Source organism: Kocuria sp. LUK (assembly GCF_021012935.1).
Lineage (GTDB): Bacteria > Actinomycetota > Actinomycetes > Actinomycetales > Micrococcaceae > Kocuria > Kocuria flava.
In genome coordinates this window covers 450,868-508,026 of sequence record NZ_JAJMZI010000001.1, presented here as the reverse complement: position 1 = coordinate 508,026, position 57,159 = coordinate 450,868, and the positions used below count along the sequence as shown (strand labels likewise).

The window sequence follows — 57,159 nt, the reverse complement described above, 5'->3', positions numbered from 1 at the left end:
CGCCCTCGCGCAGCGTCGAGAGCTCGCAGGCGTCGCCGATGATCCACTGGGCCCCGCGCAGGTCCGAGCGCCCGATCACCTCGGGCTTCTCGTCGAAGATCACGACCTCGTGGCCGTGGGACAGCAGCTCCCGGGCGATCGAGGCGCCCACGGCGCCCGCGCCCACCACGACCACCCGCATCAGCCCTGCCTCCCGTCGTCCTCGGCCGCCCCGTCGGCGTCGCGCCGCAGGGAGTTGGCGAGGTCCAGCACGTCGGGGGAGGGCGGCCGGGACAGGATCCGGGAGACGGCCTCGACCTCGTCGGTGCGCATCATCGCGTGCACCACGTCGCCGCGCTGGTAGCTGGTGTCGGGGCCCGGCAGGACGCCCTCCCCGAAGCGGGTCACGAACGCGACCCGCACCCCGGCGGCCTCCTCGATCGCCTCGAGGTGCAGTCCCGACCACGAGTCGTCGAGGGAGAGCTCCCCGAGCTGCAGCCGCCCGGAGGCCTCCCGGTAGTCGCCCGTGATGGTCTGCTCCGGCAGGATCCGGCGCAGCGCCTGGTCGGCGCTCCAGCGCACGGCCGCGACCGTGGGGATGCCCAGGCGCTGGTAGAACTCCGCGCGGTTGGGGTCGTAGATGCGCGCCACCACGCGGCGGACCTTGAACGTCTCGCGCGCCACGCGCGCGGCGATGATGTTGGAGTTGTCCCCGCTGGAGACCGCGGCGAAGGCGTAGGCCTCCTCGATCCCCGCCCGGCGCAGCACGTCCCGGTCGAAGCCCACACCGGTGACCTTCTTCCCGCCGAAGTCGCGGCGCAGCCGCCGGAAGGCGCGGTCGTCCTGGTCGATCACCGCCACGGTGTGCCCGGAGTCCTCGAGGGCGTGGGCGACCATCACGCCGACCCGCCCGACTCCCATGACTACGAAGTGCGCCATGGGCCCCAGCCTAGGCCACCGCCGGGGACCCCCGGCGCCGCCGGTGCGCCCGTGCGGGACCCGTGCGGGGGAGGAGCCGGCGCCGCCCGGGCGCCCGGCCCCGCGGGCCGGGCGCGCGTCCGGCCGGGCCGCGCCGGCGCGGGGGGGCCCGCGGCGGAGCGGTCCCGGGCCCGAACAGGACGGGCCCGGGACCGCCCGGCGGAGGGGCCGGCGGACAAGCGGGGCGGGAGGGGCTACCGTGGGGTGCCGTGCAGAGCATTCCCCGGGCGCTGAGGCGTGCACTCGTCGGCAAGCCCATCCACAGCGAGCGGGCCGGTGAGGCGGTGCTGCCCAAGCGCACGGCGCTGCCCGTGTTCTCCGCCGACGCCCTCTCCTCGGTGGCCTACGCCCCCGACGAGATCATCCTCACCCTCGCCCTGGCGGGCACCACCGCGATCGCGGTCTCGCCCTGGGTGGGCCTGGCGGTGCTCGTGGTGCTGGCGGTCGTCATCACGGCCTACCGGCAGAACGTGCACGCCTACCCCTCCGGCGGGGGCGACTACGAGATCGTCTCGAAGAACCTCGGCCGCACCGCCGGCGTGGGCGTGGGCGCGGCGCTGATGGCCGACTACGCCCTCGTCGTCGCCGTGTCCATGGCCACGGGCGCCCAGTACGTCACCGCCGCGCTGCCCGGGCTCGCCGACCGGCGGGTCGAGCTGGCCGTGGCCGGGATCCTGCTCGTGGGCCTGCTGAACCTGCGGGGCCTCGCCTTCGTGGGCCGGGCCTCCGCGGTGCCCACCTACTTCTTCCTCGCCGTGCTCGCCGCGCTGATCCTCACGGGCCTCGTCCTGGACCTCACCGGCGGGCTGGGCCCGGCCCCCAGCGCCGGCTACGAGGTGCTCCCGGCCGCCGGGCACGACGCCGGGCTGGCCGGGCTGGCCGGGGCCCTCGTCGTGCTCCGGGCCTTCTCCTCCGGGGCGGTGGCCCTCACGGGCGTGGAGACCATCACCAACTCCGTGCCCTACTTCCGCAAGCCCCGCGCCGCCAACGCCGCCGCGACCCTCGGGGTGCTCGGGGCGCTCTCGGCCGCCCTGCTGGCCGGGGTGCTCTACCTCGCCGACCGCACCGACGTGGTCGTCGTCGCCGACCCCGACCAGCAGCTGCTCATCGACGGCAGCCACCCGCCCGCCGACTTCTACCAGTACCCGGTGCTGGGGCAGCTGGCCCGCACCGTGTTCGGCACCGACTCGCTGTGGTTCTACGTCCTCGCGGCCGCGACCGTCGCGGTGCTCGTGCTCGCCGCCAGCACCGCCTTCTCCGGCTTCCCCACGCTCGCCTCCCGGCTGGCCCGCGACGCCTTCCTGCCCCGGCAGCTGCAGGCCCGCGGGGACCGCTACGCCTTCACCAACGGCATCGTGGTGCTGCTGCTCGTGGCCGTGGTGCTCACCGTGGCGTTCGAGGCCAGCGTCAACCGGCTGATCCAGCTCTACATCGTCGGGGTGTTCTTCTCCTTCACCCTCACCCAGGCCGGGATGCTGCGCCACTGGTCCCGGGTCCGCCGCGCCCGCCGCAGCCCCGAGGCCCGGCGGGCGCTGCTGCCGCGCCGGGCCGTGGCGCTCGTGGCCTTCGTGCTGTGCGCGGCCGTGCTCGTCGTGGTGCTCGTGACCAAGCTGACCCAGGGCGCGTGGATCACCCTCGTGGCCATCGCCGCCCTCGGGGCCGTGATGGCCGGGATCCGCCGCCACTACGACGCCGTGGACGCCGAGCTCGCTCTCGAGCCCGACTCCCCGGTGCGGGCCCTGCCCTCGCGCGTGCACGCCGTCATCTACGTCTCCTCCGTGCGCAAGCCGCTCATGCGCGCCCTCGCCTACGCCCGCGCCTCCCGGCCCTCCACCCTCGAGGCCGTCGTGGTCGACACCAACGCCGCCGCCACCCGCCGGATCCTCGACGAGTGGCAGCGCCTGGAGATCCCCGTGCCCGTGACCGTGCTGCACTCGCCCTACCGGGACACCATCGGGCCCGTGGTCGACCACGTGCGCGGGGTGCGGCGGAAGTCCCCCCGGGACCTCGTGGTCGTCTACCTGCCCGAGTACGTGGTGCGCCGGCGCTGGGAGCGGCTGCTCCACAACCAGGCCATCCGGCCCCTGCGCGCCCGCCTGCACCAGGAGCGCGGCGTGATGACCGCCTCCGTGCCGTGGCACCTGTCCACCGCCCAGGGCCGCGACGTCGGCCCCGAGTCCGCCGCCGCCGGCCCCCGCCGCGCCCCCGAGCAGGAAGACCGCCCGTGACCCCTCCCGCCCCCGCCGACCCCGCCGGCACCCCGCCCGCCGAGCTCGAGCTGCGCCTCGGGCCCGTCGCCCACGGCGGGCACACCGTCGCCCGCACCCCCGAGGGGCGTGTGGTCTTCGTCCGCCACGGGCTCCCGGGGGAGCGCGTGCGCGTGCGCCTGACCGACGCCGGGGAGTCCGCCCGCTACTGGCGCGCCGACGTGGTCGCCGTCCTCGAGGCCGACCCCGCCCGCCGCGAGCGGCACGTCTGGGCCCCCGCGGACTCCCTGCGCACGTGGGCCGAGGGCCGCCCGCCCGTGGGCGGCGCCGAGCTCGGCCACGCCGCGCTGCCCGCCCAGCGGGCGCTCAAGGCCGCCGTGGTCGCCGAGCAGCTGCGCCGGCTCGCGGGCCTCGACGGACCCGTGGAGGTCGAGCCGATGCCCGGGGAGGACCCCGAGGGACTCGGCTGGCGCACCCGGGTCCACTTCGCCGTCGACGCCGCCGGGCGGATCGGCATGCACCCCCACCGCAGCACCGCCGTCGTGCCGGTGGCCGACTTCCCGCTCGCGCTGCCGGGGATCGGGGCCCTCGGGCTCGCCGGGCTGGACCTGCGCGGGGTCGAGCGGGTGGACGTGGCCGCCCCCGTCGACGGCGGCGCCCCGCTGGTCCACCTCGAGCTGGCCGCCGGGGCGGACGAGGACCGGCTGCGCCGCGAGACGGCCCGGCTGCCCGCCGGCACCTCCGTGGCCGCCCGCCCGCACGGCGCGGCCCGGCCGGCCCCCTGGGCGGGCCGGCCCGCCGTCGTCGAGCACGCCGGCGACCACCGGTGGGAGGTCTCCGCCGGGGGCTTCTGGCAGATCCACCGGGCCGCCCCGGAGCTGCTGCACCGGCTCGTGCCCGCCGCCGCCGCCCCGCAGCCCGGCGGCACCGCCCTGGACCTCTACGCCGGGGCGGGGCTGTTCACCGCGGCGCTCGCCGACGCCGTGGGGGAGACGGGCACGGTCGTGGCGGTCGAGGGCTCGCCCGTCACGAGCGCCGACGCCCGGCGCACCTTCGCCGGCCGTCCCGCCGTGCGCGTCGAGCGCGGCAGCGTGGACCGCGTGCTCGCCCGCCTGTGGCCCGACGCGGGCCCGGTGCCGCGCGGCCGCCGCCGCGCCCGCCGCGGCGCGGGGATCCCCCGACCGGGGGCCGTGGTCCTGGACCCGCCCCGCGCCGGCGCCGGCCGCGAGGTCGTGGACCGGCTGATCGCCCTCGCCCCCCGCCGGATCGCCTACCTCGCGTGCGACCCCGCGACCCTCGCCCGGGACCTCGGGCGGTTCCGGCGCGCCGGCTGGCGCGTGCGGCAGGTGCGCGCCTTCGACATGTACCCCAACACCCACCACGTCGAGACCCTCGCCGTCCTCGAGCCCTGAGCCCCTCCGGGCGGCGCCTCCGTGACGCCCGCCCGGAGGGGCGCTCCGTGGCGCCCGTCGCACACGGGCTACACTGGCCAGTGACTGTTCACGGGAGAACGCACGGCGGTGTGCCGGGTCCCTCCCGTGGGCGTTTCCAAGACGGTGGCGAGAGGAGTTCCACGCACATGAGCACGGTGGACAGCTTCGGAGCCAAAGGCGTCCTCGACGTCGACGGCACCGAGTACGAGATTTTCCGACTGAACGCGCTGGAGGGGGCCGCGAAGCTCCCGTACAGCCTGAAGGTTCTGCTCGAGAACCTGTTGCGCACCGAGGACGGCGCCAACATCACCTCCGAGCACATCCGGGCCCTGGCGGAGTGGGACGCCGAGGCCGAGCCGAGCATCGAGATCCAGTTCACGCCCGGGCGCGTGATCATGCAGGACTTCACCGGCGTGCCGTGCATCGTCGACCTCGCCACCATGCGCGAGGCGGTCGCGGACCTCGGCGGCGACCCCTCGCGCGTGAACCCGCTCGCGCCCGCCGAGCTGGTCATCGACCACTCCGTGCAGATCGACGCCTTCGGCACCGCCGACGCGATCGAGCGCAACATGGACATCGAGTACCAGCGCAACGGCGAGCGCTACCAGTTCCTGCGCTGGGGCCAGACCGCGTTCGACGACTTCAAGGTCGTGCCCCCGGGCATGGGCATCGTCCACCAGGTCAACATCGAGAACCTCGCCCGCGTCGTGATGACCCGCGAGGTCGACGGCGCGCTGCGCGCCTACCCCGACACCTGCGTGGGCACCGACTCCCACACGACCATGGAGAACGGCCTGGGCGTGCTGGGCTGGGGCGTGGGCGGCATCGAGGCCGAGGCCGCGATGCTGGGCCAGCCCATCTCGATGCTCATCCCGCGCGTGGTGGGCTTCAAGCTCACCGGCGAGATCCCCGCCGGCGCCACGGCCACCGACGTGGTGCTGACGATCACCGAGATGCTGCGCGAGCACGGCGTGGTCGGCAAGTTCGTCGAGTTCTACGGCGAGGGCGTGGGCGCGGTGCCGCTGGCCAACCGCGCGACCATCGGCAACATGAGCCCCGAGTTCGGCTCCACCGCCGCGATCTTCCCGATCGACGACGTCACCCTCGAGTACCTGCGCCTGACCGGGCGCTCCGACGAGCAGGTCGCGCTCGTCGAGGCGTACGTCAAGGAGCAGGGGATGTGGCACGACTCCTCTGAGGAGATCACCTTCTCCGAGTACCTCGAGCTGGACCTCTCCACCGTGGTCCCCTCGATCTCCGGGCCCAAGCGCCCGCAGGACCGCATCGCCCTGACCGAGGCCAAGGCGCAGTTCCACGAGGACATCAAGAACTACGCCACCCACGTCGACGACGCCGCCTCCGGCGACACCGTGGACGACGTCGCGGCGCAGTCCTTCCCGGCCTCCGACGCCCCGGGCTACACCGCGGACGACCACCAGTCCGAGGCGGACCGCCCGCGCGAGCACCACGCCCACGCCGAGGACGACCGGCCGGTCAAGCAGGTCCCCGTGACCATGCCCGACGGCCGCGAGTTCGAGCTGGACCACGGCGCCGTGTCGATCGCCTCGATCACCTCGTGCACCAACACCTCGAACCCCTCGGTGATGATGGCCGCGGCCGTGCTGGCCCGCAACGCCGTCGAGAAGGGCCTCAAGGCCAAGCCGTGGGTGAAGACCTCGATCGCCCCGGGCTCGAAGGTCGTCACCGACTACTACGAGAAGTCCGGGCTCGTCCCGGCGCTCGAGGAGCTCGGCTTCTACATCGTCGGCTACGGCTGCACCACCTGCATCGGCAACTCCGGTCCGCTGGAGGAGGAGATCTCCCAGGCGATCCAGGACAACGACCTCGCCGTGACCTCGGTGCTCTCGGGCAACCGCAACTTCGAGGGCCGGATCAACCCGGACGTGAAGATGAACTACCTGGCGTCCCCGCCGCTGGTCATCGCCTACGCCCTGGCCGGGAACATGGACTTCGACTTCGAGACCGAGCCCCTGGGCCAGGACGCGGAGGGCAACGACGTCTACCTCAAGGACATCTGGCCCGACCCGGCCGAGGTGCAGAAGATCATCGACTCCTCGATCGACACGGAGATGTTCACCCGCGAGTACGGGACCATCTTCGACGGCGACGAGCGGTGGCAGAACCTGGACACCCCGACCGGCAAGACCTTCGAGTGGAACGAGCAGTCCACCTACGTCCGCAAGCCCCCGTACTTCGAGGGCATGACGATGGAGACCACCCCGGTGGAGGACATCACGGGCGCCCGGGTGCTGCTGAAGCTGGGCGACTCGGTCACCACCGACCACATCTCCCCGGCGGGCTCCTTCAAGTCCGACACCCCGGCCGGCAAGTACCTGATCGAGCACGGCGTGGAGCGCAAGGACTTCAACTCCTACGGCTCCCGCCGCGGCAACCACGAGGTCATGATCCGCGGCACCTTCGCCAACATCCGGATCAAGAACCAGCTGCTGGACGGCGTGGAGGGCGGCTTCACCCGCGACTTCACCCGCGACGGCGGCCCGCAGGAGACCGTCTACGACGCCGCGATGAACTACAAGGAGGCCGGCGTCCCGCTGGTCGTGCTGGGCGGAAAGGAGTACGGCTCCGGGTCCTCGCGCGACTGGGCGGCCAAGGGCACCTCCCTGCTGGGCGTCAGGGCCGTCATCGCCCAGAGCTACGAGCGCATCCACCGCTCCAACCTCATCGGCATGGGCGTGCTGCCGCTGCAGTTCCCGGCCGGCGAGTCGGCGGAGTCGCTGGGCCTCGACGGCACGGAGAGCTTCGACATCCAGGGCGTGACCGCGCTCAACGAGGGCACCACGCCGAAGACCCTGAAGGTCGTCGCCACCAAGGAGGACGGCGCCACGGTCGAGTTCGACGCGGTCCTGCGCATCGACACGCCGGGCGAGGCGGACTACTACCGCAACGGCGGCATCCTGCAGTACGTGCTGCGCCAGATCGCGAAGTGATCCCCGCCGGCCACCGCCGGTGAGCAGCGCCCGGAGGGCCCGGTCCGCACGGACCGGGCCCTCCGGCCTGCCCGGGCCCGTCGGGGCGAGCGAGTAGGATCGGGGGACGCGCCGCCCCGGAGGACCCCGGGGGGCGGGCAACGAGCGCCGAGCAGAGCGGAGGAAGCATGAGCGTGCTGGAGCGGGTCTCCGGACCGGAGGACCTCGCGGGGCTGAGCCGTGCCGAGCTGACGGAGCTCGCGGCGGAGATCCGCGACTTCCTCGTCACCCACGTCTCCGCCACCGGCGGGCACCTGGGCCCGAACCTCGGCGTGGTCGAGCTGACCGTCGCGGTGCACCGGGTCTTCGACTCGCCGCGCGACTCGATCGTCTTCGACACCGGCCACCAGTCCTACGTGCACAAGCTGCTCACGGGCCGGAAGGACTTCTCCACCCTGCGCCAGCAGGGCGGGCTCGCCGGCTACCCCGACCGCGGGGAGTCCGTGCACGACATCGTGGAGTCCTCCCACGCGTCCTCCTCCCTGTCCTGGGCCGACGGGATCTCGCGCGGCTACGCAATGACGGGTCAGGACGACCGCCACACCGTGGTCGTCGTCGGCGACGGCGCCCTGACGGGCGGCATGGCCTGGGAGGCCGTGAACAACATCGCCTCCGACCGGCGCCGGAAGGTCGTGATCGTCGTCAACGACAACGGCCGCTCCTACGCGCCGACCGTCGGCGGCTTCGCCAACCACCTCGCCGAGCTGCAGGCCAGCGTCCAGCAGGGGGTGGACGCGGTGCGCACCGACCGCCGCTACGAGCAGACCCTCGAGTCGGTCAAGCGGCTGCTCGCCTCCTCCGGGCCCCTGGGCGAGATGGTCTACCGCGGGCTGCACGGGATGAAGCAGGGGATCAAGGACGTCGTGGTGCCCCAGGGCATCTTCGAGGACCTCGGCATGAAGTACGTGGGCCCGGTCGACGGCCACGACCTCGAGGCCCTCGAGCAGGCGCTGTCCAACGCGAAGAACTTCGGCGGGCCCGTGATCGTGCACGCCATCACCGAGAAGGGCCACGGCTACGGCCCGGCGACCGCCCACGTGGACGACCAGTTCCACGCGGTGGGCGTGATCGACCCGGTGACCGGGCGCTCGACCGCCACCAGCTCCGAGCGCAGCTGGACGGCCGTGTTCCGCGACGAGATCGCCCGCATCGCCGACGAGCGCGAGGACGTCGTGGGCATCACCGGCGCGATGCTCATCCCCGTGGGGCTGCAGAAGATGCAGGCCGCCCACCCGGAGCGCGTGGTCGACGTCGGCATCGCCGAGCAGCACGCGATCGCCATGGCCGCCGGGATGGCCTACGGCGGCCTGCACCCCGTCGTGGCCCTCTACGCGACCTTCCTCAACCGCGGCTTCGACCAGCTGCTGATGGACGTCGCCCTGCACCGGGCCGGGGTCACCGTGGTCCTCGACCGGGCCGGGGTCACCGGTCCCGACGGCCCCAGCCACCACGGGATGTGGGACCTGGCGCTGCTGCAGATCGTGCCCGGGCTGCACCTGGCCGCCCCGCGCGACGAGCCCACCCTCGTGGAGGAGCTGCGCGAGGCCGTGGCCGTCGACGACGCCCCCACGGTGGTGCGCTACCCGAAGGGCTCCGTCGGCGCGCCCGTCCCCGCCCTCGAGCGCCTCGGGGACGGCGTGGACGTGCTCGCCCGGCGCGGGGCCGAGAGCACCGCGCCCGGCGCCCGACGCGACGTCCTGCTGGTGTCGGTCGGGGCGATGAGCGGGCTGGTCCTCGACGTCGCCGACCGGCTCGAGGCCCACGGCGTCTCCTCGACCGTGGTCGACCCCCGGTGGGTGCTGCCCGTGCCGGGCGCCGTGCTCGAGCTCGCCGCGCAGCACCGGATCGTCGTCGTCGTCGAGGACGGCGTGCGCGCCGGGGGCATCGGCTCCCGGATCCGCCAGGAGATGCGCGCGGCGGGCGTGGACACCGCCCTCAACGAGGTGGGCCTGCCCACCGAGTTCCTCGCCCACGGCTCCCGCGCCCAGGTCCTCGAGCGCGTGGGGCTCACCGCCCGGCGCGTCGCCCAGGACACGCTCGCCTCCGTGCTCGGCACCCGGGTGCCGTACGCCCGCTCCGCCGGCCCGGACACCGGGGCCGGGCCGGTCGTGCCCGGCCGGCAGGACGTGGCCGACGACGCCCGCCTGCGCCACCGCGGCTGAGCGCACGGCCCCGGCCCGGGCACCGGGGCGCCCCCGGCCGGCAGCGGCCCGCGGCGGGTCCCCCGTGCGCGCTCCCGGCCCCGGACGACGGCGGCCGGCTCACCCCTCCAGGAGGATCCGGCCGCCCTCCACGCGGACGTCGCGGGGCTCGAGCCCGGTCTCGGCGGGCCCGGCGAGAACCTCCCCGGTGGCCAGGTCGAAGCGCGAGTCGTGGCACGGGCAGACGTAGGCGCCGTCGCGCGGGGCGACCGTGCACCCCTGGTGCGGGCACACGGGGGAGTAGGCCACCACCGTCCCCTCCGCCGGGCGTCCGACGACGGCCTGCACCCCGTCGCGGTCCACCCTCAGGCCCGAGCCGACGGGCAGGTCCTCCAGCGCCCCGGCGTCGACCGTGCCGGCCGCGCCCTGCGGCTCGTCCCCGCCGCCGCACGCGGTCAGCGCCGCACCGGCGGCCAGCCCGGTCGCCCCGAGCACGAGGCGCCGCGACGGCCCGGAGCCCGCGCCCGGCGGCGCCCCCGGCGGTGCGGGGTGCGGCGCGGCCCCGGGCGGCAGCGCGGTCGGGGGGTTCGGCGGGGGCGCGGGCTGCTGGTGCACGGGGATCTCCTGGGCGAGGGGACGGGTCCGGCGCCAGTCTAGGCGGGCCGGCCGGCCCCCGCCCGGCCGGGGTGCCGGCGTCCGCGGCGGTGATCGCCCACAGCGGAGCACCCGCCGGGGCGGTGTCGGGACGCGGGAGGTCGTCAGTAGGATGACGACCACAGCACACGGTCCGGGACCCGCCCGGACGGACGGAAGGACACCACCATGATCAAGCGCCTCATCTTCGCGACGGGCTTCGGCGTCGGCTTCGTGGTCGGCTCGGCCTCGGGTCGCAAGAGCTACGAGACCCTCAAGGCCAACGCCCTGCGCACGTGGCAGGACCCCAAGGTCCAGGAGAAGGTCTCCGAGGGCACCGACTGGGTCAAGGCCGAGGTTCCCGTCGTCGGCGAGAAGCTGGCCGACGGTGCCAAGAAGGCCGCCGGCACGGTCGGGGCGAAGGCCTCCGACGCCTCGGCGACCGTCAGGGACAAGGTCACCGGGGGCTCCGGTGACGGGGGCGGGACCCCGGCCGGCGGCACCGGCGCCTCGAGCGACTACGCCGACCTGCGCGCGGCGGAGCCGGTGACCCCCGAGTCCCCGATGTCCCCGGCCGAGCCCCGTCCCGCCGAGGGCGGGCCCGGGCACTGACCGGTCCGGCGACGGGCCCGACCCGCCGCGCACGAGGGCCCCGGCCGGACGGCCGGGGCCCTCGTGCGCCCGGTCGCCGGAGCGCTCCGCGCCGGCTCAGCCGGCGCTCCGGTCCTCTCCGGACCGGCCCTCCGGCCCGTGGCCGGGATCGGCGTCGGCGGTCCCGTCGGCGTCCGCGCCGCCGAGCCCGGGGTCCGCGTGCTCCGTGTGGTGGGCTGCGGTCTCCCGCTCGGCCCGCTTGCGGGCCCGCAGCTCCCGCCAGGCCGCGGCCAGCGCGGGCGCGGTGAGCTCGACCTGCCACGGCCGGGCCCCGAGGGCGGTGAGCCGGTCCGCGACGGCCTGGTCGGAGGTGCTGCGCGGCGGCTGCCAGCACAGTCGCCGCAGGTGCTCCGGGGTCAGGAGGTTCTCCGTGGGCAGCCCGTGCTCCTCGGCCAGCCGCGCCACGATCGGCTTGAGGGCCTTCAGCCGGGCGGCCGCCTCGGGCCGCTTGGCCTCCCAGGCCTTCACCGGCGGCAGGGCCTCCGAGCGGACGGTGAAGGGCACGAGCTCGGTGGCCCGCCGGGCCTCGTCGACCGCGCGCACCCAGCGGGGGCCCTCGCGGGCGGCCAGCCGCCCGTGGAAGCCGGGGGTCGCCAGCAGCTGCGGGACCGTGCGCGGCATCGCCTGCGCGGCGGCCACGAGCGCCGCGTCGGGCAGCAGCCGGCCGGGGGAGAGGTCCTTGTGCTGGGCGAGCTTCTCGCGCTCCTCCCACAGGTTGCGCAGCGCGGTGAGCTGGCGGCGGCCCTTGACCTTCGTGATCCCGGAGGTCCGCCGCCACGGGTCCTTGCGCGGGGGCGCCGGCGGCGCGGTGCGCACCGCCTCGAACTCCTGCAGCGCCCACTCGAGCTTGCCGCCCTCCCGCAGCACGTCCTCGAGGGCCCAGCGCAGCTGGATGAGCATCTCCACGTCGAGCGCGGCGTAGTTGAGCCAGTCCGTCGGCAGCGGCCGCCGCGACCAGTCCACCGCGGAGTGCTCCTTGGCGAGGGTGTAGCCCAGCAGCTCCTCGGTCATCGCCGCGAGCCCGACCCGGCGCAGCCCGGCGATCCGCCCGCCCAGCTCGGTGTCGAACAGCGCGTCCGGGTGCATGTCCAGCGCCCGCAGGGAGGGCAGGTCCTGGGTGGCCGCGTGCAGGACCCACTCCACGCCCGAGAGCGCCTCCCCGAGCACGGCCAGCGAGCCGGTGGCCTCCGGGTCGATCAGCAGCGTCCCGACGCCCTCGCGGCGCAGCTGCACGAGGAAGGCCCGCTGGCCGTAGCGGAACCCGGAGGCCCGCTCGGTGTCGATGGCGGCCGGGCCGGTGCCCGCGGCGACCGCGGCCGCGGCCCGCTCGAGCCCGGCGGCGGTCCCGATCACGGGCGGGATGCCGTCGAACGGCGCGGACAGGTGCACGCTGTCGGGGATCGCGTAGTCCTCGAAGCCGGCGACCACGGGGGTCGCGGGGTTCTCGGTCGCGGCGGATCGGGCGGCTGGCTCGGTCACGGGGTCGTCTTCGATTCTGTCTCGGCCCCGGGGCGGGGCGCGGTCGGTCGGGGTGGTCCTCAGCGGCGCGGGTGCAGCACGGTCACGCCCTGCGGGTAGGGCGGCAGGCCGGCGAAGGTGCAGACCGTGTCCGCCCAGGCCGCCAGGTGGGGCTCCACGTCGGGGCCGTCGGGCGTCCACGCCGCGCGCAGCTCGACGTCGGCGCCCTCCTCCTGGTCGCCCAGCACCCCGAAGCCCTCCGCGAGGACCCGGGACGCGGTGCCGCCCTCCCGAGAATATCCGGCCCGGTGCCGCTCGAGCGCCTCGAGCAGCCAGGCCCACGCGAGCGCGCCCGTGCCCGCGTCCCGGCCGACCTCCCGGGCGACCGCCGCGCGGGCCCAGGTCACGACCCGGAAGGCCCCGCCCCAGGCCGGGGGCTCGGCGGGGTCGTGGAGCAGCACGAAGCGCCCGGTGGCCAGCTCGTCGCCGGCCGCACCGCCCGAGCGGCCACCGGCCACGAGGACGTCCGCGGCCGGACCGGAGCGGCGGCCCGCGGCCGGCGCGGCGACGACGCCCGCGACCCGGCGGACGTCGGCCCGCACGGCCACCGCGAACGGGGCGAGGTGGCCGGGGGCGGGGATCTCGGTGAGCTCGATGCCGTCCCGCGGGTGCGCCCGGCGCAGATGGGCGAGGGCGGCCCGGAAGTCCTGGGGCACCTGCGACAGGCCGTTGTCCGCACTCACACTGGCAGGGTAGGCGCTGGCCCGCCCGCGCGGGCCGTGCCACGCCGCCCGCCCCGCGGCGCGGCGGGTCCGGCCGGCGGCGGGGCCGTCAGGACTGCGCGGGCACGAGGCGGACGGAGACCGAGTTGATGCAGTAGCGCAGGTCGGTGGGCGTGGGGAAGCCCTCGCCGCCGAAGACGTGCCCGAGGTGGGAGTCGCAGGCCGCGCACCGGACCTCGACGCGCTCGGCGCCCAGGCTCGTGTCCTTGAGGTAGCGCACCCTGTCCTCCGCGAGCGGGGCCCAGAACGAGGGCCAGCCGCAGTGGGCGTCGAACTTCGTGTCCGAGCGGAACAGCTCGGCCCCGCAGGCCCGGCAGCCGTAGACGCCCTCGGTCGTGGTGTTCCAGTACTCGCCGGTGAAGGGCCGCTCCGTCCCGGCCTCCCGGAGGACGTGGAACTCCTCGGGGGTCAGGACCGCGCGCCAGTCCTGCTCGGTGCGGGGGGCTTCCCCGGCGGCCTCGCCGGGGCGGGTGGTCTCGGTCATGGCGTCCTCCTGGGTCGGGTGCTGGCTCCCGGTCCGGTCCCCGCGGGGCTCCGCGGCCGGCGGGCCGGGCCGTCCGCAGGGACAACGACGTGCCGGGCGGGGTTATGCCCGGGCCCCGGCGGGCGCCCGTGGAAGACTGGGGACATGCTCCGTCGACTCCTGCCGCCCGCCGCCCCCGATCCCGAGCCGGCCGCGCAGTGGGCCCGGGGAGCGGTGGTCGGCGCCGCGGCGACCGTCGGCGCGGCCTCGCTGACGTTCGGGCTCTCCAGCGCCGCCGCGGCCTACTTCGCCCGGCAGGTCGTGGTGCCCCCGCGCTACCGCTCCGAGGACCTGCCCGTGCTGGGCACGTCCCGCACGGGGGAGGAGGGCGAGCCCGGCGCCGAGACGGTCGTGCGGCTGCCGGCCACCGTGGACACGACCGTGGAGGGCACCTACAGCCTGCGCTTCGACGCCGGCCGCGGCCACGCCCGGATCGGGGCCATCCGCTCCTGGTCGCCCGCGGAGGGCACGGTCACCCGCGTCGTCGAGGAGGTCTACTCGGGCGACCTGTCCCGGGCGAGCCGGGGCTTCTGGTCCGGGACCGTCTACCCCGACCCGGGGGCCGCCGGCCTGCCGTACGAGGAGGTCGAGATCCCCATCGAGGTCGGCCCGGCCCCGTGCTGGGTCGTGCCCGCCCACGGCGGTCCCACCCCGGCGGGGGAGCGGCCCCGGATGCTGCCCGGCCCGTGGGCGATCATGGTCCACGGCCGCGGCGCCAGCCGCATGGAGACGATCCGGGCCGTGCCCACGGCCCGCGCCCTCGGGCTGACCTCGCTGCTGATCTCCTACCGCAACGACCGGGAGGCCCCGCCCACCCACGACTTCCGCTACGGCCTCGGGTTCACCGAGTGGAAGGACGTCCAGACGGCGATCAGCTACGCGAAGTCCCGGGGGGCGACCCAGATCGTGCTCTTCGGCTGGTCGATGGGCGGGGCGATCGCGCTGCAGACGGCCGACCTGACGTTCTACCGGGACGACATCGCCGCCCTCGTGCTCACCGGCCCGGTCGTGGACTGGTTCGAGCTCATCGCCCACCACTCCCGCACCCGGCGGATCCCCTCCGGGATCGGGCGGCTGGCCACGAACCTGATCTCCCACCCCGCCGGCCGGATGCTCACCGGGCTGGCGGCCCCGGTGGACCTCAAGGCCCTGGACTGGCTCTCCCGCGCCCAGCACCTGCGCACCCGCACCCTGGTGCTGCACTCGGTCGACGACGAGTTCGTGCCCGCGGCCGGCTCCCGCCGGCTCGCCGAGCTCAGCCCGCTGGTCGACTTCGTGCCCTTCACCCGGGCCCGGCACACCAAGGAGTGGAACGTGGACCCGCGCCGCTGGGAGGACGCGGTGCGCTCCTGGCTGCCGCAGCGGCTGGCCGAGCACGCGCGCACGACCGGGCCCGCGCCCGGCACCGCCGCCGGTGCGGGCAGCACCGCGGCCGAGGGTGCGGCGGGCGCGGGCGCTCAGGCCTGAAGCGCCGCGGTCCGGCCGCCGGTCAGCCGCAGCAGGTCGGCGGGGGCGAGCTCGACGTCGAGGCCCCGCCGTCCGCCGGAGACCAGCACGGTCTCCCACGCGAGCGCCGAGTCGTCGAGCAGCAGCGGTGCGGGCGTGCGCTGGCCCAGCGGCGAGATCCCGCCGACCACGTAGCCGGTGCGCCGCTCCGCCGCCCGCGGCTCGGCCAGGGCCGCGCGCTTCCACCCCAGTGCCGCCGCGGCCGCCCGCAGGGACAGCCGGGCGGAGACGGGCACGACCGCGACCGCCCAGTCCCGGTCGTGGACGACCATCAGCGTCTTGAGCACCTGGCCCGGGTCGCGGCCCAGGGCGGCGGCGGCCTCCGCGCCGAAGGACGCCGCGCCCGGGTCGTGGTCGTAGGGGTGCAGCACGTGGGCCACCCCCGCGTCCTCGAGCACGGCCACCGCGGCGGTGGGTCCCGTCCGGCCGCGCCCGGCCACGGCGCTCAGCCCTCCTGGAGCTCGCGGACCCGGCGCTTGATCCGGGCGAGCATCGCGGACATCCCCCGCATCCGCAGGGGCGAGACGAGCTGGGTGAGCCCGAAGCGCTCCGGCAGGTCGTCGGGGACCGCCAGGACCTCCCGGGCGGGCAGCCCGTCGAGGCCCTCGTGCAGGATCGAGGCGAAGCCGCGGGTCGTCGGGGCCTCCGCGGGCGCTGAGAAGAACAGCCGCACGGGGGTCTCCGGGCCCGGGGCGGCGTCCTCGGCCCACTCGACGGCCAGGAACAGGGGGGACTGGCACTCCACGACCTGCTCGAGCTCCTCGGGGTGCTCGCCCAGCCGCTCCGGCAGCGCCGGCAGCGACCGGGAGAACTCGAGCAGCAGCTGCAGCTTGTCCTCCTGCGGCACGGCCGTGAAGTCCTCGACCAGCTCCTCGAGCTGGGCCGGCAGCGCCGCGCTCACGCCCCGGCCCCCGGGGCCTCGCCGCGCTCCTCGCCCAGCACGATCGGCACGCGCACCGAGTTGCCCCACTCCGTCCAGGACCCGTCGTAGTTGCGGACCTTCTCGAACCCCAGCAGGTACTTGAGCACGAACCACGTGTGCGAGGAGCGCTCGCCGATGCGGCAGTAGGCGATGACGTCGTCGTCGTCGCTCAGCCCCGCCTCGTCGCGGTAGACGGCCTCGAGCTCGGCCCGCGGGCGGAACCGCCCGTCCTCGGCCGCCGCCCGGGCCCACGGCACGGACGCGGCGGTGGGGATGTGCCCGCCGCGCAGGGTGCCCTCCTGCGGGTAGTCGGGCATGTGGGTGCGCTCGCCCGTGTACTCGGGCAGCGAGCGCACGTCGATCAGCGGGCCCCGCCCGAGGTGGGCGAGCACGTCCTCCTGGTAGGCCCGGCCCCGGGCGTCCTCGCGCTCGACGACGGGGTAGTCGGCGCGCGGGCGCTCGACCTTCTCGGTGGACAGCTCGCGGCCCTCGGCGACCCACTTGTCGCGCCCGCCGTTCATCAGGCGCACGTCGGGGTGGCCGAAGAGCTCGAAGACCCACAGCGCGTAGGCGGCCCACCAGTTGGACTTGTCGCCGTAGACCACCACGGTCGTGTCGCGGGAGATGCCCTTGCGCGACATCAGCTCCGCGAAGCCGGCGCCGTCCACGTAGTCGCGGGTGTCGGGACGGTTGAGGTCGGTGTGCCAGTCGACCTTGACGGCACCGGGCACGTGGCCGGTCTCGTAGAGCAGCACGTCCTCGTCGGACTCGACGACGACCACGCCGGGGTCGTCCAGGTGGTCGGCGACCCACTGGGTCGACACCAGCTTCTCGGGGTGCGCGTACTGCGCGAACTCGTCGTTGTTCTCCACGGCAACGCCCATGGTGGTTCCTTCCGGGTCGGGAGCGGGGGACCCTCGCGGGCCAGGTCTGCCCCCAGCTTAGGGGCCGGGACCGGCAGGTGCGCCCCGCCCCGGCGCGGCTCCCCGTCCCGGCTCCCCGTCCCGGCCCCGCGCCCCGGCCCCGCACCGCGGCCGGGGCGCGGCGGATAGGATCGCGGGAGCACCGTCGTGCGCCCGCCGGCGCGCGGACCGCCCACCGAACCGCCGCTCCCGGCGGACAGAGAGGTCGCCCCTTGAGCACCGAGACCGTCCACCTCACCGACCGCCGCCCGCACGTGTCGGCGGATGAACTGCTGGCGGGCTTCCGGCCGTCGGAGCGCTTCGGGGAGGTCTCCTTCGACACCTACCGGCCCGACCCGCAGCAGCCCTCGCAGGCGCGGGCCGTGGAGGAGCTGCGCCGGTTCGCGGACTCGGTGGGCCGGGACGGGGGCGGCGGCTTCCTCGCCCGTCTCTTCGGGGGCGGGTCCCGGACGGACGTGCGCCAGGGCATCTACCTCGACGGCGGCTTCGGCGTGGGCAAGACCCACCTGCTCGCCTCCCTGTGGCACGCCGTGCCCGGGCCCAAGGCCTTCGGCACGTTCGTGGAGTACACCAACCTCGTGGGCGCCCTGACCTTCCGCAAGGCCGTCGACGCGCTGAGCTCCTACACGCTCGTGTGCATCGACGAGTTCGAGCTCGACGACCCGGGGGACACCGTGCTGATGTCCCGGCTGATGCGGGAGCTCTCCGACGCCGGGGTGCGGATCGCGGCCACCTCCAACACCCTGCCGGGCTCCCTGGGCGAGGGCCGCTTCGCCGCCCAGGACTTCCAGCGCGAGATCCAGGTCCTCGCCGACCAGTTCGAGGTGCTGCGCATCGACGGCGAGGACTTCCGCCACCGCGGGCTGCCGCAGGCCCCGGCCCCGCTCGCGGACGTGGAGCTCGAGGCGGTGGTCGAGCAGCGCTTCGGGGGCCGGGTCGTGGCCGCCGACGCGTTCGCGGACCTCGTCGAGCACCTCTCGCACGTCCACCCCTCCCGCTACCGCAAGCTCATCGAGGGCGTCGACGCGGTGGTCTGGCGCGAGGTGCGCACCATCGAGCAGCAGGCCGTGGCGCTGCGCTTCGTGGTGCTCGCCGACCGTCTCTACGACAAGAACCTGCCGATCATCGCCTCGGGCCGGCCTTTCGACCAGGTCTTCACCCCGGAGATGATGGCCGGCGGCTACCAGAAGAAGTACTACCGGGCCGTCTCCCGGCTCACCGCCCTCGCCCGCGAGGGGATCCTGGGCGACGTCTCGGCCGTGTGAGGCCCCGCCCCGGCGGGGCGTGCCGCGCGGGAGGGCCGTCCGCGGGCACCGGGGGACCCTCGCGAGCACGCGGTCCCCGGTGAGGCCGCAGCGGCACCGGGGCGCGGGGAGCCCGCCCCGGGCACGACGAAGGCCCCGGCTCACGAGGAGCCGGGGCCTTGTCCCTATCTGCCGTGCGCGATACTGGGTTCGAACCAGTGACCTCTTCGGTGTGAACGAAGCGCGCTACCACTGCGCCAATCGCGCTTGCTGCTCCAGAACCATAACGCACATCCGTCGCGGTGGCCAAACGGGACCGGGGCGCGCGCCGGAGGCCGTTCCGTGACCCCCGGAGCGGCCGTCTGCGGGCCCGCCCGGGCGCACGCGCCGGCCCCGATGGAAGCCGGGGCGGCTCCGGCAGGGGGTGACCCGGCCCGGCGCCGGTGGCCCCCGGCGGCCCGTGCCGGGGCGATTTGGCGTTCCGGCGAGCGGTCCCGTACAGTCTTTCCCTGTCAGGAACACGGGTTCCCACCGGGACCGCCGCGAGGCGGGACCACCGGGTGCCGCACAGGGCCGACCACCGGGCGACCGGGAGGAGCAGCTGTGCTAGAGTTCCGAACCGGACGATCGCCGATCGCCCGGACAGACATGCGGACGTAGCTCAGCTGGTAGAGCACCACCTTGCCATGGTGGATGTCGCGGGTTCGACTCCCGTCGTCCGCTCGCTCAGGTCACGGCACCCCGTGCCGTGACCAGCGGCCCCGTCCGCGAGGACGAGGTCCCCGGTGGGGTGGCCGAGTGGTTAGGCAGCGGCCTGCAAAGCCGTCAACGCGGGTTCGAATCCCGTCTCCACCTCGGTGCACACCCACCACGCACCGACGGTTCCCGCGAGGGTGCCGGCGGACAGGCGCGATTGGCGCAGCGGTAGCGCGCTTCCCTGACACGGAAGAGGTCACTGGTTCGATCCCAGTATCGCGCACGAGGGCGAAGGCCCCGGCTCAGCGAGCCGGGGCCTTCGCCGTGCCCGGGGTGCGTCCTGTCCGAGGCGCCCGGTAGCGTGCCGGACGGAGCCCGGGGGACCGGGGCGGCGAGAGCGGGGAAGGCGGCGAGCGGCGTGACACAGCCCAGGCTGGCGGAGCAGACCGAGTACGGCAGGATGTACGCGCGCTCCACCTCGGAGCAGGCCACCGTCCCGTCCATCACCACGGTCATCTCCCGCGCCGCCCACGACCTCGGCGGCTGGTACGGCTACACCGCCGCCCAGGCCGCCGTGCGCGACGACCGGCTGCGCCAGGCCCTCGGCTCGCCCGCGCAGCTGCGCGCCGTGGTCCGCGACGCCGCGAAGGCCGCCGAGCGCCACCGGGACGCCGCCGCCGCCCGCGGCGACCGGGTGCACTCCTACGCCGAGCAGATCGCCCTGCGCGCCATGGGCCGCCCGCACCGGGCCGCCGAGGCCCGCGCGACCCTCGCCGAGCACGGCGAGGAGCGCTTCGCCTCCCGCTTCGACGAGTGGTGGGACCTCTACGCCCCCGAGCCGCTCGCGGTCGAGGTCACCGTGTGGAACTCCACCGTCGGCTACGCCGGCACCCTCGACCTCGTGGCCCGCATCGCCGGGCGCACCTGCCTGATCGACTACAAGACCAAGGGCACCGACCGGGACGGGCGGGTCAAGGCCCTGGACCCCAAGGTCGTCACCCAGCTCGTCGCCGGCCTCAAGGCCGAGGAGCAGCTCGTCGACGCCGAGACCGGCCGGTGGGAGCCCTGGGCCCACGGCGACGCCGACCTGCTGCTGGGCGTCGCGATCGGGGAGACCGAGGTCGTGCCCGTGCAGGCGGTGCCGGCGGTGCTCGAGGCCCACTGGTACAAGTTCTGCGCCCTGCACCGGGTCTGGACGCACGAGACCGCCCTGGCCGCCGCGGGGCCCGCCCTGCGCCCCGTGCCGCCCCCGCCCGTGACCGCCCCGGCCGCCGACTGACGCCCCGGCGTGCCCGGGCGCCGGGCGGCCCGTAGACTCGGGAGGGTCGGAAGCGAGGTCCCTCCATGCCCATCCTGCCCGTCCGCACCATCGGCGACCCCGTCCTGCGCACCCGCGCGCAGGAGGTCACGGTGCACGACGACGCCCTGCGCCGCCTCGTGGCGGACATGCACGAGACGATGCTCGACGTCGGCGGCGTCGGCCTGGCCGCGCCCCAGGTCGGGGTGAGCCTGCGCGTGTTCACGTGGGCGGTCGAGGGCTCGAGCGGCCACGTCGTCAACCCGGTGCTGGAGGTCGGCGAGGAACCCCAGGAGGGCGGGGAGGGCTGCCTGTCCGTGCCCGGGCTCGGCTTCGAGACCCCGCGCCGGAACTGGGCCCGCGTCACGGGCACGGACGTCCACGGCGAGCCCCTGGTCGTCGAGGGCACCGGGCTGCTCGCCCGGCTGCTCCAGCACGAGACCGACCACCTGGACGGGCGCCTCTACGTCGACCGCCTCGAGGGCCCCGCCCGGCGGGAGGCGATGCGCACCCTGCGCGCCGCCGACTACGGCCGGGTCGTGGGCGAGGTCGCGGGGGAGCGGGCCGGGTCCGTCGGCTCCTCCTTCGGGGCCGGCTCCCGCGGTGCCGCCCCGGGACCCCGGCGCGGCGCCGCCTTCGGCGCCTGACCCCGGCCCCACCTCCCCCTGCAGACCCCAGGAGATTCGTGAAGATCCTCTACGCCGGCACGCCCGCCGTGGCCGTGCCGCCCCTCGTCCACCTCGCCGAGCGCCCCGACGCCGAGATCGTCGGCGTGCTCACCCGCACGGACGCCCCCGTGGGCCGGCGCAGGGTGCTCACGCCCTCGCCCGTGGCCCAGGAGGCCGAGCGGCGGGGCCTGCCCGTGCTGAAGGCCAACCGCGTGGACGCCGCGCTGACCGGACGGCTCCGGGAGCTCGGCGCCGACGTCGCCGCGGTGGTCGCCTACGGGGCGCTGGTGCCGCGGGAGGCCCTCGAGGCGCTGCCGCACGGCTGGGTGAACCTGCACTTCTCCCTCCTGCCGCGCTGGCGCGGGGCGGCCCCCGTCCAGCGGGCCCTCATGGCGGGGGAGACGGTCGCGGGGGCGAGCACGTTCCTGCTCGAGACCGGGCTGGACACCGGGCCCGTGATCGCCACCACGACCGACCCGGTGCGCCCGGAGGACACCGCCGGCACCGTCCTGGACCGGCTCTCCCGGACCGCGGCGCCCCTGCTCGCGGACTCGCTGCGGGCCGTGGTCGACGGCACCGCCCGCCCCGAGCCCCAGCACGGGGAGGTCACCCTCGCCCCCAAGCTCACCGGGGAGGACGCCCGCGTGCGCTGGGACGAGCCCGCCGCCGCCGTGGCCGCCCGGGTGCGCGGGGTGAGCCCCGAACCGGGTGCCTGGACCCTCCTGGACGGGCGCCGGCTCAAGCTCGGGCGCGTCGAGCCCCGCCCGGACGAGCACGGCCTGGCCCCCGGCGAGTGCGCCCTGCGCGACGGGTCGGTGCTCGTGGGCACCGGCGCCGGCGCCGTGCGCCTGACCGAGGTGCAGCCGGCCGGGAAGAAGGCCATGGACGCCGCCGCCTGGGCGCGCGGCACGGGCACGGCCGGGGTGGTGCTCGGATGAGCCCCCGCGAGTCGGCACCCGGCGGGAACGACCGCCGCGGGCAGCGGCCCGAGCACGGCGACGGCTCCCGCCGCAACGCCCGCGGCCACGAGCGCAACCGGCGCGGGCTCGCCGAGCGGCAGCGCTCCGCCGCGGCCCCCTCCCGGCGCACCCGCGGCGCGGACCCGGCCCGGCTGGCCGCGTTCGAGACGCTGCGGGCCGTGAGCGCCGAGGGCGCCTACGGCAACCTCGTGCTCCCCGGACGGGTGCGCGCCCACCGGCTCGACCGGCGGGACGCCGCCTTCGCCACCGAGCTGGCCTACGGGGCGCTGCGCCGCCAGGGCACCTGGGACGCGGTCCTGGCCCGGTGCGTGGACCGTCCCCTCGACCGCCTCGACGGCGCGGTCCTCGACGCCCTGCGCCTGGGCGTCCACCAGCTGCTCGCGATGCGCGTGCCCGACCACGCCGCCCTGGACCGCACCGTGGGCCTCGTGCGCGCCGAGATCGGCGCCGGGCCCGGCGGCCTGGTCAACGCCGTCCTGCGCAAGGTCGCGGCCAAGGACCTGGCGGCCTGGACCGCCGAGCTCGAGGCCGAGGCCCCCGACGAGACCGCGCGCCTGGGCCTGCGCCACGCCCACCCGGCGTGGCAGGTCCGCGCCCTGCGCCAGGCGCTCGTGGCCCACGGCCGCGACGCCGGCGAGCTCGAGGCGCTGCTCGAGGCCGACAACGCGCCCCCCGTGGTCAACCTCGTGGCGCTGCCCGGACTGGGCGAGCTGGACGAGGCCCTCGGGGCCGGGGCCCGGGCCGGGGAGCTCGTGCCCGGTTCGGCGCTCAGCAGCGGCGGGGACCTGCACCGGCTCGCCTCCGTGCGCGCCGGCGGCGTCCGCGTCCAGGACGCCGGCTCGCAGCTGGTCGCCCGCGCCCTCGTGGCCGCCGGCGGGGACGTCGCCGCCGGCGAGCGCTGGCTGGACCTGTGCGCCGGGCCCGGCGGGAAGGCCGCCCTGCTGGCCGCGCTCGCCGACGCCCACGGCGCCCGGCTGACCGCCAACGAGGTCGCCCCGCACCGGGCGGAGCTCGTGCGCCGGGCCCTGCGCCCCGTGCCCGCGCGGGCGTGGGAGGTGCGCACGGGCGACGGCCGGGAGGCCGCGGCGCTGCTGGGCGGGCGCCCCGCCGCCGAGGCCGGCTTCGACCGGGTGCTCGTCGACGCCCCGTGCACCGGGCTGGGCGCCCTGCGCCGCCGCCCCGAGTCGCGCTGGCGGCGCACCCCCCGGGACCTCGCCGAGCTGGGGCCGCTCCAGCGGCAGCTGCTGCGGGCCGCGGCCGACGTCACCCGCCCCGGCGGGCTGATCGCCTACGTCACCTGCTCCCCGCACGCGGCCGAGACCCTGGCCGTGGTCGAGGACGTCCTGCGCGAGCGCGCGGACCTCGAGGCGGTCGACGCCCTCGGCCCCGTCCGGGAGGCGGCCCTGCCCGGGGCCCTCGAGGGCGAGCGCGACCCGGGCCTGTCCCGGGACGGCGGTCCCGCCACCGTCCAGCTGTGGCCCCACGTCCACGGCACCGACGCCATGTTCCTGGCCCTGCTGCGCAGGCGCTGACCGCACCCCGACCGACCGAATCCCAGGAGCTCCCGTGCCCCGGACCTGCATCCACCCCTCCCTGCTCTCCGCCGACTTCGCCAACCTCGAGACGGAGCTGCGCCGGATCGGCACCGCCGACGCCGTGCACGTGGACGTCATGGACAACCACTTCGTCCCCAACCTCACCCTGGGGCTGCCGGTGGTGGAGCGCATCCAGGCCGTCAGCGCGGTCCCGCTGGACATCCACCTCATGATCGAGGACGCCGACCGGTGGGCCCCCGCCTACGCCGAGCTCGGCTGCGAGTCGGTGACCTTCCACGCCGAGGCCGCCCGCGCCCCGCTCAAGCTCGCCCGCGACCTGCGCGCCCACGGCGCCCGCGCCGGGATGGCCCTGCGCCCGGCCACGCCCGTGGAGCCCTACCTCGACCTGCTCCCCGAGCTGGACATGCTGCTGGTCATGACGGTCGAGCCGGGCTTCGGCGGCCAGGCGTTCCTCGAGGTGACGCTGCCGAAGATCCGCCGGGCCGCCGAGGCGATCCGCGCCGGGGGCGGGCAGGTCGCGCTGCAGGTCGACGGCGGGATCACCGAGGAGACCATCGTGCGCGCCGCCGAGGCCGGTGCGGACACCTTCGTGGCCGGCTCGGCCGTCTACGGCACGGGGGACCCCGAGGCGGCGATCGCCGCCCTGCGCGGGGCCGCCCGCGCGGCCCGGGGCTGAGCGGTCGGCGCCACCCCGCGGGGCGGGCGGCGCCGGTCCCGCGTGGGCTGTGCCATAATCGGGGGCAACAACGTGTTCCGGGGTCGGTGCAAGTCCGAACCGGCGGTCACAGTCCGCGAACCGGACACCGTGCACCGGCAGGCGCCCGCCGCCCGCCGGGAGCGGTGCCCGGCCGAACCGGTGGAACTCCGGTACCGACAGTCACAGTCTGGATGGAAGGCAGCACGTTCGACGCCCCCTGCCGGCGCGCCCACGCGGACGCCCGGGAGCCCGGCGCCGTCGTCCTGCCCCCCGGTCGGAGACCCGGGGAAGGACGGCGGGAGATGCACCCCCAGCGCGACCACGGCGGCGACGCCGAGCGCGCGGCCATGCGGGCCGCGCTGCACGCGGCCGCCCGCGGCCCGCGCGGCGCGAACCCGCTCGTGGGCGCGGTCCTCGTGGACGCCTCCGGCCGGATCCTGCACGAGGGCCACCACCGCGGCGCCGGCACCCCCCACGCCGAGGTCGACGTCCTGCAGCGCGCCGCCGCCGCCGGCACGGACCTGCGCGGCACCACCATGTACGTCTCCCTGGAGCCCTGCGACCACTGGGGCCGGACCGGCCCGTGCTCCCGGGCGATCGTGGCCGCCGGGGTGCCCCGCGTCGTCTACGGCGCCCCCGACCGCACCACCGCCGCCGCCGGCGGGGCGCGCACCATGCGCGCAGCCGGGGTCGAGGTCCGCCCCGGCCCGCTGGCCGACGAGGCCGAGGCCCTCAACGACCGGTGGGCCGAGACGATGCGCGCCCAGCGCCCCTTCGTGACCCTCAAGGTCGCCCAGTCCCTCGACGCCCGGATCGCCGCCGCCGACGGCACCAGCCAGTGGATCACCTCGTCCTCGGCCCGCGAGCACGGCCACGACCTGCGCGCCCTGGCCGACGCCGTGCTCGTGGGCACCGGCACCGTCCTGGCCGACGACCCCCGCCTGACCGCCCGCACGGGCGAGGGCGCCGTGCCCGCCCGCCAGCCGCTGCGCGTGGCCATGGGCCTGCGCCCCGTGCCCGAGCGGGCGCGCGTCCGGGGCGACGACGGGCTGTTCCGCCAGGTGCTCACCCACGACCCGCACGCCGCGCTGGCGGAGCTCTACGACGCCGGCGTCCGCCACGTGCTCGTCGAGGGCGGGGCCGGGGTCGCCGCGGCGTTCCTGCGCGCCGACCTCGTCGACGAGCTCGCCCTCTACCAGGCCCCGCTGCTGCTGGGCGCCGGCCGGCCGGCCTTCGAGGACCTCGGCGTCGGCACGCTCGCCGACGCCTCCCGCTGGCGCCTGGACCCGGCCGGGGGCGGACCCGTGCGCCGCCTGGGCCCCGACCTGTGGCTGCACCTGCGGCCGGCCCCGGCGTGCTGAGCGCGCCGCGGCTCCCCGGGCCGGCGGGGACGGACGCGGGGGAGCAGGCGCGGACCAGCAGCCACACCGAGGAGGAACCGATGTTCACAGGAATCGTCGCCGGGCAGGGCACCGTCCGCTCGGTCGAGCTGCGCCCGGACGGCGCGAGCGCCCGGCTGCTCGTCGACGCCGGCCCGCTGGTCGCCGACCTGCCGCACGGCGGCTCGCTCGCCGTCAACGGCGTGTGCCTCACCGCGACCCGCACCGCGGAGCTGGCCGAGGGCCAGTTCCACGCCGACGTCATCGGCGAGACCCTGCACCGCACGACCCTGGGGGCGCTCGCGCCGGGGGACGCCGTGAACCTCGAGCGCTGCGTGCCCGCGGGCGGCCGGCTCGACGGGCACGTGGTCCAGGGCCACGTGGACGGCACCGGAACGGTGGCCGAGCGCGAGGACCTGGGGGACTGGGAGCGGGTGCGCGTGCGCGTGCCGGCCCGCCTGGCCCCGTTCCTCGCGGAGAAGGGCTCGGTGGCGGTCGACGGCGTGTCCCTGACCGTCACCGCCGTCAGCGACCCCGCCGACCCCGAGCCCTGGTTCGAGGTCGGGCTGATCCCCGCCACCCTGGCCGAGACCACGCTCGGGGCCCGGCCCGCGGGCTCGGCCGTCAACCTCGAGGTCGACGTCCTCGCGAAGTACGCCCAGCGGCTGCTGGCCTTCGCCGGGACCGGCACCCCGGCGGCCGCTCCCGCGCCCGCCACGGACGCCGCGGGCCCCGCCGGCCCGGCGGCAGGAGAAGGAGCATGATGCCCACCAGCAGCACCCACCCGCAGACCGGGGCCGGCGCGCCGGTCCGGCTCGACCCCGTCGCCGAGGCCGTGGCGGCCGTGGCCCGGGGCGCGGCCGTCGTCGTCGTCGACGACGCCGACCGCGAGAACGAGGGGGACCTCGTCTTCGCCGCCGAGCACGCCACCGAGCGGCTCATGGGCTTCACCGTCCGCCACACCTCGGGCGTGGTGTGCGTGCCCCTTCCCGCCGACCGGGCCGACGCGCTGCAGCTGCCGCCCATGGTCGCCGTCAACGAGGACGCCAAGGGCACCGCCTACACCGTCACCTGCGACGCCCGCACCGGCGTGAGCACCGGCATCAGCGCCGCCGACCGCGCCCTCACCGCCCGCGTGCTGGCCGATCCGCAGGCCGCTCCCGCCGACCTCACCCGGCCCGGGCACATGCTGCCCCTGCGCGCGGTGGCGGGCGGGGTGGCCGTGCGCCGGGGGCACACCGAGGCCGCCGTGGACCTGTGCACGCTGGCCGGGCTGCAGCCCGTGGGCGTGATCGCCGAGCTCGTCCACGACGACGGGTCCATGATGCGCCTGCCCGCCCTGCGCGAGTTCGCCGACCGGCACGGGCTGCTCCTGGTCAGCATCGAGGACCTGGTGGTGCACCTGCGGGAGGGCTCCCGATGACCCGTGCCGTGCCGCTGGTGGCCTCGGAGCCGGTCGTCGTGCCGACTCCCGAGGGTCCCTTCGAGGTCGTCGGCTGGCAGCTGCCCGGCGGCGCGGGCGAGCCCGTCGCCGAGCACCTGAGCCTCACGGCCCCGCCTCCGGCGGACGCCGCGGCGGGGGAGCCGCCGCTGGTGCGGCTGCACTCCGAGTGCCTCACGGGCGACGTCTTCGGGTCGTTCCGCTGCGACTGCGGGCCCCAGCTGCACCTGGCGCTGCGCCGGATCGCCGCCGACGGCGGCACGCTGCTCTACCTGCGCAATCACGAGGGCCGCGGCATCGGACTGGTCAACAAGCTGCGGGCCTACAAGCTGCAGGACGGGGGAGCGGACACCGTCGAGGCCAACGAGCTGCTGGGCCTGCCCGCCGACGCCCGCGACTACACCGCCGCCGCCGCGATCCTGCACCGGCTCGGGCTGACCCGGGTGCGGCTGCTGTCCAACAACCCCGCCAAGGCCGAGCACCTTGCCGACCTGGGCGTGGAGGTTGTGGAGATGGTCCCCAACGAGGTCCCCGCCCGGCCCGAGAACCACGACTACCTCGCGACCAAGCGCGACCGGATGCGCCACCGCCTCCACCACGTCGACGACGCCGCGATCACCGACAGCGACAGTTTCAACAGCGACGCCGGGCGGTCCCCGACCGCCGCGGCGGGGACCGTCCCCGCCGCGGACCCGGCCCCCGAAGGAGAGAGCACCCCATGAGCGGACACGGAGCCCCTGACATCGACCTCGCCGGCACGGACGCGAGCGGCCTGCGCGTGGCCGTGATCGCCTCCAGCTGGCACACGGTGATCATGGACGGGCTGCTCGACGGCGCCCGCCGCGCCCTGGCCGACGCCGGCGTGGAGGCGCCCCGCGTCGTGCAGGTGCCCGGCAGCTTCGAGCTGCCCGTGGCCGCGGCCCGCCTCGCGCCGACGGCCGACGCCGTGGTCGCCCTCGGCGTCGTGGTCCGCGGCGGCACCCCGCACTTCGACTACGTGTGCTCCGCCGCCACCCAGGGGCTCACCGACGTGGCCGTGCGCACCGGGGTGCCGGTGGGCTTCGGGGTGCTCACCTGCGACACCGAGCAGCAGGGCCTCGACCGGGCCGGGCTGCCCGGCTCCCAGGAGGACAAGGGCTACGAGGCCGCCGCCGCCGCGGTGCGCACCGCCGCCCTGCTGCGCTCCCTCGGCGCCTGAGGCCCGGACCCGGACGGGGAGCGGCCCGCGCCGCGCCCGGTCCGGGGCAGGTCCCCGGAGCGACTACCCTGGAGGCGTGAAAACCTTCGAGACCCTCTTCGCCGAGATCAGCGACAAAGCCGTCACCCGCCCGGAGGGCTCGGGCACCGTCCGCGAGCTGGACACCGGGGTGCACGGGATCGGCAAGAAGATCGTCGAGGAGGCCGCCGAGGTCTGGATGGCCTGCGAGCACGAGAGCCTCGAGGAGGCCGCCGAGGAGATCTCGCAGCTGCTCTACCACGTCCAGGTGATGATGGTCGCCAAGGGCCTGTCGCTCGAGGACGTCTACACCCACCTCTGAGCCGCCCGCCCGCCGGGCGTGCCCGGCAGCCCCCACCGAAGCCGAGAAGGATCCCCATGCTGCGAGTCGCCGTGCCCAACAAGGGCGCCCTGTCCGAAGCCGCCGTCACGATGCTCAAGGAGGCCGGGTACCGCCAGCGCCGGGACTCCCGCGAGCTGGTCCTCGTGGACCCCGAGCACCGGATCGAGTTCTTCTACCTGCGCCCGCGCGACATCGCGGTCTACGTGGGCGGGGGGACCCTCGACGTCGGGATCACCGGCCGGGACCTGCTGCTCGACTCCGGGGCCCACGCCGACGAGGACCTCGCCCTGGACTTCGCCCGCTCGACCTTCCGCTTCGCCGGGCCCGCCGGGGAGTTCTCCTCCCTCGAGCAGCTGGCGGGCCGGCGGATCGCGACCAGCTACGACGGGCTGCTGCGCGACTACCTCGCCGACCGCGGCGTCGAGGCCTCCGTGGTGCGCCTGGACGGCGCCGTGGAGTCCTCCATCCGGCTGGGCGTGGCCGACGCCATCGCCGATGTCGTCGAGACCGGCAACACCCTGCGCGCCGCCGGGCTGCAGGTCTTCGGCGACCCCATCATGACCTCCGAGGCGCTGCTGATCCGCAGCCGCCGCGACGAGGAGCCCGAGGGCCTGGCCGTGCTGCGCCGGCGCCTGCAGGGCGTGCTCGTGGCCCGCCGGTACGTGATGATGGACTACGACATCGCCGAGGAGCTCATCGACGCCGCCACGCAGATCACCCCCGGCATGGAGGGCCCCACCATCTCCCCGCTGGGCCGCGGCAACGCCTGGGCCGTGCGGGCCATGGTCCCCAAGGCCGACACCAACAAGGTCATGGACGCGCTCTACGAGGTCGGCGCGCGCGCGATCCTCGTCTCGCCCATCCAGGCCGCCCGCATCTGAGCCCGACCGCACACCAGCCGAGGAGGTCCCGCCCGTGGGCGTAGCCGTACGAGTCATCCCGTGCCTGGACGTCGACGCCGGGCGCGTCGTCAAGGGCGTGAACTTCGAGAACCTGCGCGACGCCGGGGACCCGGTGGAGCTGGCCAAGCGCTACAACGAGGCCGGCGCCGACGAGCTGACGTTCCTCGACGTCACCGCGTCCTCGGCGGCCCGGGCCACGACCTACGACGTCGTCACCCGCACCGCCGAGCAGGTGTTCATCCCCCTGACCGTCGGCGGCGGGGTGCGCGAGGTCGCCGACGTCGACCGGCTGCTGCGCTGCGGGGCGGACAAGGCCTCGATCAACACCGCCGCCGTCGCCCGCCCGGCGGTGATCGACGAGATCACCGCGCACTTCGGCAGCCAGGTCCTCGTGCTCTCCCTCGACGCCCGGCGCACCGGCAGGACCGCCTCCGGGTTCGAGGTCACCACCCACGGCGGGCGCACCCTCACCGGCCTCGACGCCCTCGCGTGGGCGCACGAGGCCCAGGAGCGCGGGGTGGGGGAGATCCTGCTCAACTCCATGGACGCCGACGGCACCCGGGAGGGCTTCGACCTCGAGATGATCCGCGCCGTGCGCGCGCGGGTGCACGTGCCCCTCATCGCCTCCGGCGGGGCCGGGGCCCCCGAGCACTTCCCGCCCGCGGTCGCCGCCGGCGCCGACGCCGTGCTCGCCGCCTCGATCTTCCACTTCGGGCCCGTCGACGCCATCGCGGAGGTCAAGGCGGCGCTGCGCGCGGCCGGCCACGAGGTCCGCTGAGCTCCCCGTGGCCGCGGGCGGGCAGCGGGCGTACAGTCGGCAGTGAGCTGACGGACGTCGCTCGGAAGACCGACCGGAGGAGTCCACCGTGGGACTGAACAGCATCATCAGGAGCGTCACCGGGCGGGGCGCCGGGCGTGCCGCCGGAGGCCGCCGCGGGGCCCGCGGGGTCAACGCCGCAGGCCAGGCCGGTGCCCGCCGCAGCGGGGGCCGCGGCCTCGGGGGCGTGCTGCGGGGTCTGCTCGGCCGCCGCTGACCCGCGCCCGGGGCCGGGCGCCCCGCTCCCGGGGCGCCCGGCCCCGGGACGCGCGCTCCGACGTGCGCCCCGGCCCCGCGCCGGGACGCACGTCGGGCGGAACGCGGACGGGACGCGGACCGGACGGGACGCCGACCCGCCGCGGGCGGGAGGGACCGGCGGCCCGGGTCGATAGGATGGGTCCGATGAACGAGCACAGCCCCGACACCGGAACCGCCGCCCTGGACCCCGCGGTGGCCGCGCGCCTCAAGCGCGACCCCGCCGGCCTCGTGGCCGCCGTCGTGCAGCAGCACGACACCAAGGAGGTGCTGATGCTGGGCTGGATGGACGACGAGGCCCTGCGCCGGACCCTCACGGAGGGGCGGGTGACCTTCTGGTCCCGCTCCCGGCAGGAGTACTGGCGCAAGGGCGACACCTCCGGGCACGTCCAGCACGTGCGCGCCGTCAGCCTCGACTGCGACGGCGACGCCCTGCTCGTGCAGGTCGACCAGTCCGGGCCCGCCTGCCACACCGGCACCCGCACGTGCTTCGACGGCCGCGACCTCGGCGCCGTCGTCGCCGGCTGAGCCCCTCCGCCCCCCGCACGCCCGTCCCGGGCCGCCCCGGGAGACCACCAGGAAGACAGGTTCCACCCATGCAGGACCTGGGCACCATCAGCCCCACCCTCGAGGAGTTCCGGGAGCTCGCGGCCGAGCGCCGCGTCGTCCCGGTGCGCCTGCGGATCCTCGCCGACGCCCTCACCCCCATCGGCCTCTACCGGGCCCTGGCCCTCGACGAGGACGGCACCGCCCGCCCCGGGACCTTCCTCATGGAGTCCGCGGCCGAGGGCGGGGTGTGGTCGCGCTACTCCTTCGTGGGCGCCAACTCCCGGGCGACGCTGACCGCGAAGGACGGGCAGGCGCACTGGCTCGGGCAGGCCCCCGCCGGCGCGCCCACCGGCGGCAGCCCCGTCGAGGCCCTGCGCGACACGATGGCCCTGCTGCACACCGAGCGCTTCGAGGACGTGCCCCCGCTGACCTCCGGGCTCGTGGGCTTCGTCGGCTGGGAGGCCGTGCGCCGCTGGGAGCGGCTGCCGCACCCGCCCGAGGACGACCTCGGGATCCCCGAGCTGGCCATGAACCTCGTCTCGGACATCGCGATCCACGACAACACCGACGGCACCGTGCTGCTCGTCGCCAACGCCGTCAACTTCGACGACACCGACGAGCGCGTCGACGAGGCCTGGGCCGACGCCGTGGCCCGCGTCCGGGCGATGCTGGCGAAGCTCGCCGGGCCCCCGGCCGGCGCCGCCGTCTCGACCCTCGAGGACTCCGGCGGGGTCGAGGCCGACCTCGAGTCCGAGGTCGCCCAGAGCTGGGACCGCACCCTGTTCCTGAACTCCATCGTCGAGGGCAAGAAGGCCATCGTCGACGGCGAGGTCTTCCAGGTCGTCGTCTCCCGCCGCTTCGAGACCGCCTGCTCGGCCGACCCCCTCGACGTCTACCGGATGCTGCGGGCCATCAACCCCAGCCCCTACATGTACCTCTACAGCTTCGAGGACGCCGAGGCCCGTCCCTACGCGGTCGTCGGCTCCTCCCCGGAGGCGCTGGTGACCGTCACGGGCGACCAGGCCGTCACCCACCCCATCGCCGGCTCCCGCCCGCGCGGGCGCACCGTCGAGGAGGACCTCGCCCTCGAGCGGGACCTGCTCCGGGACGAGAAGGAGCGCTCCGAGCACCTGATGCTCGTGGACCTCGCCCGCAACGACCTGTCGAAGATCGCCGTGCCCGGCTCCGTGGACGTCACCGAGTTCATGGAGGTCGAGCGCTTCAGCCACATCATGCACCTGTGCTCCAACGTCGTCGGACGGATCCGCCCCGGCGCCACCGCCTACGACGTCCTGGCCGCGACCTTCCCCGCGGGCACGCTCTCCGGGGCGCCCAAGCCGCGGGCGCTGCGCCTGCTCGACGAGTACGAGCCGCTGCGCCGGGCCGTCTACGGCGGGGTCGTCGGCTACCTCGACTTCGCCGGGGACATGGACATGGCCATCGCCATCCGCACCGCCCTGCTCGTGGACGGACGTGCCTACGTCCAGGCCGGCGGCGGGATCGTCGCCGACTCCGACCCCGAGACCGAGGCCCAGGAGTCGCTGAACAAGGCCACCGCCCCGCTGCGGGCCGTGCTGCTCGCCCAGCGGCTGCGCCCCCTCGACCTCGGGCGCACGGCCGTGCCCGGCACGGGGAGCGCCCGTGGCTGAGCCCGCCCCCGCCCCCGCGCGCGCCCTGTCCCGCAAGCCGGTCGTGGTCCTGGCCGGCCTGGTCGCCGCCCTCGCCCTGTTCGCCTGCTCGGCGGCCACGTGGGTCGCCGCCACCGCCGAGACCACGCTGGAGCCGGTGGCCGTGGACGTCGCCGGCTCCGACGCCGCACCGGCGGTCACGGCCCTGGGCCTGGTCGCCGCCGCGGGCGCCCTGGCCCTCGCCGTCACGGGCCGTGCCCTGCGCACCGTCGTGGCCGCCGTCGTGGCGCTGGCCGGGGTCGGCGCCCTGGTGGCGACCGCCGCCGTGCTGGCCGACCCGGCCGGGGCGGCCCGCCCGGTCGTGGGCGAGACCACCGGGATGGTCGGCGCCGGCGGCGAGCACGTGCTCACCGTCTGGCCGTGGCTGGCCGCCGTCGCCGCCCTGCTCGTGACCGCCTGCGGGGTGTGGGCCCTCGTCGCCGGGCGCGGCTGGAGCGCGGCCCGCCGCTACGAGCGCCCCGGCACCGCTCCCGCGGAGCGCCCCCGCGGGGACGAGATCGACTCGTGGGACGCCCTCACGGAGGGACGTGACCCCACCGCCTGAACGGGCCCGCGCCGGAGGCGCGGGGCCCCCCGTCCAGGTGGCACAATGGGGGAGAACACACTGTCAGCAAGTGCCGCGCCCCCGCAGGGGGCCGCGGGACCGGGACCGCGCGGTCCCGGCCGGAGATCGGGAGTGCAGAAGATGACCAACGGCAACCAGACCGTCCTCGACCACACGGGCTTCGTGGGCCACGGCAACACCCTCGCGGCCTGGACGACCGTCGGCATCATGTCGGTGGCCTTCATCGTGGCCACGGTCGGGTTCACGATCGGCGCCACCCCCGTCACGATCGTCGGCATCGGCCTGCTCGTCGTCGGCCTCGTCGCCGGCGCGGTGCTGCGCGCCATGGGCCACGGCGCCGGGTCGGAGCAGCGCAAGCACGAGGCGCGCCACCAGCACGGCTGACGCGGGGACCGGTCGCACGGTCCCCCGTCCGGTCCCGGCGCACGCCGCGCGGGCCGGCACCGGGGCCCTCCCCACGCACGAGGCGGCCGCAGCCGCCGAGAGGACAGGAAAGCATGTCGCACAAGAGCACCGGGACCGTCCTGGACGCCATCGTCGAGGGCGTCCGCGAGGACATGGCGGCCCGCCGCGAGCAGGTCGGCCTGGAGGAGCTCAGGGCCCTGGCCGCCGCCCGGCCCCCGGCCCTGGACGCCGAGTCCGCCCTGCGCGGGCCCGCGGCCGACGCCGTGCAGGTGATCGCGGAGGTCAAGCGCTCCAGCCCCTCCAAGGGCGCGCTCGCCGAGATCGGCGACCCCGCCCGCCTCGCCGCCGCCTACGAGGACGGCGGGGCCTCGGTGATCTCCGTGCTCACCGAGCGCCGCCGCTTCGGCGGCTCCCTCGAGGACCTCGACGCCGTGCGGGCCGCCGTGTCCGTGCCCGTGCTGCGCAAGGACTTCACCGTCGACGAGTACCAGATCTGGGAGGCCCGCGCCCACGGGGCCGACCTCGTGCTGCTGATCGTCGCCGCCCTCGACGACGACGAGCTGCGCCGCTTCCTGGACCTGACCCACGAGCTCGGCATGCACGCGCTCGTGGAGGCCCACACCCCCGAGGAGATCGAGCGCGCCGCCGCCGCCGGCGCCCGCATCATCGGGGTCAACGTGCGCAACCTCAAGACCCTCGACGTCGACGTCGAGACCTTCGGGCGGCTGTCCGGGCTGCTCCCGCGCGACGCCGTGGTGGTCGCCGAGTCCGGGGTCGAGGGCCCCGAGCAGGTGGCCCGCTACGCCGCCGACGGCGCCAAGGCCGTGCTGGTCGGCGAGGCCCTCGTGCGCAGCGCCGACCCCGCCGCCACGATCGAGGCCTTCCGGGCCGCGGGGGCCGCCGCCCGCGCCCGCCGCCACGCCCCGGCCGGGGAGGCCGAGCGCGCCGCCGCCGCGGCGGCGTCCCTGCGCCACGCGGCCGGCCCCTACTTCGGGGAGTTCGGCGGGCGGTGGATGCCCGAGTCCCTCATCGCCGCCCTCGACGAGCTCACCGAGACCTTCGAGAAGGCCAAGGCCGACCCCGAGTTCACCGCCGAGTTCGAGCGGCTCTCCCGGGACTACTCGGGCCGGCCCTCCCTGCTCACCGAGGCCCACCGCTTCGGCGCGGAGGCCGGGTGCCGGGTCCTCCTCAAGCGCGAGGACCTCAACCACACGGGCTCCCACAAGATCAACAACGTCCTCGGCCAGGCCCTGCTCGCCCGCCGGATGGGCAAGACCCGCCTGATCGCCGAGACCGGCGCCGGCCAGCACGGGGTCGCCTCCGCGACCGCGGCCGCGCTGTTCGGCATGGAGTGCACGGTCTACATGGGGGAGGAGGACACCCGCCGCCAGGCGCTCAACGTCGCCCGCATGGAGCTGCTCGGCGCGACCGTCGTGCCCGTCACCAACGGCTCGCGCACCCTCAAGGACGCCATCAACGAGGCGCTGCGCGACTGGGTCGCCTCCGTGGACACCACCCACTACCTGCTCGGCACCGCCGCCGGCGCCGCCCCGTTCCCCGCCATGGTCCGCTTCTTCCACGAGCAGATCGGCGAGGAGGCCCGCGCCCAGGTCCTCGAGCAGACCGGGCGGCTGCCCGACGCCGTGGCCGCGTGCGTGGGCGGGGGCTCGAACGCCATCGGGATCTTCCACGGCTTCCTCGACGACCCGGCCGTGGAGCTCTACGGCTTCGAGGCCGGCGGCGACGGCGTGGAGACCGGCCGCCACGCCGCGACCATCTCCCTGGGTCGGCCCGGGGTCCTGCACGGGGCCCGCACCTACCTCATGCAGGACGAGGACGGCCAGACCGTCGAGTCCCACTCGATCTCCGCCGGCCTGGACTACCCGGGCGTGGGCCCGGAGCACTCCTACCTGCACGACATCGGCCGGGCCCGCTACGAGGCGGTCACCGACACCGAGGCGATGGAGGCCTTCCGGCTGCTGTGCCGCACCGAGGGCATCATCCCCGCCATCGAGACCGCCCACGCCCTGGCCGGCGCGCTGCGCCTGGGCCGGCGCTGGAGCGAGGAGCTCGGCCCGGAGGCCGCGGCCGAGCGGATGATCGTCGTCTCCCTGTCCGGGCGCGGCGACAAGGACGTGGCCACGGCCGCGGAATGGTTCGGGATGCTCCCGAACGGCAGCTCCGAGGAGGAGCTGGGCGAGAAGGGGGAACAGCTGTGACGACCACCCGCCACGAGACCGGGGGCGCCGACCTCGCCTCCCGCCTGCTGCCCCCCGGGCTGCGCCCCGCCCCGGACTCGCGCCTGTCCGCCCGCCTGGCCGAGTGCCGGGCCCAGGGCCGGCCGGCGCTCGTGGGCTACCTGCCCGCGGGCTTCCCCACCGTGGAGGAGTCGATCGAGGCCGCCGTGGCCCTCGGCGCCAACGGCGCCGACGTCGTCGAGATCGGCATCCCGTACTCGGACCCCGTCATGGACGGGCCCGTCATCCAGCAGGCGACGACGACGGCGCTCGCCCACGGCTTCCGCGTGGCCGACGTCTTCCGGGTCGTGCGGGCGGTGGCCGAGCGCACCGACGCCGTCCCGGTGGTGATGACCTACTGGAACCCCGTGCTGCAGATGGGCGTGGACACCTTCGCCGAGCGCCTGGCCGAGGCCGGGGGAGCGGGGATCATCACCCCCGATCTCGTCCCGGACGAGGCCGGCGAGTGGTTCGAGGCCTCCCAGCGCCACGGCCTGGACCGGATCTTCCTGGTCGCCCCCTCCTCCTCGCGGGAGCGGCTGGACCTCGTGGCCAGGGCCTCCAGCGGCTTCGTCTACGCCGTCTCCGTCATGGGCGTCACCGGGGCGCGCGAGCGGGTCTCCGACGCCGCCGAGCAGCTGGTCGCCGACACCCGCGCGGCCGGAGCGGAGCACGTGTGCGTGGGGCTGGGCGTCTCCCGCCGCGAGCACGTCGAGGAGATCGGCGCCTACGCCGACGGCGTGATCGTGGGCACCGCCCTCGTGAAGGCCCTCGGCGACGGCGGCCCCGAGGCCGTGGCCGCCCTCACCCGGGAGCTCGCCGGACGCGGCCCGTCGTGACCGGCGAGGGCGCCGCACGGCCCTGATAGCGTGACGGGCGGGCGCCGGCAGGCGCCCGCCCGCCGCCGTGCCCGACCCCGCGAGGACCCCGAATGACGCTGCCCCCCGCCCTGCTCTCCGTGCCCGTCCACCGCGGTCTCCCGTCCCCCGACTGGTCCGGGTTCTCGCTCGGGCCCCTCACGGTGCACGCCTACGCGCTGTGCATCCTCGCCGGGATCGCGGCCGGGCTGTGGCTGACCACCCGGCGGTGGGCCGCCCGCGGGCTGGACCCCGACGTCGTGTGGGACGTCGCGATGTGGGCGGTGCCCGCCGGGATCGTCGGCGCCCGCGCCTACCACGTGCTGATCACCGACCCCGCCGGGTACTTCGGCCCCGGCGCCGACCCGCTCGACGCCCTGCGGATCTGGGAGGGCGGGCTCGGGATCATGGGCGCGGTCGCCTTCGGGGCCGCCGCCGCCTGGTGGGTCTGCCGCCGCCACGGGATCCGCCTGTCCGTCTTCGCCGACGCGGTCGCCCCCGGCCTCCTGCTGGCCCAGGCGATCGGGCGCTGGGGCAACTGGTTCAACCAGGAGCTCTTCGGCCGCCCCACCGACCTGCCGTGGGGCCTGCGGATCGACCCCGCGAGCCCGAACTTCCCCGACGGGCTGCCCGCGGGGACCCTCTTCCACCCGACCTTCCTCTACGAGTCGCTGTGGAACCTCGCCGGGGTCGTGCTGCTGCTGGCCCTGGACCGCCGCTTCCGCCTCGACGGCGGGCGCCTGTTCGCCCTCTACCTCGTCCACTACGGGCTGGGGCGGATGCTCATCGAGCTTCTCCTGCGCATCGACCCCTCCCTCATCGTCCTCGGGCAGCGGGTGCACGTGTGGACCTCGCTGGGGCTCGTGCTGCTCGGGGCGGTGCTGTTCGCCGTCCTCACCCGGCGGCGTGCCCGCGGGGACGCCGGGGCTCCCGCCGCGGCCCGCGGCTGAGGCCCGCTGCCGGGTGCCGCCGGGGCCGCCCTCCGGGCGGTTCCCCGGTGAGCCCGCAGGTGCGCGTTACACGGATGTAGCACCGCTGTAACATCCCGCTGTTAGGTTTGTGCGGCGCCGCACCCGAGGGGCGGCCGATCCGTGCCCCTCGACCGGGCACGCGCACCGGGGCCCGCCGCGAGCGGACCGCCCCGGCCCGGACCGCCCGCGGGCGGTCCCCGAGCACCGCCAGGGGCCCACCGGCCCGCGATCCGGCGGCACCTCCCACCGGAGCCCTGCCGCGCCGGGCCGCTCCCGTTGACCGCACTCCAGGTGAGGAGACGTCTGCCATGACCTCTACCCCCGCCGGCACCCCCGGTGACCAGCCCGACCAGGACGACGCCGCGACCCGCCCGGCCGAGGCCGCCGAGGGGACCGTGAGGTCCCCGTTCGAGCAGTTCTCCGACGCCCCGGAGGAGCAGGGCCTCTACCACCCGGACGAGGAGAAGGACGCCTGCGGCCTGGCCGTCGTGGCGACCCTCAACGGCACCCCCGAGCACGGCATCGTCGAGGCGGCCCTGACCGCCCTGCGCAACCTCGAGCACCGCGGCGCCGTGGGCGGCGACGAGGGCACCGGCGACGGCGCGGGCCTGCTCACCCAGGTCCCCGACGCGTTCTTCCGCGCGGTCGTCGACTTCGAGCTGCCCGCCCTCGGCGGCTACGCCGTGGGCACGGCGTTCCTGCCCACCGGCGGCGAGGGCGCGGACCGGCTGCTGGGCGCGCTCGAGGAGCTCGCCGCCTCGGAGGACCTGCAGGTCCTGGGCCGCCGCGTCGTGCCCGTGGCCGAGGACGTCGTCGGCGCCTCCGCGCGCGCGGTGATGCCGTGGTTCGTCCAGGTCTTCGTGGCCGAGACCGACCCCGCCCCCGGGGACGAGGACGCCCGCCGCCGGCTGGACCAGAAGGCGTTCCGGCTGCGCAAGCGCGCCCAGAACCGGCTGGGGATCTACTTCCCCTCGCTGTCCTCCCGCACGATCGTCTACAAGGGCATGCTCACCACCCAGCAGCTCGAGCCCTTCTACCCGGACCTCTCCGACGAGCGCTTCCGCACCGAGCTCGCGATCGTCCACTCGCGCTTCTCGACCAACACCTTCCCGTCCTGGCCGCTGGCCCAGCCCATGCGCACCCTCGCCCACAACGGCGAGATCAACACGGTCAAGGGCAACCGCAACTGGATGCGCGCCCGCCAGTCCCAGCTGAAGTCCCCGCTGCTCGGGCGCAGCCCCGAGGAGCTGTTCCCGATCTGCTCGGAGGGCGCCTCCGACTCCCAGTCCCTCGACGAGGTCGCCGAGCTGCTCGTGCTCTCGGGCCGGCCCGTCACCCAGGCCATGATGATGATGATCCCCGAGGCCTGGGAGAACCACGAGACCATGGACCCGGCCCTCAAGGGCTTCTACCGCTACCACGCCTCCTTCATGGAGCCGTGGGACGGGCCCGCCGCCGTGGCCTTCACCGACGGCGTGCGGGTCGGGTCCCTGCTCGACCGCAACGGGCTGCGCCCCGGCCGGTTCTGGGTCACCGACGACGGGCTCGTGGTCCTCGCCTCGGAGGTCGGCGTCGTCGACGTCGGCGACCGCAAGATCGTGCGCAAGGGCCGGGTCTCCCCGGGCACGATGTTCCTCGTGGACACCGCCGCCGGGCGCATCGTCGAGGACGCCGAGATCAAGGCCGAGGTCGCCTCCGCCGCCCCCTGGCACGAGTGGGCCGAGGCGAACATCGTCGACATCCAGGACCTGCCCGAGCGCGAGCACATGGTCCACCCGCGCGCCTCGGTGACCCTGCGGCAGAAGACCTTCGGGTACACGCAGGAGGAGCTCAAGCTCATCGTCGGCCCCATGGCCGCCAAGGGCGCCGAGCCGATCTACGCGATGGGCACCGACACCCCGATCGCCGTGCTCTCCGAGCGCTCCCGCACCCTGTTCGACTACTTCGTCCAGTCCTTCGCGCAGGTCACCAACCCGCCGCTGGACGCCATCCGCGAGGAGCTCGTGACGAGCCTGCGCGGATCGGTCGGACCCTCCGGGAACCTGCTGACCACGGACCGGGTGCGCACCCGCCAGATCGCCGTGGACTTCCCGGTGATCGACAACGACCAGCTGGACCAGTTCCTGCACCTCGAGAACGAGGACGGGATGCCGGCGGCGCTGAAGATCCGCGGGCTCTACCGCCCCGACGGCGGCGCGGACTCCCTGCGCGCCCGGATCGCGGAGATCTGCGAGAAGGTCTCGGCGGCCGTGGCCCGCGGGGTCGAGTACGTCATCGTCTCCGACCGCGACTCCAACGGCGCCTGGGCGCCCATCCCGTCGCTGCTGCTGACCTCGGCGGTCCACCACCACCTGCTGCGCTCGGCCACCCGCACCAAGGTCGCCCTGGTGGTCGAGGCCGGGGACGTGCGCGAGGTCCACCACGTGGCGCTGCTGATCGGCTACGGGGCCTCCGCCGTGAACCCGTACCTGGCCATGGAGTCCGCCGAGGAGCTCGTGCGCTCCGGGGACCTGACCGGGGTCACCCCGGAGCAGGCGGTGCAGAACCTCATCAAGGCCCTCGGCAAGGGCGTGCAGAAGATCATGTCCAAGATGGGCATCTCCACGGTCTCCTCCTACTGCGGGGCCCAGGTCTTCGAGGCGCTGGGGCTGTCCAAGGAGCTGGTCGACGACTACTTCACCGGCACCCACACCCAGATCGGCGGCGTGGGCCTCGACGTGATCGCCGAGGAGACCGCCCACCACCACCGCCGGGCCTACCCCTCGGACGGCGTCACCGAGCCGCACCGGGAGCTCGAGACCGGCGGGGAGTACGACTGGCGCCGGGACGGGGCCCCGCACCTGTTCAACCCGCAGACCGTCTTCCGGCTCCAGCACGCCACCCGCACGGGCCGCTACGACATCTTCCGCTCCTACACCAAGCTCGTGGACGACCAGTCGAAGCACCTGATGACCCTGCGCGGGCTGCTGGGCTTCCGCTCCGACCGCCGGCCCGTGCCGCTGGAGGAGGTCGAGCCCGTCAGCGCGATCGTCAAGCGCTTCTCGACCGGGGCCATGAGCTACGGCTCCATCTCGAAGGAGGCCCACGAGACCCTGGCGATCGCCATGAACCGGCTGGGCGCGAAGTCCAACACCGGCGAGGGCGGCGAGGACGTCGACCGGCTGCTCGACCCCGAGCGGCGCTCGGCGATCAAGCAGGTCGCCTCCGGCCGGTTCGGGGTGACCAGCCTCTACCTCACCAACGCCGAGGACATCCAGATCAAGATGGCCCAGGGCGCGAAGCCCGGCGAGGGCGGCCAGCTCATGGCCCAGAAGATGTACCCGTGGGTCGCCCGCACCCGGCACTCCACCCCGGGGGTCTCGCTGATCTCCCCGCCGCCGCACCACGACATCTACTCGATCGAGGACCTCGCCCAGCTCATCCACGACCTCAAGCGCGCCAACCCGCGCGCCCGGGTGCACGTGAAGCTGGTCTCCGAGATCGGCATCGGGACCGTGGCCTCGGGCGTGACCAAGGCCAAGGCCGACGTCGTGCTCGTCTCCGGCCACGACGGCGGCACCGGCGCGGCGCCGCTGAACTCCCTCAAGCACACCGGCGCCCCGTGGGAGCTCGGCCTCGCCGAGACCCAGCAGACGCTGATGCTCAACGGGCTGCGCGACCGCGTGGTCGTGCAGGCGGACGGGCAGATGAAGACCGGGCGAGACGTCGTGATCGCCGCGCTGCTGGGCGCCGAGGAGTTCGGCTTCGCCACCGCGCCGCTGATCGTCGAGGGCTGCATCATGATGCGCAAGTGCCACCTGGACACCTGCCCGGTGGGGGTGGCCACCCAGAACCCCGAGCTGCGCAAGCGCTTCACCGGGCGCGCCGAGCACGTGATCAACTTCTTCGAGTTCATCGCCGAGGAGGTCCGCGAGTACCTGGCCCAGCTCGGCTTCCGCTCCGTCGAGGAGGCGGTCGGCCACGCCGAGGTGCTCGAGACCCGCGCGGCGATCGAGCACTGGAAGGCCCAGGGCCTGGACCTCGCCCCGATCCTGCACTCCTCGGTGCTCGAGGGCCGCGGCGCCGCCGTGCGCAGCCTGCGGGGCCAGGACCACGAGCTCGAGAAGCACTTCGACAACGAGCTGATCCGCCTCTCGGCGGCGGCCCTGGAGAAGCGGGAGCCGGTGCGGATCCAGCAGCGGGTGATCAACACCGACCGCTCCGTGGGCACGATGCTGGGCCACGCGGTGACCCGCACCTTCGGCGTCGACGTGCTCGCCCACGACACCATCGACATCACCCTCACCGGCCAGGCCGGGCAGTCGCTGGGGGCGTTCCTGCCCCAGGGCATCACGCTGCGGCTCGAGGGCGACGCCAACGACTACACCGGCAAGGGCCTGTCCGGGGGGCGGATCATCGTGCGCCCCGAGCGCGACGCCGTGTTCGAGGCCTCCGAGAACGTGGTGGCCGGCAACGTCATCGGCTACGGCGCCACGAGCGGGGAGATCTTCCTGCGCGGGACCGTGGGGGAGCGCTTCCTGGTCCGCAACTCGGGGGCCACCGCGGTGGTCGAGGGCATCGGCGACCACGGCTGCGAGTACATGACCGGCGGCACCGCCCTGGTGCTGGGCCGGACCGGGCGCAACTTCGGCGCCGGGATGTCCGGCGGCGTGGCCTACGTGATCGACCTGGCGCAGACGTCGGTGAACAAGCAGGCCCGTGAGTCCGGGGAGCTGCAGCTGCTGCCCCTCGACGAGGCCGACGCCGAGACCGTGGTCGGGCTCATCACCCGCCACGCCGAGGAGACGGGCTCGGCCCTGGCCGACCGGCTGCTGGCCGACCCCGTGGCCACCCTCGGCCGCTTCACGAAGGTGCTGCCCCGGGAGTACGCCGCCGTGCAGGGCATCCGCGAGGAGGTCCTCACCGCCGGCGGGGACCCGGACGGCGACGAGACCTGGCACAAGATCCTGGAGGTGACGACCCGTGGCTGACCCGCGCGGATTTCTGAAGGTGACCGAGCGCGTCGACCGGCCCAAGCGGCCGGTCCCCGTGCGGATCATGGACTGGGCCGAGGTCCAGGAGCGCCAGGCCCGGGGGACCCTGCAGGAGCAGGCCGGGCGGTGCATGGACTGCGGCATCCCGTTCTGCCACGAGGGCTGCCCGCTGGGCAACCTCATCCCCGAGTGGAACGACCTCGTCTGGCGGGGCCTCGACGCCGAGGCGGTCGAGCGCCTGCACGCGACGAACAACTTCCCCGAGTTCACCGGCCGGGTCTGCCCGGCCCCCTGCGAGTCCTCCTGCGTGCTGGGGATCAACCAGCCGCCCGTGACGATCAAGCAGGTCGAGTACGAGATCGGGGAGATGGCCTTCGACGAGGGCATCGTCAAGCCCTTCGTGCCGCAGCGGCTCGTCGGCAGGACCGTGGCCGTGGTCGGCTCCGGGCCGGCCGGGCTCGCCGTGGCCCAGCAGCTGACCCAGGCGGGGTTCACCGTGGCCGTCTACGAGCGCGACGACCGCATCGGCGGGCTGCTGCGCTACGGGATCCCCGACTTCAAGATGGAGAAGGACGTCCTCGACCGCCGCCTCGAGGTGATGCGCGCCGAGGGCACCCGCTTCCGGGCCGGGGTCGAGATCGGCAAGGACATCCCCTGGGACCAGCTCAAGCGGCGCTACGACGCCGTCGTCGTCGCCACGGGCGCGACCCGCCCGCGGGACCTGACGATCCCCGGGCGCGAGCTCGAGGGCGTGCACTTCGCGATGGACTACCTCGTCCAGGCCAACCGCGTGGTCGCCGGCGACGAGGTGCCCGGGCAGATCGACGCGAAGGGCAAGCACGTGATCGTGCTCGGCGGCGGCGACACCGGCTCCGACTGCATCGGCACCGCCCACCGCCAGGGCGCGGCCTCCGTGACGTCCCTGGCGATCGGGCGCAAGCCCCCGGCCGACCGCTCCGACGCCGACCCCTGGCCCATGATGCCGAAGGTCTTCGAGGTCTCCACCTCCCACGAGGAGGGCGGGGAGCGGACCTACCTGGCCTCCACCGTCGAGTTCACGGGCGAGGACGGCCGGCTCACGGGCCTGAAGGTCGCCGAGACCGAGTACCTGCCCGACGGCCGGCGCGCGCCCCGCGGCGGCACCGAGCGGATCCTGCCGGCCGACCTCGTGTTCCTGGCCCTGGGCTTCACCGGCAACGAGTCGGAGGGGATCACCGCGCAGCTGGGCGCCGAGCTGGACGGGCGCACGAACGTGGCCCGCGACGACCGGTACATGACCAGCGTCGACGGCGTGTTCTCCTGCGGCGACGCCGGCCGCGGCCAGTCCCTGGTCGTGTGGGCGATCGCCGAGGGCCGGGCCTGCGCGGCCGCGGTCGAGCGCTTCCTCATGGGCTCCACCCGGCTGCCCGAGCCGGTGGCGCCCACCGACCGGGCGATCGACCTCAGCCTGTAGTCCCGGTCCGCCGCGCGCACGGCGCGGGGTGCGCCCCGAGCGGGCCGCGCCCCGCGCCGTCGTCGTCCCCGCCCGCGTCCCCGGGACCCCGGGGCGGGGTTCCTCGACAGCGCGGGAGGCGTTGGTAGGCTGGAGCCGACCTCCCCGTTCGCGGGGCGGACGGACCAGGCAGAGCGGCCGGGAGCTCCGCCGCGCCCCGCGCGGCGGCCCGGCCGCTTTCTGGTGCGCGTCCTGCCCGCGGCACCCGACCAACCCAAGGCGGCACACATGCGACGAGCGAAAATCGTGGCCACGATCGGCCCGGCCATCTCCTCCTACGAGAACCTCGCCCGGGCGATCGACGCCGGGGTGGACGTCGCCCGGCTGAACATGAGCCACGGCGACCACTCCGTCCATGACGCCTCCTACGAGAACGTCCGCCGCGCCGCGGCGGACCTCGGCCGCACCGTGGCCATCCTCGCCGATCTCCAGGGTCCCAAGATCCGCCTGGGCCGCTTCGCCGACGGGCCCCACGAGCTGCTGCCCGGCGACGTCTTCACCATCACGGTCCGCGACGTCGAGGGCACGGCGGAGATCTGCTCGACCACCCACAAGGGCCTGCCCGGCGACGTCAGCGTGGGGGACCCCCTGCTCATCGACGACGGCCGGGTCGCCCTGCGCGCGACCGCCGTCACCGACACCGACGTCACGACCGAGGTCGTGGTCGGCGGGCCGGTCTCCAACAACAAGGGCATCAACCTGCCCGGGGTGGCCGTCAACGTCCCGGCGCTGTCGGAGAAGGACGAGGACGACCTGCGCTGGGCCCTGCGCCGCGGGGTCGACATCATCGCCCTGTCCTTCGTGCGCGACGCCGCCGACATCGACCGGGTCCACGAGATCATGGACGAGGAGGGCAAGCGGCTGCCGGTGATCGCCAAGATCGAGAAGCCCCAGGCCGTGGACTCCCTGCACGAGATCATCGACGCCTTCGACGGCATCATGGTCGCCCGCGGCGACCTCGGCGTGGAGCTGCCCCTGGAGCAGGTGCCGATCGTGCAGAAGCGCGCCGTGGAGCTCGCCCGCCGCTGGGCCAAGCCGGTGATCGTGGCCACCCAGGTGCTCGAGTCCATGATCGACAGCCCCCGCCCCACCCGTGCGGAGGCCTCCGACTGCGCCAACGCCGTGCTCGACGGCGCCGACGCCGTGATGCTCTCGGGGGAGACCTCGGTGGGCAAGTACCCGATCGAGACCGTCGAGACGATGGCGCGGATCATCGAGGCCACCGAGTCCCAGGCGCTCGAGCGCATGCCCGGGCTGGGCACCGAGCCGCGCACCCGCGGCGGCGCGGTCACCCGCGCGGCCGTGACGATCGCCCGCCAGCTCGACGTCAACTACATCTGCGCGTTCACCCAGTCCGGGGACTCCGCCCGCCGCCTGTCCCGGCTGCGCCCGCCGCACCCGATCCTCGCGTTCACCCCCGAGCCGGTGGCCGAGGCCCTGATGTCCCTGCTGTGGGGCGTCACCCCCATCCGGGTCGAGAAGGTCGACCACACCGACGAGATGACCAAGCAGGTCGACCGCCACCTGCAGGAGCAGAACCTCGCCGGCCGCGACGACCTCGTGGTGATCTGCGCCGGCTCGCCCCCCGGGGTCGCCGGCACCACCAACCTCGTGAAGGTCCACCGGGTCGGGGACGTCGCCGACGCCGGCGAGCTGCTCAACCGCCCCGCCCGGCGCGAGCGGGTCGGCCCGTGGCGGGAGTCCTGAGCGGGTCCGCCGGTCTCGGGCCGGAGGAGCACGCCCGGGACCTGGCCGCGCACGGGGTCCCGGCGGAGCTGCACGGCAGCTTTCCCGGCCACGGGGTCGGCGGGCTGGCCCGGGTGATGGGCATCCGCTTCACGGAGCTGGGCCCCGAGCACGCGGTCGCGACGATGCCGGTGGAGCCCAACACCCAGCCGGCGGGGATCCTCCACGGGGGAGCCCACTGCGTGCTGGCCGAGACCCTGGCCTCGACCGCCGCGACCGTGCACGCCGGTCCCGGGCGCTACGCGGTGGGGGTGGACGTCAACGCCACCCACCAGCGCTCGGTGGCCCGCGGCACCGTGACGGCCACGTGCACCGCCCTGCACCTGGGCTCGACCCTCACCGTGCACGAGGTCGTGGTGACCGACGAGCAGGGCCGGCGGCTCTCCACCGCCCGGGTGACGAACCTGCTGCGGGACCGGCCCGCCGGCGCCTGAGCGGCGCGGGTGACGAACCTGCTGCGGGACCGGCCCGCCGGCGCCTGAGCGGCGCGGGTGACGAACCTGCTGCGGGACCGGCCCGCCGGCGCCTGAGCGGCGCGGGCCCGCGACGGCAACGACCCCGGACCGTGCGGTCCGGGGTCGTCCGTGCCCAAGGTGGGACTCGAACCCACACTCCGGAGAACCGCATTTTGAGTGCGGCGCGTCTGCCAGTTCCGCCACTTGGGCCCTCGTCCGGGCGCCGCCGGCGGGGCCGCGGCGCTCGCCCACTCTACTCGACGCCCCGGGCCCGCTCCAGCACGGGACCGCCCGCGCGGGCCGGGGCCCGGGTCCCCGCGGGGCGGGGCAGGAGCCGGCCGCGGGGCGGGCGGGGGAGCGGGCCGCTGTAGGCTGGGCGCGAGAACCGGGGACGGCCCGCACGGACCCGGAGGCCCCCGCCGCGCCCACCCCGCCGGGGCGCCCGCGGCACGAGAAGGCAAGGAGTCAGCGTGACCGAGCAGCCGAACCCCACCCCGCCGGCCGGACCCGGCGCACCGGAGGGCACGGAGCCCGCGCCGGGCACCGCCGAGGGCGCCCGCCCGGCCCGCCGCGTGGTGGTCGCCGAGGACGAGGCGCTGATCCGCCTCGACATCGTCGAGATGCTGCGCGAGGCCGGCTACGACGTCGTCGCGGAGGCGGACAACGGCCGGCTCGCGGTCGAGCTCGCCCGCGAGCACCGCCCCGACCTCGTGCTCATGGACGTGAAGATGCCCGTGCTGGACGGCATCACCGCCGCGGAGCAGATCGCCGCCGACCGCATCGCCCCGGTCGTGCTGCTCACCGCCTTCAGCCAGCGCGAGCTCGTGGAGCGGGCCCGTGAGGCCGGGGCCATGGCCTACGTGGTCAAGCCGTTCACGGTCGACGACGTCGTGCCCGCCATCGAGATCGCGATCTCCCGGTTCGAGGAGATCGCCGCGCTCGAGCGGGAGGTCTCGGACATGAAGGAGCAGTTCGCGACCCGCAAGCTCGTGGAGCGGGCCAAGTCCCTGCTGACCACGAAGATGGGCCTGAGCGAGCCGGAGGCGTTCCGCTGGATCCAGAAGACCTCCATGGACCGCCGGCTGTCGATGCGCGAGGTCGCCGAGGCCATCATCAACCAGGTCTCCTAGGTCCGCCCGCCCCGCCGCGGGGCGGCCCCGGCCGGGCCCTAGGATGGGGACCGTGAGCACAGAGACGCAGCCGACACCGACCGCCGAGACCCCCGAGACCGCCGTCCGCACCGTGACCGTCGGCGCGGAGACCGACCACCCGGTCGAGGTGGCGATCCCGCAGCCCGTCTCGCGCCCGGACCGCAGGCTGCTGCTCGTCGACGGGCACTCCCTGGCCTTCCGCGCCTTCTTCGCGCTCTCGCGCGCCGCGGAGTACGGCGGCGGCCCGGCGTTCGTGACCTCCGACGGGCGGCACACCGAGGCCGTCTACGGCTTCGTGAACACCCTCGTGAAGCTCGTGCGCGAGCAGCGGCCCACGCACCTGGTCGTCTCCTTCGACCTGGACGGGCCGACGCTGCGCTCCGAGCAGTACGAGCACTACAAGGGCGGGCGCGACGAGACCCCCGAGGAGTTCCACGGCCAGGTCCCGCAGATCCAGCGCCTCCTCGGGGCCCTGGGCGTGCCGGTCGTCACGGCCGAGGGCCACGAGGCCGACGACGTCCTCGCGACCCTGGCCCGCCGCGGCGCCGAGGCCGACTACGAGGTGCTCGTGTTCTCCGGGGACCGGGACGCGTTCCAGATGATCGACGACCACGTCACGGTGGTCTACCCGGGCCGGACCCCCTCCGACCTCAAGCACATGGACGCCGCCGCGGTCGTCGAGAAGTACAAGGTCCCGCCGCAGCACTACCCGGACCTCGCCGCCCTCACCGGCGAGCAGGCCGACAACCTGCCCGGCGTGCCCGGGGTCGGCGCGGGGTTCGCGGCCAAGTGGATCCTCGCCTACGGCGGGGTGGAGACCCTGCTCGAGCACGCCGACCGGATCAAGGGCAAGAAGGGCGAGGCCCTGCGCGCCCACCGCGCCGACGTCGAGCGCAACCGTCGGCTGAACCGGCTCGTGGACGACCTCGAGCTCGACGTCGAGCTGGGCACCGCGGCCCTGCCCGTCCCGGACCCCGCCGCCGTCGGGGAGGTCTTCGACGACCTCGAGTTCGGGGAGGGGCTGCGCAGCCGCCTCTTCGAGGCCTTCGGCGCCCCGGCCGAGGAGCCCCGGGCCGCCCACGTCGAGGTGGGCGAGCCCGTGCGGCTCGAGGACGCCGCGGCCCTGGCCGGCTGGCTGGGCGAGGGCGAGGACCCGGTGGCCGTGCGCCCCGTGGCCCGCCCCGGCGACGCCGTCCTGCCCGGCGCGCACGAGACCTCCCGGCTCGTGCTGGCCCGGGGGAGCGAGGCCGCGTGGGCGGACCTCGGCGAGGCGGAGACCGCGCTCGAGCAGGCGCTCGGGCGGTGGCTGGCCGACCCCGCCCGCCCCAAGGTCGTGATGGACTTCAAGGACTCCTACAAGTCCCTGCGGGCCCGGGGCCTCGTGCTCGACGGCGTGACCGACGACCCCTCCCTCTCCGGCTACCTCATCCAGCCGGAGCGGCGCTCCTACGCCCTGGCCGACATGCTCGAGCAGCACCTGCAGCTGAGCGTGCCCGGCCCCGCCGCGGCCGCGGCCGGGCAGACGGAGCTCGAGCTCGACCCCGGCGCCGCCGAGGCCGCCGAGGCCGCCGAGCTCGCCCGCGAGGCCGCCCTCGCCGCCGGCACCCTGCGCCTGAGCGAGCACCTGGCGCCGCTGCTGGCCGAGCGCGGGGCCGACCGGCTGCTGCGCGAGCTCGAGCTGCCGCTGGCGCGCGTGCTCGGGGACATGGAGCTGGCCGGCATCGCCGTGGACCCCGACGGCGTGCAGGTGCTGCTCGACGACTTCGCGGGCGTGATCGAGCAGGCCCGCGCCGAGGCCCACGCCCAGATCGCCGAGCCCGTCAACCTCGGCTCGACCAAGCAGCTGCAGCAGGTGATGTTCGAGGAGCTGGGCCTGCCGAGGACCAAGAAGATCAAGTCCGGCTACACCACCGACGCCGACGCGGTCGCGGAGCTGCTCACCCGCACCGACCCGGACTCGAAGGGCCACCGGTTCCTCGCGGCCCTGCTGGCCTACCGCGACGCCAACAAGCTGCGCCAGACCGTGGAGGGGCTGCAGAAGGCGGTCGCCGACGACGGGCGGGTGCACACCACCTACGTGCAGAACGTCGCCGCGACCGGGCGGCTGTCCTCCACGAACCCGAACCTGCAGAACATCCCCGTGCGCACCGAGGCCGGCCGGCGGATCCGGGCGCTGTTCGTGGTCGGCCCCGAGCACGAGGCGCTGCTGACCGCCGACTACTCCCAGATCGAGATGCGCATCATGGCCCACCTCTCCGGCGACGAGGCCCTCATCGCGGCCTTCCGCCAGGGCGAGGACCTGCACCGGTTCGTGGGCGCCAAGATCTTCGGCGTGGAGCCCGCCGAGGTCACCGCCGAGATGCGCTCGAAGGTCAAGGCCATGAGCTACGGGCTGGTCTACGGGCTGAGCTCCTTCGGGCTGTCCAAGCAGCTGCGCATCCCCGTCGACGAGGCCCGCACGCTGATGAGCGACTACTTCACCCGCTTCGGCGCCGTGCGCGACTACCTGCGCGGGGTCGTGGAGCAGGCCCGGGAGGACGGCTACACCGCGACCATCGACGGCCGCCGCCGCTACCTGCCCGAGCTCTCCAGCGACAACCGCCAGGTGCGGGCCATGGCCGAGCGGGCCGCTCTCAACGCCCCCATCCAGGGCTCCGCCGCGGACATCATCAAGAAGGCCATGCTCGGCGTCGACCGGCGCCTGGGCGCCGAGGGGCTGCGCTCGCGGATGCTGCTGCAGGTCCACGACGAGCTCGTCGTGGAGGTGGCCGCCGGCGAGCACGAGGCCGTCGAGACGGTGCTGCGCGAGGAGATGGGCGGGGCCGCGCAGCTGTCCGTGCCGCTCGAGGTCAACGTCGGCTTCGGGCGCACCTGGCACGAGGCCGCCCACTGACCCGGGGCCGGCCCCCGCGGCCGGCCGAGACGAAGGAGGCCGCCGTGGCGGACCGAGCGCAGCAGCCCACCGAGCCCCCGGCCGTCCAGGAGTACGCGGCGGGCGGGCACGAGTACACGGTCACGCGCTTCCGCGTGGACCCCGGCGGGCCCTCCGCCAACCCCGAGGCGGTCGAGTGGGTGCGCGCCGTGCGCCAGGGCTTCCACCAGACCGAGCCGACCCCGCAGACCCTCGAGCGGACCCTCGCGTGGCTGCACGAGGACCGGGTGCTGCTGTGCGCCGCCCACCCGCGGGAGGTCCCCGAGGCGGCGCTGCCCCCGCGCCGGCCCGCGGCGACGTTCGCGTCCTGGGAGGGCACGCTCAACGTGGGCGGCCTGGCCCTGCTGCCGGCCCGGCTGATCTCCGAGGTGACCGTGCGCCCCACCCACAGCCGCCGCGGGCTGCTGCGCACGCTGATGGGCACGGAGCTGGCCGCGGCCCGCGCGGCCGGGCACGCGGTGGCGCTGCTGACCGTCACCGAGGCCACGATCTACGGCCGCTTCGGCTTCGGGGCGGCGACCTTCGACCGCACGGTCGAGGTCAGCGCCACGCCCCGGCTGCGGCTGAAGGCCCCGACCTCCGGCACCGTGGAGCTGGCCGACCCCGAGGCGCTGCGGGAGCTGGCCCCGCGGCTGTTCCGCCGCTTCCACGAGAGCTCGCACGGCTCGGTCAGCCGCGTGTCCTACCACTGGCGCGAGTACACGGGGGAGTACGGGCTCACGGCCCAGGAGCCGGACCCCGCGGTGCGCTGCGCGGTCCACCACGACGAGCACGGCCGCCCGGACGGGTGGGTGACCTACCGGTTCGAGCCGACGACCGGCTACCCGCTGACGCTGACGGTCGTCGACCTCGTGGGCGCGAGCCCGGACGTCTCGATCGCCCTGTGGGAGTTCGTCACCTCCCTGGACCTCGTGGACCGGGTCCGCTTCGGCCGCGCCCCGGTGGAGGACCCGCTCGCGTGGGCGCTGGCCGACCGCGGCGACTACCGGGTGACGGGGGAGTCGGACCGGATCTGGCTGCGGGTGCTCGACCCCGTCGCGGCCCTCGCGGCGCGCTCCTACACGGCCCGCCGCCGCGTCGTGCTCTCGGTCGTGGACCCGATGGGCCACGCCGACGGGCTCTTCGCCCTCGACACCACGGGAGGGACGCCCGTGGTGGAGCGCGTCGGGGACCGGCCCCGCACCGCCGACGACGACGCCGGGGCCTCGTTGCCGGCGGTGGAGCTGCCGCCGGGGGCGGACGCCGCGATGCGCGTGGACGCGCTCGGGTCGCTGTACCTCGGGGCGGTCAAGGCCAGCACGCTGGCGCGGGCGGGGCTCGTCGTGGCCCGGGACGAGGACGCGCTGCGGGCGCTGCAGGACCTCATGGAGACCCCCACGGCCCCCTACGGCGTCACCCAGTTCTGAGGGGGGACCCGCCACCGCGCCCGGGGCGTGTTGACCGCGTTTTGGCCCGACCGTAGACTGACCCGGTGCGTGCTCTGCACGTGCCCTGTCCACAAGTCCTCCGGACCGGACCGCCGCCCGCACGGGCGGCACCGTTCCGGCTGATCAGAACCTATCCCCATCGGAGCCCCTACTACATGACCACCACCACCCCGCAGGTCGCCGTCAACGACATCGGAACCGAGGAGGACTTCCTCGCCGCCGTCGACGCGACCATCAAGTACTTCAACGACGGCGACCTCGTCGAGGGCACCGTCGTCAAGGTCGACCGCGACGAGGTCCTTCTCGACATCGGCTACAAGACCGAGGGCGTCATCCCGTCCCGCGAGCTGTCCATCAAGCACGATGTCGACCCCGACGAGGTCGTGACCGTGGGTGACGAGGTCGAGGCTCTGGTCCTCACCAAGGAGGACAAGGAAGGCCGCCTGATCCTGTCCAAGAAGCGGGCTCAGTACGAGCGCGCCTGGGGCGACATCGAGAAGATCAAGGAGGACGACGGCGTCGTCACCGGCACCGTCATCGAGGTCGTCAAGGGCGGCCTCATCCTCGACATCGGCCTGCGCGGCTTCCTGCCCGCCTCCCTCGTGGAGATGCGCCGCGTGCGCGACCTCGCGCCCTACATCGGCCAGCAGATCGAGGCGAAGATCATCGAGCTGGACAAGAACCGCAACAACGTGGTCCTGTCCCGCCGCGCCTGGCTCGAGCAGACCCAGTCCGAGGTTCGCTCCAACTTCCTGCACAAGCTCGAGAAGGGCCAGGTCCGCACGGGCACGGTCTCCTCGATCGTCAACTTCGGCGCGTTCGTCGACCTGGGCGGCGTGGACGGCCTCGTGCACGTCTCCGAGCTGTCCTGGAAGCACATCGACCACCCCTCCGAGGTCGTCGAGGTCGGCCAGGAGGTCACGGTCGAGGTCCTGGACGTCGACATGGACCGCGAGCGCGTCTCCCTGTCGCTCAAGGCGACCCAGGAGGACCCCTGGCAGCTGTTCGCCCGCACCCACGCCCTCGGGCAGGTCGTGCCGGGCAAGGTCACCAAGCTCGTCCCCTTCGGTGCGTTCGTGCGCGTCGAGGACGGCATCGAGGGCCTGGTGCACATTTCCGAGCTGGCCCAGCGCCACGTGGACATGGCCGAGCAGGTCGTCTCCGTGGGCGAGGAGCTGTTCGTGAAGGTCATCGACATCGACCTGGACCGCCGCCGCATCTCGCTGTCGCTCAAGCAGGCCAACGAGGGCGTGGACCCGGACTCCACCGAGTTCGACCCGGCCCAGTACGGCATGGCCGCCGAGTACGACGAGCAGGGCAACTACAAGTACCCCGAGGGCTTCGATCCCGAGACCAACGAGTGGATCGAGGGCTACGAGGAGCAGCGCGCCGCCTGGGAGCAGCAGTACGCCGACGCCCAGGCCCGCTGGGAGGCCCACAAGGAGCAGGTTCGCAAGTCGATCGCCGAGGACGCCGAGGCGGCCGCCGGCGGCACGACCTCGTCCTCCTCCTCCTCGTCGTCGTCCTCCGCGCCGGCCCCGACCAGCTACTCCTCCGAGGCTCCGGCGTCCGACTCCGGGACGCTGGCCTCCGACGAGGCCCTGGCCGCGCTGCGCGAGAAGCTCACCGGTCAGTGACCCGGTAGCGGCGCCCCGGCAGCGGTGCCCGCACCGCGCCCGAGCCCCACGAACGGCCCCCGCCCCCAGGGCGGGGGCCGTTCGCGCGTGCGGGGGTCCTCAGCGGGGCAGGTCGACCCAGTCGGTGCCGGCCGGGCGGAGCACGCCCGTGCCGGCGGTGAGGGACGCGACCCGGGCTGCCAGGCCCGCGGCGGCGTCCCCGTCGTCGGGCACGGCCAGCAGCAGCTCGGCCCCGGCGGGCCCGTAGGCGGTCCCCAGCACGAGGGTCCCCGCGGCGCGCAGCTCGTTCTCCAGCCGCCCGGCCTCGGCGTGCCCGGCCGGCAGGGACCACCGGCGCAGCCGCTCACGGTCCACGAGCGCCGCGGCGTCGAGGGCCCGCGAGACCGCCTCGGAGTAGGCGCGCACGAGCCCGCCGGCGCCCAGCAGCGTCCCGCCGAACCAGCGCACGACCACGGCGGTGACGTCGGAGAGGTCGGTGCGGTCCCGGCCCTGCGCGTCGGCGCCGGTGCGGCGCTGGACGAGGGCCTCGAGCATGGGGATCCCCGCGGTCCCGGCGGGCTCGCCGTCGTCGGAGGAGCGCTGGACGTCCCGGTCGGGGCCCAGCACGAAGGCCGAGCAGTGGTGGCGGGCGTCGTGGTGCTCCCGGCGCAGCCGCTCGGTCAGCGCCCGCGCCTCGGTCTCGGTCCCGGCGCGGCCCAGCACGGCCAGGAAGCGCGAGCGCTTGATCTCCAGCTCGGCCACCGCCTCCGTGCCCGCGGCCAGGGTCGTGTAGCGGGTGGCGCGGCTGAGGGCGGGCTCGGGGTCCATGCCCGACAGCCTAGGACCCGGCTAGCATGGGGGCGTGCTCACCATCGGACTCACGGGCGGGATCGCCTCCGGCAAGTCCACGGTCGCCCGCCGCCTCGCCGAGCGCGGGGCCACCGTCGTCGACGCCGACGCCATCGCCCGCGCCCTCCAGGAGCCCGGCGAGCCCGGGCTCGAGGGGATCGTCGCCGAGTTCGGCCCCGGGGTGCTGACCCCCGAGGGGCGCCTGGACCGGCCCGCCCTCGGGGCGCTCGTCTTCGCCGACCCGGCGGCGCGCGCCCGCCTCAACGCCGTGATCCACCCGCTGGTCCGGGCCGAGGCCGAGCGCCTGGCCGCGGCGGCGGGGGAGGACGCGGTGCTCGTGGAGGACATCCCCCTGCTCGTGGAGACCGGACGGCACGACCGCTTCGACCTCCTCCTCGTCGTCCAGGCACCCGAGGAGGAGCGGGTGCGGCGGATGGTCGAGGACCGGGGGATGACGGCCGCGGACGCCCGGGCCCGGATCGCCGCGCAGGCCACCGACGCCGAGCGGGCGGCGGTCGCCACGACCGTGCTCGTCAACGACGGCACCCCGCAGCGGCTACGCGAGCGGGTCGACGCCTGGTGGGACGCCGAGGTCGCCCCGCGGCGGCGGACCCCCGCCTGACCCGCCCGGGAGGGCCACGGGGGAGCGGGGCGGCTCCCAGCGCGCGATAAGGTGCTGTGCAACCGAAGCAACACCCCGAGACACGGCCGCCGGCCGTTCGAAGGAGCAGCCGGCGACCGGGGAAGTACCCTGCGATGCTCGACAGACTCCACGACGCTCTCCGCCTGCGGACGAGCCCCACCATCTTCTTCGGCTCGGCGGCAGTGATCCTCGTCTTCGTCGTGCTGACCCTCGTGTTCACCGACACCATGGACGCGGTCTTCGCCCAGGGCTCCGCCTGGGTCATCGAACAGCTGGGCTGGTTCTACATCCTCGGCGTGACCGTCTTCCTGCTCTTCCTGGTCTACCTGATGATCAGCCGGTTCGGACAGGTCCGCCTGGGCGCCGACGACGAGCGGCCCCAGCACAGCAACATGTCCTGGTTCGCGATGCTCTTCGCCGCCGGCATCGGCACGATCCTGATGTTCTGGGCCGTGGCCGAGCCCGTGAACCACTACGCGAACCCGCCCCGCCAGGGCGTGGCCCCCGAGTCCATGGAGGCGGCGACCGAGGCGATGGGCTTCACGCTCTACCACTTCGGGCTGCACACCTGGACGATCTTCACCCTCCCGGCCCTGGCCTTCGGCTACTTCATGTACAAGCGCAACCTGCCCCCGCGCGTGTCCTCGATGTTCCAGCCGCTGCTGGGGGAGCGCATCCACGGTCCCGTGGGCCGGGTCATCGACATCCTCGCGATCGTCGGCACCCTCTTCGGCGTGGCTGTCTCGATCGGCCTGGGCACGATGCAGATCAACAGCGGCCTGGCCCGCCTGTTCGGTATCTCCGAGTCGGCGCTGTCGCAGATCCTCATCATCACCGCCGTGAGCATCGTCGCCGCGGTCTCCGTGGCCCTGGGCCTGGACCGCGGCATCAAGCGGCTGTCCAACGCCAACATCCTCATCGCGATCGCCCTGCTCGTGTTCATCCTGGTCTCCGGGCCCACGGTGATGATGCTCAAGGGCACGGTCGAGTCCGCCGGCACGTACCTGTCGATGCTGCCCGCCCTCGCCTTCTGGAACGACACCCTCGCCGACACCGGCTGGCAGAGCGGGTGGACGGTCTTCTACTGGGCCTGGACGATCACCTGGTCGCCGTTCGTGGGGATCTTCATCGCCCGCATCTCCCGCGGGCGCACCATCCGCCAGTTCGTCTCCGGCGTGCTGGCCCTCCCCACGCTGTTCACGATCATCTGGTTCGGCATCTTCGGGATGGGGGTGTTCGACATCGAGCGCAACGGCGACGGCGGGCTGGTGGAAGCCGTGGTCACCGAGGGCGACATCCCCGGGGCGATGTTCGTCTTCCTCGAGAACTTCCCGCTGTCCACGGTCACCTCGGCGGTGGGCGTGCTCATCGTGGTGTTCTTCTTCATCACCTCCATCGACTCCGCCGCCCTGGTCATGGACACCATGGGCAGCGGCCACGAGGAGGAGTCCCCGGTGCTCCAGCGGGTGTTCTGGGTCGTGGCCATCGGCGTGATCGCCGCGATCCTGCTCACCGCCACCGGCGCCGAGGGCCTCACCGCCCTGCAGAACGTCGCGATCCTCATCGGCCTGCCGTTCTTCGTGCTCGGCTACGTGATGATCTACTCGCTGCTGCGCGCCCTGCGCGAGGACGCCGGCGAGGTCGGCGTGCTGCCCACCCGCCGCTGGCGCCGCGTGCTGCCCCCGGAGGAGTTCCAGCGCCGGACCACGACCGGTCAGCTCGACGAGGGCGTCGTCGTCGCCCCGGACTACGTCGAGGGCTCCGAGCCGGACAACGCCCCGCCGATCGAGCACCCCGCGCAGCCGGACTACGTGCAGGCGTACCACACGGGCTCGATGCGCACGGTCCGCCCCGAGGAGCAGCGGATCCGGCCCTGACCCCGGCCGCGGGTGCGGGTCTACACTGGTCGCACCTGCACCCGCGGCCTCCAGGGGGACGCCATGAAGAGACAGCACGAGGGAACCGGCG

At 75.1% G+C, this 57,159-nt stretch carries 49 protein-coding genes, 5 tRNA genes and 1 pseudogene (2 of these 55 cut by a window edge); 43 read left to right on the top strand and 12 right to left on the bottom strand.

From position 1 onward, the window contains the following. A protein-coding gene (locus tag LQU92_RS02340; protein ID WP_230660410.1) for a TrkA family potassium uptake protein crosses the window boundary here: on the bottom strand, positions 1 to 181 show its 5' portion. It extends 509 nt beyond the left edge of the window; 181 of the gene's 690 nt are visible here — the first part of the coding sequence; its start codon is at positions 179 to 181; its stop codon lies off the left edge, out of view. Further along, positions 181 to 918, bottom strand: a complete 738-nt coding sequence (locus LQU92_RS02335) for a TrkA family potassium uptake protein (RefSeq protein WP_058858611.1) — start codon at positions 916 to 918, stop codon at positions 181 to 183. Before LQU92_RS02335 ends, LQU92_RS02340 begins: the two co-directional genes overlap by 1 nt. Before the next feature lie 248 nt (positions 919 to 1,166). Between LQU92_RS02335 and LQU92_RS02330 the strand changes: the two genes are divergently transcribed. The 4 genes from LQU92_RS02330 (at position 1,167) to dxs (ending at position 9,767) form a co-directional block, all read left to right on the top strand. Beyond that, positions 1,167 to 3,185 carry an APC family permease gene (locus LQU92_RS02330; RefSeq protein ID WP_101852497.1) on the top strand — a complete coding sequence of 673 codons (2,019 nt, stop codon included), beginning with the start codon at positions 1,167 to 1,169 and terminating at the stop codon, positions 3,183 to 3,185. Continuing rightward, on the top strand, positions 3,182 to 4,576 hold the full coding sequence (locus tag LQU92_RS02325; RefSeq protein WP_230660407.1) for a class I SAM-dependent RNA methyltransferase: 1,395 nt from the start codon (positions 3,182 to 3,184) through the stop codon (positions 4,574 to 4,576). Before LQU92_RS02330 ends, LQU92_RS02325 begins: the two co-directional genes overlap by 4 nt. Positions 4,577 to 4,743: 167 nt before the next feature. Beyond that, entirely contained in the window at positions 4,744 to 7,566 is a 2,823-nt protein-coding gene (locus LQU92_RS02320) for an aconitate hydratase (RefSeq protein WP_230660404.1), read from the top strand. Between the two features lie 167 nt (positions 7,567 to 7,733). Continuing rightward, complete coding sequence (gene dxs, locus LQU92_RS02315; protein ID WP_230660401.1) at positions 7,734 to 9,767, top strand: 1-deoxy-D-xylulose-5-phosphate synthase; 2,034 nt, start codon at positions 7,734 to 7,736, stop codon at positions 9,765 to 9,767. A 99-nt stretch (positions 9,768 to 9,866) separates the two neighbouring features. Here dxs and LQU92_RS02310 read toward each other — a convergent pair whose 3' ends face one another. Beyond that, positions 9,867 to 10,361: a Rieske (2Fe-2S) protein gene (locus tag LQU92_RS02310; protein WP_230660398.1), complete on the bottom strand. Its 495-nt coding sequence runs from the start codon at positions 10,359 to 10,361 to the stop codon at positions 9,867 to 9,869. A 207-nt stretch (positions 10,362 to 10,568) separates the two neighbouring features. Between LQU92_RS02310 and LQU92_RS02305 the strand changes: the two genes are divergently transcribed. Then, positions 10,569 to 10,991: a hypothetical protein gene (locus LQU92_RS02305; RefSeq protein ID WP_101852494.1), complete on the top strand. Its 423-nt coding sequence runs from the start codon at positions 10,569 to 10,571 to the stop codon at positions 10,989 to 10,991. A 96-nt stretch (positions 10,992 to 11,087) separates the two neighbouring features. Here LQU92_RS02305 and LQU92_RS02300 read toward each other — a convergent pair whose 3' ends face one another. The 3 genes from LQU92_RS02300 to msrB form a co-directional block, all read right to left on the bottom strand. After that, the gene (locus LQU92_RS02300) at positions 11,088 to 12,509 is read right to left on the bottom strand and encodes an HRDC domain-containing protein (protein ID WP_374229617.1); all 1,422 of its coding nucleotides are present in this window, start codon (positions 12,507 to 12,509) and stop codon (positions 11,088 to 11,090) included. Between the two features lie 59 nt (positions 12,510 to 12,568). Continuing rightward, positions 12,569 to 13,231, bottom strand: coding sequence for a DUF3000 family protein (locus tag LQU92_RS02295; RefSeq protein WP_058858617.1), 663 nt, complete (start codon positions 13,229 to 13,231; stop codon positions 12,569 to 12,571). Between the two features lie 88 nt (positions 13,232 to 13,319). Continuing rightward, positions 13,320 to 13,754, bottom strand: a complete 435-nt coding sequence (gene msrB / locus LQU92_RS02290; RefSeq protein ID WP_058858618.1) for a peptide-methionine (R)-S-oxide reductase MsrB — start codon at positions 13,752 to 13,754, stop codon at positions 13,320 to 13,322. 144 nt (positions 13,755 to 13,898) lie between these two features. Here msrB and LQU92_RS02285 point away from each other — a divergent pair, with 144 nt between their 5' ends. Then, entirely contained in the window at positions 13,899 to 15,260 is a 1,362-nt protein-coding gene (locus LQU92_RS02285) for a S9 family peptidase (protein WP_101852493.1), read from the top strand. Here LQU92_RS02285 and ybaK read toward each other — a convergent pair. The 3 genes from ybaK to LQU92_RS02270 are packed head-to-tail and all read right to left on the bottom strand — an operon-like array spanning position 15,251 to position 17,105. After that, positions 15,251 to 15,739, bottom strand: coding sequence for a Cys-tRNA(Pro) deacylase (gene ybaK / locus LQU92_RS02280; RefSeq protein ID WP_180814690.1), 489 nt, complete (start codon positions 15,737 to 15,739; stop codon positions 15,251 to 15,253). The two genes, LQU92_RS02285 and ybaK, sit on opposite strands and share 10 nt — an antisense overlap. A 5-nt stretch (positions 15,740 to 15,744) precedes the next feature. Continuing rightward, the gene (locus LQU92_RS02275) at positions 15,745 to 16,200 is read right to left on the bottom strand and encodes a SufE family protein (RefSeq protein ID WP_230660395.1); all 456 of its coding nucleotides are present in this window, start codon (positions 16,198 to 16,200) and stop codon (positions 15,745 to 15,747) included. Next, on the bottom strand, positions 16,197 to 17,105 hold the full coding sequence (locus LQU92_RS02270; protein ID WP_101852492.1) for a sulfurtransferase: 909 nt from the start codon (positions 17,103 to 17,105) through the stop codon (positions 16,197 to 16,199). Before LQU92_RS02270 ends, LQU92_RS02275 begins: the two co-directional genes overlap by 4 nt. A 251-nt stretch (positions 17,106 to 17,356) precedes the next feature. Here LQU92_RS02270 and zapE point away from each other — a divergent pair, with 251 nt between their 5' ends. Next, positions 17,357 to 18,409 (top strand): cell division protein ZapE, encoded by a 1,053-nt coding sequence (gene zapE / locus LQU92_RS02265; protein ID WP_230660392.1) that lies wholly within the window; start codon positions 17,357 to 17,359, stop codon positions 18,407 to 18,409. Between the two features lie 174 nt (positions 18,410 to 18,583). On the opposite strand, the gene LQU92_RS02260 is transcribed toward zapE, so the two are convergent. After that, a tRNA-Val gene (locus LQU92_RS02260) sits at positions 18,584 to 18,655 on the bottom strand. A 383-nt stretch (positions 18,656 to 19,038) separates the two neighbouring features. On the opposite strand from LQU92_RS02260, the gene LQU92_RS02255 reads away from it, so the two are divergent. The 29 genes and pseudogenes from LQU92_RS02255 (at position 19,039) to LQU92_RS02120 (ending at position 46,552) form a co-directional block, all read left to right on the top strand. Beyond that, positions 19,039 to 19,111: transfer RNA gene (locus tag LQU92_RS02255), tRNA-Gly, on the top strand. A 61-nt stretch (positions 19,112 to 19,172) separates the two neighbouring features. After that, positions 19,173 to 19,243 (top strand) — tRNA-Cys (locus LQU92_RS02250). 52 nt (positions 19,244 to 19,295) lie between these two features. Further along, positions 19,296 to 19,367: transfer RNA gene (locus tag LQU92_RS02245), tRNA-Val, on the top strand. A gap of 135 nt (positions 19,368 to 19,502) precedes the next feature. Then, a complete protein-coding gene (locus LQU92_RS02240) occupies positions 19,503 to 20,363 on the top strand; it encodes a cytochrome (RefSeq protein WP_101852490.1) in 861 nt (286 codons plus the stop codon). A gap of 65 nt (positions 20,364 to 20,428) precedes the next feature. Next, positions 20,429 to 21,028, top strand: a complete 600-nt coding sequence (gene def, locus LQU92_RS02235) for a peptide deformylase (RefSeq protein ID WP_230660389.1) — start codon at positions 20,429 to 20,431, stop codon at positions 21,026 to 21,028. A gap of 38 nt (positions 21,029 to 21,066) precedes the next feature. Beyond that, the gene (gene fmt / locus LQU92_RS02230; protein ID WP_101852488.1) at positions 21,067 to 21,987 is read left to right on the top strand and encodes a methionyl-tRNA formyltransferase; all 921 of its coding nucleotides are present in this window, start codon (positions 21,067 to 21,069) and stop codon (positions 21,985 to 21,987) included. Next, positions 21,984 to 23,561, top strand: a complete 1,578-nt coding sequence (locus tag LQU92_RS02225) for an RsmB/NOP family class I SAM-dependent RNA methyltransferase (protein WP_230660386.1) — start codon at positions 21,984 to 21,986, stop codon at positions 23,559 to 23,561. Before fmt ends, LQU92_RS02225 begins: the two co-directional genes overlap by 4 nt. A gap of 34 nt (positions 23,562 to 23,595) precedes the next feature. Continuing rightward, the gene (rpe, locus tag LQU92_RS02220; RefSeq protein ID WP_101852486.1) at positions 23,596 to 24,261 is read left to right on the top strand and encodes a ribulose-phosphate 3-epimerase; all 666 of its coding nucleotides are present in this window, start codon (positions 23,596 to 23,598) and stop codon (positions 24,259 to 24,261) included. Positions 24,262 to 24,584: 323 nt separating this feature from the next. After that, the gene (gene ribD, locus LQU92_RS02215; RefSeq protein ID WP_058858627.1) at positions 24,585 to 25,643 is read left to right on the top strand and encodes a bifunctional diaminohydroxyphosphoribosylaminopyrimidine deaminase/5-amino-6-(5-phosphoribosylamino)uracil reductase RibD; all 1,059 of its coding nucleotides are present in this window, start codon (positions 24,585 to 24,587) and stop codon (positions 25,641 to 25,643) included. Positions 25,644 to 25,723: 80 nt separating this feature from the next. Then, positions 25,724 to 26,425: a riboflavin synthase gene (locus tag LQU92_RS02210; protein WP_101852485.1), complete on the top strand. Its 702-nt coding sequence runs from the start codon at positions 25,724 to 25,726 to the stop codon at positions 26,423 to 26,425. After that, a complete protein-coding gene (gene ribB / locus LQU92_RS02205) occupies positions 26,425 to 27,084 on the top strand; it encodes a 3,4-dihydroxy-2-butanone-4-phosphate synthase (RefSeq protein ID WP_083529369.1) in 660 nt (219 codons plus the stop codon). The genes LQU92_RS02210 and ribB overlap by 1 nt, the downstream gene beginning before the upstream one ends. Then, positions 27,081 to 27,824 (top strand): GTP cyclohydrolase II, encoded by a 744-nt coding sequence (locus LQU92_RS02200; protein WP_230660384.1) that lies wholly within the window; start codon positions 27,081 to 27,083, stop codon positions 27,822 to 27,824. Before ribB ends, LQU92_RS02200 begins: the two co-directional genes overlap by 4 nt. Next, positions 27,821 to 28,300 carry a 6,7-dimethyl-8-ribityllumazine synthase gene (gene ribH, locus LQU92_RS02195; protein WP_058858629.1) on the top strand — a complete coding sequence of 160 codons (480 nt, stop codon included), beginning with the start codon at positions 27,821 to 27,823 and terminating at the stop codon, positions 28,298 to 28,300. The genes LQU92_RS02200 and ribH overlap by 4 nt, the downstream gene beginning before the upstream one ends. Before the next feature lie 76 nt (positions 28,301 to 28,376). After that, positions 28,377 to 28,640, top strand: coding sequence for a phosphoribosyl-ATP diphosphatase (locus LQU92_RS02190; RefSeq protein ID WP_058858630.1), 264 nt, complete (start codon positions 28,377 to 28,379; stop codon positions 28,638 to 28,640). Positions 28,641 to 28,696: 56 nt separating this feature from the next. Then, on the top strand, positions 28,697 to 29,542 hold the full coding sequence (gene hisG / locus LQU92_RS02185; RefSeq protein ID WP_112255392.1) for an ATP phosphoribosyltransferase: 846 nt from the start codon (positions 28,697 to 28,699) through the stop codon (positions 29,540 to 29,542). Positions 29,543 to 29,576: 34 nt separating this feature from the next. Then, positions 29,577 to 30,341 carry an imidazole glycerol phosphate synthase subunit HisF gene (gene hisF / locus LQU92_RS02180; protein WP_101852482.1) on the top strand — a complete coding sequence of 255 codons (765 nt, stop codon included), beginning with the start codon at positions 29,577 to 29,579 and terminating at the stop codon, positions 30,339 to 30,341. Between the two features lie 88 nt (positions 30,342 to 30,429). After that, entirely contained in the window at positions 30,430 to 30,597 is a 168-nt protein-coding gene (locus tag LQU92_RS02175; RefSeq protein WP_180814688.1) for a hypothetical protein, read from the top strand. 185 nt (positions 30,598 to 30,782) lie between these two features. After that, positions 30,783 to 31,163, top strand: a complete 381-nt coding sequence (gene hisI / locus LQU92_RS02170) for a phosphoribosyl-AMP cyclohydrolase (protein WP_230660381.1) — start codon at positions 30,783 to 30,785, stop codon at positions 31,161 to 31,163. Between the two features lie 68 nt (positions 31,164 to 31,231). Then, entirely contained in the window at positions 31,232 to 32,833 is a 1,602-nt protein-coding gene (locus LQU92_RS02165; RefSeq protein ID WP_230660378.1) for an anthranilate synthase component I, read from the top strand. Then, a complete protein-coding gene (locus LQU92_RS02160; RefSeq protein ID WP_230660375.1) occupies positions 32,826 to 33,416 on the top strand; it encodes a Trp biosynthesis-associated membrane protein in 591 nt (196 codons plus the stop codon). The genes LQU92_RS02165 and LQU92_RS02160 overlap by 8 nt, the downstream gene beginning before the upstream one ends. A gap of 141 nt (positions 33,417 to 33,557) precedes the next feature. Continuing rightward, complete coding sequence (locus tag LQU92_RS02155) at positions 33,558 to 33,821, top strand: HGxxPAAW family protein (protein ID WP_101853166.1); 264 nt, start codon at positions 33,558 to 33,560, stop codon at positions 33,819 to 33,821. A 113-nt stretch (positions 33,822 to 33,934) separates the two neighbouring features. After that, a pseudogene (gene trpC, locus LQU92_RS15195) lies at positions 33,935 to 34,717 on the top strand (indole-3-glycerol phosphate synthase TrpC); the annotation flags it as partial. Positions 34,718 to 34,807: 90 nt separating this feature from the next. Next, positions 34,808 to 36,061 (top strand): tryptophan synthase subunit beta, encoded by a 1,254-nt coding sequence (gene trpB, locus LQU92_RS15190; protein ID WP_308071573.1) that lies wholly within the window; start codon positions 34,808 to 34,810, stop codon positions 36,059 to 36,061. A gap of 47 nt (positions 36,062 to 36,108) precedes the next feature. Continuing rightward, positions 36,109 to 36,918 carry a tryptophan synthase subunit alpha gene (gene trpA, locus LQU92_RS02145; RefSeq protein ID WP_230660673.1) on the top strand — a complete coding sequence of 270 codons (810 nt, stop codon included), beginning with the start codon at positions 36,109 to 36,111 and terminating at the stop codon, positions 36,916 to 36,918. Positions 36,919 to 37,010: 92 nt separating this feature from the next. Then, entirely contained in the window at positions 37,011 to 37,886 is an 876-nt protein-coding gene (gene lgt / locus LQU92_RS02140; protein WP_230660368.1) for a prolipoprotein diacylglyceryl transferase, read from the top strand. 329 nt (positions 37,887 to 38,215) lie between these two features. After that, positions 38,216 to 42,877: a glutamate synthase large subunit gene (gltB, locus tag LQU92_RS02135; RefSeq protein WP_230660365.1), complete on the top strand. Its 4,662-nt coding sequence runs from the start codon at positions 38,216 to 38,218 to the stop codon at positions 42,875 to 42,877. Next, positions 42,870 to 44,333, top strand: a complete 1,464-nt coding sequence (locus LQU92_RS02130; RefSeq protein ID WP_101852475.1) for a glutamate synthase subunit beta — start codon at positions 42,870 to 42,872, stop codon at positions 44,331 to 44,333. The genes gltB and LQU92_RS02130 overlap by 8 nt, the downstream gene beginning before the upstream one ends. 267 nt (positions 44,334 to 44,600) lie before the next feature. Next, a complete protein-coding gene (pyk, locus tag LQU92_RS02125) occupies positions 44,601 to 46,079 on the top strand; it encodes a pyruvate kinase (RefSeq protein WP_101852474.1) in 1,479 nt (492 codons plus the stop codon). Continuing rightward, positions 46,064 to 46,552, top strand: coding sequence for a PaaI family thioesterase (locus LQU92_RS02120; protein ID WP_230660361.1), 489 nt, complete (start codon positions 46,064 to 46,066; stop codon positions 46,550 to 46,552). Before pyk ends, LQU92_RS02120 begins: the two co-directional genes overlap by 16 nt. Positions 46,553 to 46,703: 151 nt before the next feature. Here the strand turns inward: LQU92_RS02120 and LQU92_RS02115 are convergent. Beyond that, positions 46,704 to 46,783: transfer RNA gene (locus LQU92_RS02115), tRNA-Leu, on the bottom strand. Positions 46,784 to 47,145: 362 nt separating this feature from the next. Between LQU92_RS02115 and LQU92_RS02110 the strand changes: the two genes are divergently transcribed. The 4 genes from LQU92_RS02110 to rpsA all read left to right on the top strand — a co-directional run bounded on the left by LQU92_RS02110 (position 47,146) and on the right by rpsA (position 53,720). Continuing rightward, the gene (locus LQU92_RS02110; protein ID WP_058859851.1) at positions 47,146 to 47,703 is read left to right on the top strand and encodes an ANTAR domain-containing response regulator; all 558 of its coding nucleotides are present in this window, start codon (positions 47,146 to 47,148) and stop codon (positions 47,701 to 47,703) included. Between the two features lie 43 nt (positions 47,704 to 47,746). After that, complete coding sequence (polA, locus tag LQU92_RS02105; protein ID WP_374229615.1) at positions 47,747 to 50,617, top strand: DNA polymerase I; 2,871 nt, start codon at positions 47,747 to 47,749, stop codon at positions 50,615 to 50,617. A gap of 44 nt (positions 50,618 to 50,661) precedes the next feature. Beyond that, on the top strand, positions 50,662 to 52,062 hold the full coding sequence (locus LQU92_RS02100) for a GNAT family N-acetyltransferase (protein ID WP_230660355.1): 1,401 nt from the start codon (positions 50,662 to 50,664) through the stop codon (positions 52,060 to 52,062). 176 nt (positions 52,063 to 52,238) lie between these two features. Continuing rightward, positions 52,239 to 53,720, top strand: coding sequence for a 30S ribosomal protein S1 (gene rpsA / locus LQU92_RS02095; protein WP_230660352.1), 1,482 nt, complete (start codon positions 52,239 to 52,241; stop codon positions 53,718 to 53,720). A gap of 99 nt (positions 53,721 to 53,819) precedes the next feature. On the opposite strand, the gene LQU92_RS02090 is transcribed toward rpsA, so the two are convergent. Further along, on the bottom strand, positions 53,820 to 54,527 hold the full coding sequence (locus LQU92_RS02090) for a YigZ family protein (RefSeq protein WP_230660349.1): 708 nt from the start codon (positions 54,525 to 54,527) through the stop codon (positions 53,820 to 53,822). A 34-nt stretch (positions 54,528 to 54,561) separates the two neighbouring features. Here LQU92_RS02090 and coaE point away from each other — a divergent pair, with 34 nt between their 5' ends. From coaE to LQU92_RS02075, 3 genes are all read left to right on the top strand, one after another. After that, positions 54,562 to 55,170: a dephospho-CoA kinase gene (gene coaE, locus LQU92_RS02085; protein ID WP_230660347.1), complete on the top strand. Its 609-nt coding sequence runs from the start codon at positions 54,562 to 54,564 to the stop codon at positions 55,168 to 55,170. Positions 55,171 to 55,304: 134 nt separating this feature from the next. Further along, positions 55,305 to 57,068 (top strand): BCCT family transporter, encoded by a 1,764-nt coding sequence (locus LQU92_RS02080; RefSeq protein ID WP_101852467.1) that lies wholly within the window; start codon positions 55,305 to 55,307, stop codon positions 57,066 to 57,068. 63 nt (positions 57,069 to 57,131) lie between these two features. Continuing rightward, on the top strand, positions 57,132 to 57,159 hold the 5' end (the start) of the coding sequence (locus LQU92_RS02075; RefSeq protein WP_083529576.1) for a hypothetical protein. The gene runs 242 nt beyond the window's last position; only the first 28 of its 270 coding nucleotides appear in the window; the start codon lies at positions 57,132 to 57,134; its stop codon lies off the right edge, out of view.

What these genes read in the sequence shown, in the direction of transcription:
- LQU92_RS02335 (WP_058858611.1), bottom strand. Translation starts at nt 918, where the DNA reads ATGGCGCACTTCGTAGTCATGGGAGTCGGGCGGGTCGGCGTGATGGTC.
- LQU92_RS02320 (WP_230660404.1), top strand. Translation starts at nt 4,744, where the DNA reads ATGAGCACGGTGGACAGCTTCGGAGCCAAAGGCGTCCTCGACGTCGAC.
- dxs (WP_230660401.1), top strand. Translation starts at nt 7,734, where the DNA reads ATGAGCGTGCTGGAGCGGGTCTCCGGACCGGAGGACCTCGCGGGGCTG.
- LQU92_RS02305 (WP_101852494.1), top strand. Translation starts at nt 10,569, where the DNA reads ATGATCAAGCGCCTCATCTTCGCGACGGGCTTCGGCGTCGGCTTCGTG.
- msrB (WP_058858618.1), bottom strand. Translation starts at nt 13,754, where the DNA reads ATGACCGAGACCACCCGCCCCGGCGAGGCCGCCGGGGAAGCCCCCCGC.
- LQU92_RS02285 (WP_101852493.1), top strand. Translation starts at nt 13,899, where the DNA reads ATGCTCCGTCGACTCCTGCCGCCCGCCGCCCCCGATCCCGAGCCGGCC.
- LQU92_RS02270 (WP_101852492.1), bottom strand. Translation starts at nt 17,105, where the DNA reads ATGGGCGTTGCCGTGGAGAACAACGACGAGTTCGCGCAGTACGCGCAC.
- def (WP_230660389.1), top strand. Translation starts at nt 20,429, where the DNA reads ATGCCCATCCTGCCCGTCCGCACCATCGGCGACCCCGTCCTGCGCACC.
- LQU92_RS02225 (WP_230660386.1), top strand. Translation starts at nt 21,984, where the DNA reads ATGAGCCCCCGCGAGTCGGCACCCGGCGGGAACGACCGCCGCGGGCAG.
- ribD (WP_058858627.1), top strand. Translation starts at nt 24,585, where the DNA reads ATGCACCCCCAGCGCGACCACGGCGGCGACGCCGAGCGCGCGGCCATG.
- LQU92_RS02210 (WP_101852485.1), top strand. Translation starts at nt 25,724, where the DNA reads ATGTTCACAGGAATCGTCGCCGGGCAGGGCACCGTCCGCTCGGTCGAG.
- ribB (WP_083529369.1), top strand. Translation starts at nt 26,425, where the DNA reads ATGCCCACCAGCAGCACCCACCCGCAGACCGGGGCCGGCGCGCCGGTC.
- LQU92_RS02200 (WP_230660384.1), top strand. Translation starts at nt 27,081, where the DNA reads ATGACCCGTGCCGTGCCGCTGGTGGCCTCGGAGCCGGTCGTCGTGCCG.
- ribH (WP_058858629.1), top strand. Translation starts at nt 27,821, where the DNA reads ATGAGCGGACACGGAGCCCCTGACATCGACCTCGCCGGCACGGACGCG.
- hisG (WP_112255392.1), top strand. Translation starts at nt 28,697, where the DNA reads ATGCTGCGAGTCGCCGTGCCCAACAAGGGCGCCCTGTCCGAAGCCGCC.
- hisI (WP_230660381.1), top strand. Translation starts at nt 30,783, where the DNA reads ATGAACGAGCACAGCCCCGACACCGGAACCGCCGCCCTGGACCCCGCG.
- LQU92_RS02165 (WP_230660378.1), top strand. Translation starts at nt 31,232, where the DNA reads ATGCAGGACCTGGGCACCATCAGCCCCACCCTCGAGGAGTTCCGGGAG.
- LQU92_RS02155 (WP_101853166.1), top strand. Translation starts at nt 33,558, where the DNA reads ATGACCAACGGCAACCAGACCGTCCTCGACCACACGGGCTTCGTGGGC.
- lgt (WP_230660368.1), top strand. Translation starts at nt 37,011, where the DNA reads ATGACGCTGCCCCCCGCCCTGCTCTCCGTGCCCGTCCACCGCGGTCTC.
- gltB (WP_230660365.1), top strand. Translation starts at nt 38,216, where the DNA reads ATGACCTCTACCCCCGCCGGCACCCCCGGTGACCAGCCCGACCAGGAC.
- pyk (WP_101852474.1), top strand. Translation starts at nt 44,601, where the DNA reads ATGCGACGAGCGAAAATCGTGGCCACGATCGGCCCGGCCATCTCCTCC.
- polA (WP_374229615.1), top strand. Translation starts at nt 47,747, where the DNA reads ATGGGGACCGTGAGCACAGAGACGCAGCCGACACCGACCGCCGAGACC.
- rpsA (WP_230660352.1), top strand. Translation starts at nt 52,239, where the DNA reads ATGACCACCACCACCCCGCAGGTCGCCGTCAACGACATCGGAACCGAG.
- LQU92_RS02090 (WP_230660349.1), bottom strand. Translation starts at nt 54,527, where the DNA reads ATGGACCCCGAGCCCGCCCTCAGCCGCGCCACCCGCTACACGACCCTG.
- LQU92_RS02080 (WP_101852467.1), top strand. Translation starts at nt 55,305, where the DNA reads ATGCTCGACAGACTCCACGACGCTCTCCGCCTGCGGACGAGCCCCACC.